We start from the raw sequence: 55,889 nt of genomic DNA on the forward strand, positions 1-55,889 counted from the left end.
CAGAGCCCGCACCACGACTTCGCCTTCAACACCCTCGCCGTGCGCAACCAGGTCCGCTACTCCCGCGCCGCCGTCCCGCTGGAGCCGGGCAGGATGGCGGAGAGCGAGATCCTGGCCCGGCTGATCCTCGCGGCCGGCGGCATGCACGGCGCCGAACCGTCCGCCGTGGACGACATGGTCATCGGCCAGACCCTCGGCAAGGCGGTCAAGGAGACCCACTCGCCCGTGCACGGCCGGGACCCGCAGGAACTCGCCGGGCTGCTCACCGGGGAGAGCGGGCCCGAGCGCCGGCTCGACCTGATGCTGCGCCTAGGCCCCTACGGCGACGGCTTCGGCGTCCGCCCCGACGGGCTCACCCTGGAGCGGTTGCTCGCCCACCCGCACGGCATCGACCTCGGCCCCCTCACCTCACGCCTCCCGCAGCCGCTGAAGACCAGGAGCGGCAAGGTCGAACTGCTGCCGCGGCCGATCGCCGACGACCTGCCCCGGCTGCGCGCGGCCCTCGGTACCAGCCCCGCGGCGCTCGTCCTCGTCGGCCGCAGGCACCTGCGCTCCAACAACAGCTGGATGCACAACGTGCCCGCCCTCACCGGCGGCTCCAACCGCTGCACCCTGCACATCCACCCCGAGGACGCCGCACGGCTCGGCGTGCGCGACGGCGCCGACGTACGCGTCAAGGGGGCCGGCGGCGAGGTGGTCACCCCGGCCGAGGTCACCGAGGGCGTCCGGCCCGGTGTCGTCAGCCTCCCGCACGGCTGGGGCCACGACCGCCCCGGCACCCGCCTCAGCCACGCCGCGACGGCCCCCGGCGTCAACGTCAACCAGCTCCTGGACGGCAGCCTGCTCGACCCGCTGTCCGGCAACGCCGTCCTCAACGGCATCCCCATCGAAGTGACCGCAACCCCGTGACCTGGACTTTCGCGCTTATTGCTCGCGCGTCAACGTCTTGTTAACGAGGTTTGACGCGACCTAACGTCGTCCGCACCGCCGGCCCTGGTGGGAGTTCAAGGGCGAACGTTAGGTGATCCACTCATGCTGACCATCCTCGGCTTCGCCATGATCGCGACCTTCCTGGTTCTGATCATGCTGAAGAAGATGTCGCCGATCGCGGCGCTCGTGCTGATCCCGGCGCTGTTCTGCGTGGTCGTCGGCAAGGGCGCCCACCTCGGCGACTACGTCATCGACGGCGTCACCAGTCTCGCGCCCACCGCGGCGATGCTGATGTTCGCGATCGTCTACTTCGGCGTGATGATCGACGTCGGCCTCTTCGACCCGGTCGTCAAGGGGATCCTGAGGTTCTGCAAGGCCGACCCGCTGCGGATCGTCGTGGGTACGGCCGTACTCGCCGCGATCGTCTCGCTGGACGGCGACGGTTCCACCACCTTCATGATCACCGTCTCGGCGATGTACCCGCTGTACAAGCGCCTGAAGATGAGCCTGGTCGTGATGACCGGGGTCGCCGCGATGGCCAACGGCGTGATGAACACCCTGCCCTGGGGCGGACCCACCGCCCGCGCCGCCACCGCGCTCAAGCTGGACGCGAGCGACATCTTCGTGCCGATGATCCCCGCGCTGGCCATGGGCCTGCTGTTCGTCTTCGCCCTCGCCTACGTCCTCGGCCGCCGCGAACGCAGGCGGCTCGGCGTGCTGACGCTGGAGGAGGCGCTGGTGGAGGAGCCGGAGACGGTTCTCGTGGGCGCCGGCCAGAACCCTTCGCGCACCGGCGGTCCGGGCTCCGGCACCGGCGCGGACCTGCCCGGCGAGCCCGAGGACGACGGGTTCCAGGGCCTCGACCCGCACCGCGAGACCCTGCGGCCCGGGCTCTACTGGTTCAACGCGCTGCTCACGGTCACCCTGCTCACCGCCATGATCATGGAGTGGCTGCCGATCCCGGTGCTGTTCCTGCTCGGCGCGGCCCTGGCCCTGACCGTCAACTACCCTCAGATGCCCGCCCAGAAGGCCCGGATCGCCGCGCACGCCGAGAACGTCCTCAACGTCTCCGGGATGGTCTTCGCCGCCGCCGTCTTCACCGGCGTCCTGCAGGGCACCGGCATGGTCGACCACATGGCCGACTGGCTCGTCGGCAACATCCCCGACGGCATGGGCCCGCACATGGCCCTCGTCACCGGCGTGCTGAGCATCCCGCTCACGTACTTCATGTCGAACGACGGCTTCTACTTCGGCATCCTGCCGGTGCTCGCCGAGGCCGGCCAGGCACACGGCGTCTCCGCGGTGGAGATCGCCCGCGCCTCGATCGTCGGCCAGCCCCTGCACATGTCCAGCCCGCTGGTGCCGGCCGTCTACGTCCTGGTCGGCATGGCCAAGGTCGAGTTCGGCGACCACACGCGGTTCGTCGTGAAGTGGGCGGCGCTGACATCGCTGGTGGTGCTCGGGGCAGGAATCCTGTTCGGGATCATGTGACACGGCACAAGGAGGCTTCACCATGGCGCCCGCCAGGAACCGCGGCTGGCTGCTCCGTCTCGTCATCGCCTTCGGCTTCGCCCAGGGGGCGGTGTCGATGGCCCGCCCCGCCGTCTCCTACCGGGCCCTCGCCCTCGGCGCCGACGAGCGGGCGGTCGGCGTCATCGCCGGTGTCTACGCCCTGCTCCCGCTCTTCGCCGCCGTACCGCTCGGCCGCCGCACCGACCACGGCCGCTGCGCGCCGTTGCTGCCCGCCGGCGTCGTCCTGATATCCGGCGGCTGCGCGCTCAGCGGAGTCGCCGGCTCCCTCTGGGCGATGGCCCTGTGGAGCGGGGTGATGGGCCTCGGCCACCTCTGCTTCGTGATCGGCGCGCAGTCGCTGGTGGCCCGCCAGTCGGCGCCGCACGAACAGGACCGGAACTTCGGCCACTTCACCATCGGCGCGTCGCTGGGCCAGCTGGTCGGGCCGATCGCCGCCGGTGCGGTCATCGGCGGGCCGGACATGGCGGGCACGAGTGCGCTCGCGCTGGTGGTGGCGGGGGCGGGGGCGGCGGTCGCGTTCGCGTCGCTGTGGCGCATCGAGGACCGTACGGCGGTCACGTCCCGTCCGGCGGCGGGGGACCGGGTTCCGGTGGGCCGCATCCTGCGCGCCCGGGGCGTTCCCGCCGGCATGCTCGTCAGCCTCTCGGTGCTGTCCGCGACCGACATCCTGACCGCGTACCTGCCCGTGGTCGGGGAGCACCGGGACATCTCCCCGGCCGTGATCGGCGTGCTGCTCAGCGTGCGGGCGGGTTCGACGATCGCCTGCCGGCTCGTCCTCACACCGCTGCTGCGGCTGCTCGGGCGGCCGGTGCTGCTGACGGTGACCTGCCTCCTGGCGGCCGTGCTGTGCGCGGGGATCGCGGTGCCGGTGCCGGTGTGGGCGCTGGCCCTGACGCTCGCCGCACTCGGCTTCTGCCTGGGGGTCGGCCAGCCGCTGTCGATGACGACGGTCGTCCAGGCCGCACCCGAGGGCGCCCGTTCCACGGCGCTCGCCCTGCGGCTGACCGGCAACCGCCTCGGCCAGGTGGCCGCGCCGGCCGGGGCGGGGCTGCTGGCGGGAGTGGCCGGGGTGGCCGCACCGTTCGTGATGCTGGGCGTGTTGCTGCTGGTGTCGGCGGGGGTGGCGGTGCGCTCGCCGGGGGCGGCGGGGCGGGGCCCAGGTGCCGGTGCGGTGCCGTCGCCGCGGCGAAAGGGCCGGGCGTTGCGCCGCACGAGCGATATCTGACGGCGCGTCGGACGTGGATACCACGGGTTGTGGAGTGCATGAGTGACAGTCCAGACGAAAGGCGATTTGTATGAAAATCATCTAACTCGGAGGAGCATGCATGGTCACGCTCACACTTCCGCGCACCGCCGGTTCCCGTGCGGGCGCCACGGTTGTCCTCACCGCCCTCGCCGCGGCGGGTGCGTCGTGGGTGGCGGCGCCGAACGCGGCCGCCCAAGGGGAGAACGGCGACATCAGGCTCCACCGTGTGGGTGTGCCCTTCGGCGTCTCGAAGGACGACCCGCTGGTCTGCAAGTTCTACCTCGACGCCGTCAACTTCGACATCCTCACCTCGATCGGCTACACGATCACGCCGCAGCCCCCGCTGCCCACCGCCGCGACCGTCGCCGGCTCCATCCAGCTCGCCGGAGGCGCCGGTCACACCGACCCGCTGGGCCTGGCGGACGGCCAGTACCGGCTCACGTGGATCGTGGACGGCGCCCGGAAGGAGAAGGTCTTCCGGGTCAACTGCCATGACGGCAGGCAGGACGGGCCGCAGGGCCAGAACGGTCCGAACGACCAGAACGGCCCGAACGGCGGTCCCAACGGCGGTCCGAACGACCAGAACGGCCAGAACGGTCCGAACGGTCCGAACGGGCAGATCGAGGACAACCAGCGCGGCGACACGTCCTGGGGGCAGGGCGGCGACCACAACGGCCCGCAGGGCGGTGTGCACGCGGGCGGCGGCGGCATCGCCGACGCGACGGCCGCGTTCTCGCCCGTGGCCGCGGCCACGGCCGTCACCCTGGTCGCGGCCAGCGGTGTGGTGTACGTCCGGCTGATCCGCCGCCGGCCCAATGGCGCCGCGTAGGCGCAGACGCAGGCCCTGGTACCGGACCCGCGCCTACCGCCTCGCCAGGACGGCCCTGCTGGCGATCCTCCTGGTGACCGTGGTCCGGTGGTGGGGGCACGACGGGTCGGCCGCGCCCGACGGATCGGACGCCCTGGCGGCGTCCGGGCCGGGCGCGGCCGACTCCGGGCCCCCGCCCCGCCCGTTGTCCCGGTCCCGGCCGACGTCGATGCGCATCCCGTTCCTGGGTGTCGACGCGCCGGTCACCGGGGTCCGACTCGACCGGGGCCGGCAGCTGGAGACACCGCCGGTCGACGACCCGAAGCTGATCGGCTGGTTCCAGGGCGGCGCCACGCCCGGCGAGTCCGGCCTCGCGATCGCCGTCGGCCACCGCGACACCAGGACCGGACCCGCGGTCTTCGCGGCGCTCGCCCAGATCAAGCCCGGCAAGCGGATCGAGGCCGGGCGCGCGGACGGCCGTACCGCCGTGTACACCGTGGACCGGGTGAAGGTCTATGACAAGGTCGGTTTTCCCGACAAGGAGGTGTACGGCCCGACCCGGCGGCCCGAACTCCGCGTGATCACCTGCGGCGGCCTCTTCAGCCGGCGGACGGGCTACACCAGCAACGTGGTGGTCTTCGCCCACCTGACCGCGACGAGATGACCGGGCCGGGGGCCGTGGTTCGACCTGGACGAGTGAACTCCGGCGGGAAGCGGGGACCCGCGAGGGGCAGTCCCTCTAGGAAGGGGGCATGCGCACTCATTCCCTCCGCAACGGGTCGGCCCTCGCCGTGGCGGGGATCCTGCTCGCCGGCGCTCCGGCCGCGTACACGGCGCCGGCCGCCGGCCGTCCCGCCGCCCCGGCGCGTGGCAGACCGTACATCGAGACCCGGCTGCTCTTCGGCACCGCCCGCCCGGACGGCGGACCCGCCGTCACCGGCCGGCAGTTCACGGCCTTCGTCGACAAGGAGGTCACCCCGGACTTCCCCGACGGGCTCACCGTGCTGAGCGGGCGCGGCCAGTGGCGGGACGCGCACGGGACGATCGAGAAGGAGCGGTCGTACGTGCTGGTCCTGCTGTATCCGGAGTCCGCGGCCAAGGGCGGCGACCGGAAGATCGAGGAGATCCGGCGGGCCTACGAGAAGGCCTTCGCGCAGGAGAGCGTCGGCAGGGTCGACGAACACGCCCAGGTCGACTTCTGATGGTGCCGAAGTGTGTCCCGGGGCATGTCTGGCGCGCTAAAACTATCGCCGCTAGTTTGTGACTCGGACGACGCAGCCCCGCCGGGAGGAAGCAGCATGAAGGCACACGACGGCCTGTACATCGACGGCGCCTGGCGCGCCGCCGAGAGTCGGGACGTGATCGAGGTCGTGAACCCGGCCGACGAGCAGGTCGTCGGCCGGGTCCCGGCGGCCGGCGCCCTGGACGTCGACACCGCCGTACGCGCCGCCCGTGCCGCCCTCCCGGTCTGGGGCGCGACCCCGCCGGCCGAGCGGGCCGCCCGGCTCGGCGCGCTGCGCGACGTGCTGGAGGCCCGGAAGGAGGAGATCGCCGAGACGGTCACCGCGGAACTGGGCGCACCGCTCCAGTTCTCCCGGACGGTCCACGCGGGGGTGCCGATCGCGGTCGCCGGCTCGTACGCCGAACTGGCGGCAACCCACCCCTTCGAGGAGAAGGTCGGCAACTCCACCGTCTACCAGGAGCCGGTGGGCGTGGTCGGCGCGATCACACCCTGGAACTACCCGCTGCACCAGATCGTCGCCAAGGTCGCCCCGGCGCTCGCCGCGGGCTGCTCGGTCGTGCTGAAGCCCGCCGAGAACACCCCGCTCACCGCCCAGCTGTTCGCGGAGGCGGTGCACGAAGCCGGCTTCCCGGCAGGAGTGTTCAACCTGGTCACCGGCCTCGGCCCGGTCGCCGGGCAGGCCCTCGCCGAGCACCCGGGCGTCGACCTGGTCTCCTTCACCGGATCCACGGCCGTCGGCAGGCGGATCGGCGCGGTGGCCGGGGCCGCCGTGAAGAAGGTCGCCCTCGAACTGGGCGGCAAGTCCGCGAACGTCATCCTCCCGAGCGCCGACCTCGCCAAGGCCGTCAACGTCGGCGTGGCCAACGTGATGTCCAACTCCGGCCAGACGTGCAGCGCCTGGACCAGGATGCTGGTGCACACCGACCAGTACGAGGCGGCGGTGGAGCTGGCGGCCACGGCGGCCGCCAAGTACGGCGAGCGGATCGGGCCGGTCGTCAGCGCCAGGCAGCAGGCCCGGGTACGGGGTTACATCGAGAAGGGCGTCGCGGAGGGCGCCCGGCTGGTCGCCGGCGGCCCCGAATCACCCCGCGAACAGGGCTACTTCGTCAGCCCGACCGTCTTCGCCGACGTCACCCCCGAGATGACGATCGCGCAGGAGGAGATCTTCGGCCCGGTCCTGTCGATCCTGCGCTACACCGACGAGGACGACGCCCTGCGCATCGCCAACGGCACCGTCTACGGGCTCGCGGGCGCCGTCTGGGCCGGGGACGAGGCGGAGGCGGTGGCCTTCGCCCGGCGGATGGACACCGGGCAGGTCGACATCAACGGCGGACGCTTCAACCCCCTCGCCCCGTTCGGCGGCTACAAGCAGTCGGGCGTCGGCCGCGAACTGGGCGCGCACGGCCTCGCCGAGTACCTCCAGACCAAGTCCCTGCAGTTCTGAGGAGGCGCCGCGATGACTGTCACGGTCCGAGCCGCCGTACTGCCCGCCGTGGGCGCCCCGCTGTCGGTCACCGCGATCGAACTCCCGGACCCCGGACCCAGACAGGTCCGGGTCCGGCTCGCCGCCGCCGGTGTCTGCCACTCCGACCTCTCCCTGTCCGACGGCACCATGCGGGTGCCGGTCCCTGCGGTCCTCGGCCACGAGGGCGCGGGCACGGTGGTGGCCGTGGGCGAGGGCGTCACCCGTCTCGCGCCCGGCGACCCGGTCGTCCTCAACTGGGCGCCCTCCTGCGGCAGCTGCCCCGCCTGCGCACTCGGCGAGATCTGGCTCTGCGCCAACGCGCTGAACGGCTCCGCCGACGTCTACGCCCGTACCGCGGACGGCACCGACCTGCACCCCGGCCTGAACGTGGCGGCCTTCGCCGAGGAGACCGTGGTCGCCGAGTCCTGCGTCCTCCCGCTCCCCGCGGGCATCCCGCTCACCGACGCGGCCCTCCTCGGCTGCGCGGTCCTCACCGGTTACGGCGCCGTCCACCACTCGGCACGCGTCCGCCAGGGCGAGACGGTGGCGGTGTTCGGCGTCGGCGGGGTGGGCCTGGCCACCGTCCAGGCGGCCCGGATCGCCGGCGCCTCCCGGATCATCGCGGTGGACGTCTCGCAGGAGAAGGAAGGGCTGGCGCGGGCGGCGGGCGCCACCGACTACGTCGTCGCCTCCGACACCACGCCCCGCGCGATCCGCGCCCTCACCGGCAAACAGGGCGTCGACGTCGCCGTGGAGTGCGTCGGCCGCGCGGTCAGTATCCGCGCCGCCTGGGAGTCCACCCGCCGGGGCGGGCGTACGACGGTGGTCGGCATCGGCGCCAGGACCGAACAGGTCACCTTCAACGCCCTGGAGCTCTTCCACTGGGGCCGCACCCTCTCCGGCTGCGTCTACGGCAACTCGGACCCGGCCCGCGACCTGCCCGTGCTCGCCGGACACGTCCGGGCCGGCCGCCTGGACCTGACCGCGCTGGTGACGGAACGGATCGCCCTGGAGGACATCCCGGGCGCCTTCGAGAACATGCTGGCCGGGAAGGGCGGCCGGGCGCTGGTGGTGTTCTGAGCGGCGATGCCCCGAGCGGGTGCCCTCACGCGGGCTTCCGGGTCTCCTCGGGCCGTGCCTGGGGCACGGCGGCCACGACCCGGGAGGCCCGCGCCCGCGACCGGGACACCGCGACCCCGGCCAGGCACAGCACCCCGCCCGCGAGCGTCAGTACACCGGGCACCTCGCCGAGCGCCAGCCACGACATCAGGACGACCAGCGCGGGCACCGCGTAGGTGGTCGCGCCCATCCGGCTGGCCGTCGTACGGGCGAGCGCGTACGCCCAGGTGGTGAAGGCCAGGGCGAGCGGGAACACGCCCAGGTACAGCATGTCGAGGGTCGCGGAGAGCGGTGCGCCGGCCGCCTCGCCGACGAGCTGCCCGGAGAACGGCAGACACAGCACGGCGCCGATCAGGCACCCGAACGTCGTCACCTGGAGCGCGCTCGCGTGGCCGAGCGCCGGCTTCTGCGCCACGACGCCGCCGGCGTACGCGACGGCCGCCAGCAGGCACAGCACCACGCCGAGCACCGAGGAACCGCCCCCGCCCGACATCGACAGGCCCACGGTCACCGCGCCCGCGAACGACACGGCCATGCCCGCGAGCAGCCGGGGCGGCATCGGATCGCCGAGCAGCCGGGCGCCGAGCAGGGCGATCAGGATCGGGCCGATGTTCACGACGAGGGCGGCGGTGCCGGCGTCCACCTGCTGTTCGCCCCAGTTCAGCACGACGCTGTAGAAGCCGAACCAGAGGAGGCCGGACACCGCGATGCCGCGCCAGGCGGACCTGGGTGGGAACCCTTCGCGCCGCACCGCACAGAGGAGCCCGAGCACGAGCGATCCGGAGAGCAGGCGGCCGAGGGCGAGCGCGCCGGGGGAGTAGGAGCCGCCCGCACTGCGGATCGCCACGAAGGCCGACGCCCAGAGCACGACGGTGACGGCCGCAGCGGCGACGGGCAGGAGACGGTGGTCGGGCTTCTTCATGTGGTCGAGGGTAAGGAGGAGGCGCGGGCCGGGGCTGGCGGATTTCGGACGGGTGGGTGGGGGTGGGGTGGGGGTCGGGACGCTTACCGGCGCTGGCAGGGTGCCTCCCCAGCCTTCGGCTGGGGGAGGAACTGCGCGATCAGCCCCCACCCGCCCGCGGCCGACCGACCGCCGCAACCACCCCTACGCCGTCCCCCCAACCCGCGCGAACTGTTCACTCAACCCGTCCAGCAAAGCCCGCAACCCCGTCTCGAACGCCCGCTCGTCCACTTTCTCCTGCTGCTCCGCGAGCAGATGCGCCTGGCCCAGGTGCGGATAGTCGGCCGGATCGTACGCGCTCGCGTCGTCCACGAAGCCCCCGGCGAACGACCCCAGCGCCGACCCCATGACGAAGTACCGCATCAGTGCCCCGATCGACGTCGCCTGCGCCGGCGGCCACCCCGCCCCCACCATCGCGCCGTAGACCGCGTCGGCGACCCGCAGGCCGGCCGGGCGGCGGCCGGGACCCCGGGCGAGGACCGGGACGATGTTCGGGTGGTCCCGCAGTGCCGTCCGGTAGGACACCGCCCAGTCGTGCAGCGCGGTCCGCCAGTCCCGCCCCTCACCCTGTCCGAGGTCTTCGAACATCGACAGGTCGACCTGCGCACTGACCGAGTCCGCGACCGCCTCCAGGATCTCGTCCTTGGTACGGAAGTGGTTGTAGAGGGAGGGCCCGCTCACCCCCAGCTCGGCCGCGAGCCGGCGGGTGGAGACGGCCGCCAGACCCTCCGCGTCCACGAGTTCCCGGGCCACCCGGACGATCCGGTCGGTGCTGAGCAGGGGCTTGCGCGGTCGGGCCATGGCGCACATAGTAGGGCCGGGGAAAGAAACTAGCAGTGCTAATTTAAAGGGTGATCGCATGGTGAACCTGGGGCTCAGCGAGGAGCAGACCGCCGTACGGCAGCTCGCCCGGGACTTCGTCGACCGCGAGATCACCCCGAACGTGATCGCCTGGGACCGCGCCGAGGAAGTCGACCGGGGGATCGTGAAGAAGCTCGGTGAGGTCGGCTTCCTGGGGCTCACGATCGACGAGCGGTACGGCGGATCGGGCGGCGACCACCTCGCGTACTGCCTGGTGACGGAGGAACTGGGCCGGGGGGACTCCTCGGTCCGCGGGATCGTGTCCGTGTCCCTGGGGCTGGTCGCCAAGACCGTTGCCGCCTGGGGCACCGAGGAGCAGAAACGGCGCTGGCTGCCGGGGCTCACCTCCGGCGCGTACGTCGGCTGCTTCGGTCTCACCGAACCCGGCACCGGCTCCGACGCGGGCAACCTCACCACCCGTGCCGTTCGCGACGGCGACGACTACGTCGTCAACGGCACCAAGATGTTCATCACCAACGGCACCTGGGCCGACGTCGTCCTGCTCTTCGCCCGCTCCACCGACGCCCCCGGCCACAAGGGCGTCTCCGCCTTCCTGGTGCCGGCCGACACCCCCGGCCTCACCCGGCGTCCCCTGCACGGCAAGCTCGGCCTGCGCGGCCAGGCCACCGCCGAGCTCGTCCTGGAGGATGTCAGGGTCCCCGCCTCGGCGATGCTCGGCCCCGAGGGCAAGGGCTTCTCGGTCGCCATGTCCGCGCTCGCCAAGGGGCGGATGTCGGTGGCCGCCGGCTGTGTCGGGATAGCGCAGGCCGCCCTGGACGCGGCCGTACGGTACGCCGGGGAGCGCGAGCAGTTCGGTACGCCGATCGCCGGGCACCAGCTCGTCCAGGAACTCATCAGCGACATCGCCGTCGACGTGGACGCGGCCCGGCTGCTGACCTGGCGGGTCGCCGACCTGATCGACCGCGGGCTGCCGTTCGCCACCGAGTCCTCCAAGGCCAAGCTCTTCGCCTCCGAGGCCGCGGTGCGGGCCGCCAACAACGCTCTCCAGGTCTTCGGCGGCTACGGCTACATCGACGAGTACCCGGCGGGCAAACTCCTGCGCGACGCGCGTGTGATGACCCTCTACGAGGGCACCAGCCAGATCCAGAAACTGCTCATCGGACGGGCGCTGACGGGCGTCTCGGCGTTCTGAGTACCTCCCTGCGCCCGCCTGAGTATCCCGGCGGATGTGGCGGGGGTCCGCGTTCGCCGATGCTCTGACCATGAGTGACACACCGGTCAGACACCAGAACACGGCCGCCTTCTACGGCCAGGCCGTCGCCTCCTTCGCCCTCGCCCTCACGGCCACCGCCATCGGCATCTTCCGGCTGCACGCGGACGCCTGGGTGCGCGGCTTCCTCGGCATCGCCGTGCTCTACCTCGTCACCTCGGCCTTCACCCTCGCGAAGGTCGTCCGCGACCGCCAGGAGGCCGGCCAGATCGTCAGCCGGGTCGACCAGGCCAGGCTGGAGAAGCTGCTCGCCGAGCACGACCCGTTCGAGAAGCTCTGAGCCTTCGGGGCGCGCCGAGGCCTCCTGCCGCCCGTGAAAAGCCCTGAGCGGGCACACTAAGCGCTCGCTCAGGAGGGGCGGTATGGTGGAGCTCCGGTATCGAGAGGGGCGAGCGAGCGATGAGTACGGCGGAGGAGACGACCGGCGGCGAGGTCGAGCCGTGGGAAGAGGTCACGCCTGACGCGGCCCGGCGACTGCTGGTCGCCGCCGTGGAGGCCTTCGCCGAGCGCGGCTACCACGCCACCACCACCCGCGACATCGCGGGCCGGGCCGGCATGAGCCCCGCCGCGCTCTACATCCACTACAAGACCAAGGAGGAGCTGCTCCACCGGATCAGCCGCATCGGTCACGACAAGGCCCTGGAGATCCTCCAGACGGCGGCCCGGCGCGAGGGCACCGCCACCGAGCGGCTCGCCGACGCCGTCAGCTCCTTCGTCCGCTGGCACGCCGGGCGGCGCACCACCGCCCGGGTCGTGCAGTACGAACTCGACGCCCTCGGCCCCGACGCCCGCGCCGAGATCCTCGACCTGCGACGCCAGGTGGACGCCGAGGTGCGCGGGATCATCGAGGAGGGCGTCGCGTCCGGCGAGTTCGACGTCATCGACGTGCACGGCACCACCCTGGCGGTGCTGTCGCTGTGCATCGACGTCGCGCGCTGGTTCAACGTGAACGGCCCGCGCACCCCCGAGGAGGTCGGCGCGCTCTACGCCGACCTCGTCCTGCGGATGGTGGGGTCCAAGTAGCGGCCCCACCGCCCTCAGAGGTAGTACCGGGACACCGACTCCGCGACGCAGACCGGCTTGTCGCCGCCCTCGCGCTCCACGCTGAAGGCGACCGTCACCTGGACGCCGCCCGTGACGTCCTCCACGCCGGTGATCCTGGCGGTGGCACGCAGCCGGGAGCCGACCGGGACGGGGGCGGGGAAGCGGACCTTGTTGGTGCCGTAGTTCACACCCATCTTCACCCCCTCGACCGTGATCAGCTGGGGGCCGAAGAGCGGGAGCAGCGACAGGGTCAGGTAGCCGTGCGCGATGGTCGTGCCGAACGGGCCGGCGGCCGCCTTCTCCGGGTCGACGTGGATCCACTGGTGGTCGCCGGTCGCGTCCGCGAACAGGTCGATCCGCTTCTGGTCGACCTCCAGCCAGTCGGTGTAGCCCAGCTGCTCGCCCACGGCCGCCTTCAGCTCGTCGGGGGAGGTGAAGATCCTCGGTTCTGCCATGTCGCCGGCCCTCTCGCACTCACGGAACACGCGTGCATTGTCTAAGCAACTGCTTAGCATGGTCGGGTACGCGTCCCCTGTCAACGGACCGCGACCCGCGCCCGGTGGGTAGGCTCTGCGGGGTGCCGCAGATTCCCGAGAAGATCCACGAGCTGACCGTGGGCCAGTTGTCCGCACGCAGCGGCGCCGCCGTCTCCGCTCTGCACTTCTACGAGTCCAAGGGCCTCATCAGCAGTCGGCGGACCTCCGGCAACCAGCGCCGCTACCCCCGCGACACCCTGCGCCGGGTGGCCTTCGTCCGGGCGGCGCAGCGCGTCGGCATCCCCCTCGCGACGATCCGCGAGGCGCTCTCGGAACTCCCCGAGGAACGCACCCCGACCCGGGAGGACTGGGCCCGCCTCTCCGAGGCCTGGCGCACGGAGCTCGACGAGCGCATCCGGCAGCTCAACCGTCTGCGGGACCATCTGACCGACTGCATCGGCTGCGGCTGTCTGTCGCTGGACACCTGCGTGCTGTCCAACCCGGACGACGCCTTCGGCGAACGGCGGGCAGGCTCCAGTCTGCTGCCCGAGCGGGTGGAACGCAGACGCTAGGCCGACGCTCGGTCACCGGCCGTACTGGAGCAGTGCCTCGGTCACCAACTCGGCGTTGGACAGCGCCCGTTCACCGTCGGGGAGCAGCAGGGTGTCCTCCAGGCCGATGCGGGTCGCGAGGCCCAGCCGGCCCGCCAGCCGCAGCACCGGCCAGGTGCCGCCCTCCTCGCCGTGCAGCAGGACCGGACGGCCGTGGGCCGTGCCCAGCTCGATGAGCAGGGTCCGCGCCGACTGCTCGGCGGTGGCCGGGTCGGGGTCCGTCACCTCCGCGAGCACCCGGAGCACCTGCGGTCCCAGCGGCGAGGCCGCGAACCGCGCCGCCCCGTCCGTGCCGGACCAGATGCCGGCCTCCACCCCGATCCCCATCACCAGCAACTGCTCCGCGACGTCCTCGGCGCCCGGGTCGTGCCAGTTGACCGAGGCGAAGTCGGGCAGGACGGACCAGGTGCCCACCCGCTTCAGCCGCAGTGCCGGATCGGGTGCGCCCCAGGCGCCGGTGGTCACTCCGATGGGTACCCGCAGCCGCCGTGCGCGCAGCGCGTCCACCGTCGGCTCGACCACGCGCGGGGACAGGCTCTCGCGCCCGCACGGGGTCCGCGGGTGCACGTGGACCGCCGTCGCCCCGGCCGCGACCGCCTCGGCGGCGGAATCCGCCAGCGCCGCCGGCGACAGTGGCACGCCCGCGCCGTCGGCACCGCCACGGCGTCCGTTCAGACAGACCTGCAGCTCCATGCTCCGATGGTGCCGGTCGCCGCTGACAACGGCCAGGTCACCGGCAGTTGGGGGGTGCGGCATCCCCGGCGCACCCCGATGTGGTCAGGCCGACATGAGAAGCCGCCCGCGCCTGGCGTAGGCCAGGGCCTCGGGGGTGAGGACCGGACGCGGCACCAGGATCCCGCAGTCCGCGCAGACCGGACCGGCGGAGGGCTCGTGGTCCAGGTCGTACTTCCAGATGAGGCGCTCCCCTTCGCACACCGGGCAGATCGTGCCCGGCTCGCGCTCCAGGGCGGCGATCAGCCGTCGCAGCACCTCGGCGAGTGGTTCGTCGGGATGGACCCGTGGGTCGTCGCACCAGGCCACTCCGAATCCGCCCCAGGTCAGCCGGTGCCAGTCGTCCACGCTGCCCGGGCGGCGCAGCCCGTCGTGCTTCTCCTTCTTGCGGCGCTCGGCGAACTCGCTCTCATAGCCGAGCCATACCGTCCGCGCCTCCTCCAGCTCCTCCAGCGCGCCCACGAGACGCACTGGATCGGGGGAGCGGTCCTCGGGACCGAACCCGGCCCGCGAGCAGAGATGGTCCCAGGTGGCGCGGTGCCCGTAAGGAGCGAACCGCTCCAGGCACTTGCGCAGCGAATAACGCCGTAGCGCCAGATCGCACCGTGGGTCTCGCACCTGTCTCGCCAGACTCCGGAAACCGGCCATCGCCCTGCACCTCCGTCACACCTGCACCTGTACTTCGGTCACTTCGGCGTCGCCGCACGGGCTTCGCACGGCGTTGCCGTATAGACGTATCGACACTCGAATCGGCTCCATCCGATTTCCGATGCCGTCCATAAGGCCGCCCGCCTTGACCGACGGCGGGTGACACCGCCGACGCGGGCGACCACTCCAAAACTTGACGCATGTTCATCTTCAATCCCGGGGATACCGGCGGTAACGTCCGGCACCACCACTCGTCGTGAGGAGCCCCCATGCCACGGCGCACCAGATACCACGCGTTGTTCGACAGACTGAGAACTCCCCGCAAGCTCCCCGGGTTCCTGAAAGCCGCATCCGTATGCGTGCTCATCGCCGGGCTGCTCTCCCCGCTGGCCCAGGCGACCCCGGCCGTGGCGGCCACGGCCTCCAACGACTACTGCGGCGGCCAGTGTTCCGACATCCTGCCGCCCGGCGAGAACGGCAACGCCACCCTCGCCCAGATCCTGCTCAACCAGGCCTTCGGCACCCAGCCCAGCCACGCCGAGGACCAGCTCGGCCTCTACAGCAACCTGGCCACGGGCTACTCCACCCTCACCGACGCGAAGATCAACACGTTCTTCAACGACTCGTCGCTCGGGGTCGCGTCCAGTCAAGTCGCCTCCACGGAGAAGCCGGCCGGCCGCAGCGACGTCACCATCGTCCGCGACAAGGCGACCGGAGTGCCTCATATCACCGGTACCACCAGATACGGCACGGAGTTCGGCGCCGGGTATGCCGCCGCTGAGGACCGGCTGTGGCTCATGGACGTGTTCCGGCACGTCGGCCGCGGCCAGCTCACCACCTTCGCCGGCGGCGTGGCCTCCAACCAGGGCCTCGAGCAGGAGTTCTACCGCAACGCCCCCTACTCCGAGGCCGACCTCCAGGCGCAGATCGACAACGCCGTCGCCAACAACGGCGCCCGCGGCCAGCAGGCCCTCGCGGACGCCGACGCCTACCTCGACGGCATCAACTCCTACATCGACGCCTCCGACAGCGGCCGGTACTTCCCCGGCGAGTACGTGCTGACCGGGCACAAGGACTCGATCACCAACGCCGGTACGATCGACCACTTCAAGATCACCGACCTGGTGGCGCTGGCCTCCGTGATCGGCACGCTGTTCGGCTCCGGCGGTGGCGGCGAGGTCAACAACGCCATATCGCTGCTGGCCGCCCAGCAGAAGTACGGCGTGACGGAGGGCACCAAGGTCTGGGAGTCGTTCCGCGAGCGCAACGACCCCGAGGCCGTGCTCACCGTCCACAACGGCGAGAGCTTCCCCTACGGCACCAAGCCCGACAACCCGCAGGGCGAGGCGCTGCCCGACGCCGGCTCGGTGACCACCGAACCGCTGGTCTACAACGCCACCGGCACGGGAGCGGACCAGAGCGCCGACGCCGCCTCCGCCGCGGCGACCAAGACCGCGCTCAGCTCGGCCAGACGCGGCATGTCCAACGCCCTCGTGGTCAGCGGCAAGTACACCGCGAGCGGTCACCCCATCGCGGTCTTCGGGCCGCAGACGGGTTACTTCGCGCCCCAGTTGCTCATGCTCCAGGAGATCCAGGGGCCGGGCATCAGCGCCCGCGGCGCCTCCTTCGCCGGCCTGAGCATGTACGTCGAACTGGGTCGCGGCCAGGACTACGCGTGGTCCGCGACCACCTCCGGGCAGGACATCATCGACTCCTACGCGGTCGAGCTCTGCCAGGACGACTACCACTACCTGTACCACGGCACCTGCACGGCGATGGACGAGGTCGAGCAGGCCAACTCCTGGAAGCCGACCACGGCCGACGGCACGGCCGCCGGTTCATACACCATGAAGGTCTGGAAGACCAAGTACGGCCCGGTCGAATACCGGGCCACCGTCGGCGGGAAGAAGGTCGCCTACACCACCCTGAGATCCTCCTACATGCACGAGGCCGACTCGATCATCGGCTTCCAGATGCTCAACGACCCCGACTACGTGAAGAGCCCGCAGACCTTCCAGAGCGCGGTCCAGCACATCAACTACACCTTCAACTGGTTCTACGCCGACTCCTCGCACACCGCGTACTACAACAGCGGCAACAACCCGGTGCGGGCGAGCGGGGTCGACCCCGAGTTCCCGGTCTGGGGCCAGGCGGCCTACGAGTGGCAGAACTGGGACCCGTCCACCAACACGGCCGACTACACGCCGGCCGCCCAGCACCCCCAGTCGATCGACCAGGACTACTACATCTCCTGGAACAACAAACAGGCGCTGAACTACACGACGGCGAGCTGGGGCGACGGCTCGGTCCACCGCGGCAACCTGCTGAACGACCGGGTCAGGAAACTCGTCGCCGCCGGGGGCGTCACCCGCTCCTCGCTTGTCAAGGCCATGGCAGACGCCTCGCTCACGGACCTGCGGGCCGAGGACGTGCTGCCGGACCTGCTGAAGGTGGTCAACAGCAGTACGGTCACCGACTCCACGGCCGCCGCGGCCGTCACCAAGCTCCAGACCTGGCTGACCGCGGGCGGCAAGCGCACGGAGACCTCGGCGGGCTCGAAGACGTACGCCGACGCCGACGCCATCCGGATCCTGGACGCCTGGTGGCCGCTGCTGGTCAAGGCCGAGTTCCAGCCCGGCCTCGGTGACAACCTGTACACCGCGTTCACCAACAACCTGTACATCGACGAGACCCCCTCGGCCGCCCACGGGCCGACCGGTGCGCATGCCGGAAGCTCCTTCCAGTACGGCTGGTGGAGTTATGTCGACAAGGACATCCGGTCGGTGCTCGGGCAGACCGTGTCGGGACCGCTCGCCGAGCAGTACTGCGGCGGCGGCAGCCTCAGCGCCTGCCGGGACATCCTCATCAGCACCCTGAAAACGGCGGCCGGCACCAGCGCGTCCACTGTCTACCCCGGGGACTCGCTGTGCTCGGCGGGCGACCAGTGGTGCGCCGACTCGATCGTGCAGCGCACCCTGGGCGGCATCAAGCACTACAACATCAGCTGGCAGAACCGGCCGACCTTCCAGCAGGTCGTGGAGTTCACCTCACACAGGTGAGCCGCACACCGGCGGGTTGACGCCGCACGGCGGCGGGGTCACACGATGTGCCCCGCCGCCAGCACCACCCGCGCCAGTTCGGGGTGCACGATGTCGCTGTGCGCCCCGGACGGCGGACCGCCCCTCCTCACCACCGCCGCCGCGTCGACGTTCACGCAGCCCGGCGCGGCGAGCGGGCCGCGCAGTGCCGCCGCCAGGTCCAGCGACCGGGTCCCCGGCACCTCCTGGACGCCGTCGTGGCCCATCGCACCCCACTTGTCGCCCAGCATCCGCGCCACGTCCTCGCCCAGCGCCGACTCGCAGTCGTCCGCCATCCGCGAGGCCAGCGGGTACAGCGTGCCCAGCGACTCGTCGAAGTGGGAGTAGCAGCACACCAGCGGGCCGTCGATCCGGTTCTGCTGCCCCTGGAGCACCCCGCCGGCGCGCGGATCGTGGGGCAGCCGGGCGGCGAACGTGTAGTGCGAGAAGGCCCCTTGCAGCAGGGTCACGGACTTCACCGTCCGCACCCCGTCGGGCAGCCCGCGCAGCGCGAACGACACCAGCCGGCCGCCGAAGCTGTGCCCCACCAGATGCACCCGCACCTCCGGTGCCGCCCCGGCCAGCTGCCCGATCACCCGCCCGAGCCCACGCTCCCCGACGGTCCCTGCGCGCCGTTTCATCGCGTAGTACGTGGCCTGCCGCAACAGCTCCTTCGCGCCGTCCCAGGGGTCCGGCAGCGCGAACCCGGCCGCGGCGCCACCGCCCTGGAGGGCGGCCAGCGCCGCCGCGAACTCCTCGCACAGGGCCGTCGTGTCCCCGTTGAACAGCACGGGTTCGCTCTGCGGGACGCCCTCTGCGAGCGTGTCCGCGGCGAACAGCGGCTGGGGGCCGCCGGGGAGGACCTCGACCAGCAGCCGGACCAGGCGCCCGAACTCGTCCAGTTCGCCCGCCGGCCGCTGGTCCAGCATCCGCGCGATCTGGTCGACCACGGTGGCCCGCCCCGGGAACGTCTCCAGCAGTGCGTGCCGGGTGTCCTTGTCGAGGACGGGGGCCGGTGCCTCCTCCGCCTCCGTGGCCACCACCGACTTGGGGAAGTCGGGGATCGGCTCGTCGCAGAACCGCATCGACGGCCAGATCACCCCCGCGTACCCGATCCGCGCCCCCGGCGCGAGCTTCGGGACCGGTGCGAAGAACCGCCGGTACAGGCGGGTCGCGCCCGAGCGGTCGTTGTTCCACCCGTGCGCGAAGACGATCAGGTCGTTGAGGCCGTGGCCGCCGATCTCGCCCAGCAGCCGGTCGCGTTCGGCGTCGTCCGGGTCCCCGTCCGCGTCGAAGGTCAGTTCCCAGTAGGGAGCCACACTCATCCCAGGATCCGCCATACCAGGCTCCTCGTCCCCCGAACCGGTGCGATGTGCGCGCATCGTCCCGCCACCGGGCAAGGTTGGCCATACGCCGCGCCTCACCTGTAGAGGAGAAATTCCTTTCGGACCCGGCGGAATGCGGCGAGTTCGTCCCGCCACGCGCCGACGATCTCGTCCGGACCCGCGCCGGCGTCGACCATCGTGCGCACGCGCGCGGAACCGGTGAGCTTGTCGATCCAGTCGTCCGAACGCCAGGCGAAGCCGCTCCACACCTTCTTCGCGGTGACCAGCAGGGCGATTCCGGTGCGTACGGGGTCGTAGGCGGCCCGGTCGTGCACGTGGATCTGCACCCCGCCGACGGTCCTGCCCTGGAACTTGGAGAAGGTCGGCGCGAAGTACGCCTCCCGGAACCGCACGCCCGGCAGCGCGAGCTCGTTGGCGGCGGCCGCCCAGCGCGCGTCGACGCCCTCCGCGCCCAGCAGTTCGAAGGGGCGGGTGGTACCGCGTCCCTCCGAGAGGTTCGTGCCCTCGAAGAGACAGGTCCCCGAGTAGACGAGGGCGGTGTCCGGGGTGGGCATGTTGGGGCTCGGGGGCACCCAGGGCAGGCCGTAGGAGTCGTAGAAGCGCGAGCGCCGCCAGCCGGTCATCGGTACGACGTCCAGGGCGACCGGTGTGCCGAGGAACTCGGCGTTGAACAGCCGCGCGAGCTCGGCGACGGTCATCCCGTGCGCCTGCGCGATCGGCTGCCGCCCGACGAAACTGGCGAACTCCCGGTGCAGGACCGGGCCCTCGGCCGTGCGGCCGGTCACCGGGTTCGGGCGGTCGAGGACGACGAAGCGCCGGCCCGCCAGCTGCGCGGCCTCCATGCAGTCGTACAGCGTCCAGATGTACGTGTAGAAGCGGGCGCCGACGTCCTGGATGTCGAAGACGACGGTGTCCACTCCGGACGCGGTGAAGACGTCGGCCAGGGGCTGCCCGCTCTTGAGGTACGTGTCGTAGACGGGGAGGCCGGTCGCCGGGTCGTCGTAGCGGCCCTCGGAGCCGCCGGCCTGCGCGGTGCCGCGGAAGCCGTGCTCGGGGCCGAAGACGGCGGTGAGGTGCACGCGGGGGTCGGCGTGCATGACGTCGACGATGTGGCGGGCGTCGGGGGTGATGCCGGTGGGGTTGGTGACGATGCCGACCTTCTGGGCGGCGAGGAGGGCGTAGCCGTCGGCGGCGAGGTGATCGAAGCCGGTCCTGAGGGTGCCGTGGGCGTCGGCCGTGGTTGCCGGCGTCGCCGTGATCGAGGCGGCCGCCGTGGCGGCGGTGAGCAGAGCTCTTCTGGACAGGCGCATGGGGTGACCTCCACGTCGAGTGCTCCCGCATGAAGTCTGGCAGGCCGCAGACCGGATGTGGCTGGTCGCGCAGTCCTCCCCCAGCCTCCGGCCGGGGGTACCCCCAGCGCCCCCGGGGCGTCGCAGTGGTCGCGTGTCGGACAGTGGCCCGCGCCTCGGGGTCCTGCGCCTCGGGGGTGTGACGGTCGCCCTTTCCTGGAACATACCGACCGGTTAGTGTGGCCGTGCTGAGCCGAGTCTGGTCGCGTCGTGTCGAAGGAGACCGATGGTGGGAGCCGTGCAAGATGCCCGAGTCGTCGTCACCGGAGCGGGAGGCGGCATCGGGGCCGCTCTCGCCCGCCGGTTCGCCGCCGAAGGCGCCCGGGTCGTCGTGAACGACCTGGCCGGGGAGAAGGCGGCCGCCGTCGCCGCGGAGATCGGCGGGATCGCCCTCGCGGGGGACGCGTCCGGCATCGTCGGCGCCGCCCGGGACGCGCTGGGCGGGAGCGTCGACGTCTACTGCGCCAACGCCGGCCTCGGCTCCGGCGGGTCCGAGGCGGCCGACGCGGCCGTGTGGGAGTCCGCCTGGGACGTCAACGTCATGGCGCACGTACGGGCCGCGCAGGAGCTGGTGCCGGAGTGGCTGGAGCGGGGGAGCGGGCGGTTCGTGTCCACCGTGTCCGCGGCCGGGCTGCTCACGATGATCGGCGCCGCGCCCTACAGCGTGACCAAGCACGCCGCGCTCGCCTTCGCCGAGTGGCTGTCGCTGACGTACCGGCACCGGGGCCTGAAGGTGCATGCCATCTGCCCGCAGGGCGTCCGCACCGACATGCTCGCCGCCACCGGCAGCGCGGGCGACCTGGTGCTCCAGCCGACCGCGATCGAGCCGGACGCCGTCGCGGACGCCCTGTTCAAGGGGATGGCCGAGGACCGGTTCCTGATCCTGCCGCACCCCGAGGTCGCCGACTTCTACCAGGCGCGGGCCGCCGACCCGGACCGCTGGCTGACCAACATGAACCACATCCAGCAGAAGTGGGAGGCCACCCGGTGACCCAGTCGCAGACCGAGTCCGGCTACGCCGCCCGGCCCTGGGTGGGGCTGCTCAACGACGCCCAGCGCGGGCCGGTCGACCCGCCCGCCTCGCTGGTGCACGCCCTGCGCACCGCCGTCGCCGAGGCGCCCGACCGCACCTGCCTCGCCTACTTCGACGCCCGCCTCAGCTTCCGCGAGGTCGACGAGCTGAGCGACTCCGTCGCCGCGCATCTCGCCGAGCGGGGCCTGGAGCGCGGGGACCGGGTCGCCGTCATCCTGCAGAACTCGCCGCACTTCGTGCTCGCGGTGCTCGGCGCCTGGAAGGCGGGCGCGACCGTCGTGCCGGTAAACCCGATGTACAAGTCGGGGGAGGTCTCGCACGTCCTGCGGGACGCCGAGGTGGCCGCGCTGGTCTGCTCGCAGCGGGCCTGGGAGTCGTACCTGCGCGACACGGCCGCCGGCTCGCCGGTGCGGATCGTGCTCACCGCGAGCGAGCTGGACTTCCAGACCCGCGACGACGCGCGCGTGCTGACGTTCGAACGGCTGCCGCAGGCCGCGGACGCCGCGGACCTGGTCGCCGTCGCGCGGCAGGGCGGGAAGGCGCCCGCCGGGCGGGACCCCGAGCCCTTGGACATCGCCCTGATCAGCTACACCTCGGGGACCAGCGGCACCCCCAAGGGCGCCACCAACCTGCACGGCAACATCATGTACAACGCGGAGCGGCAGCGGACCGGGCTCGCCCTGCCCGACGCGCCGGTCTACTACGCCCTCGCGCCGCTCTTCCACATCACCGGCATGGTCTGCCAGCTCTGCGCCTGTCTCACCAGCGTGGGCACGCTCGTGCTGACCTACCGCTTCGAGCCGGGCCTGGTGCTGGAGGCGTTCGCCGAGCACCGGCCGCAGTACACGGTCGGCCCGTCCACCGCTTTCATGGCCCTGGCCGCCCACCCGGACGTCACCCCGGAGCACTTCGCCTCCTTCGTCAACATCTCCTCCGGCGGCGCGCCGCTGCCGCCGGCCCTGGTGGAGAAGTTCCGCGCGGGGTTCGGGCCGTACATCCGCAACGGCTACGGGCTGACCGAGTGCAGCGCGCCCTGCGCATCGGTGCCGCCGGAGCTGGAGGCGCCCGTCGACCCGGTCTCCGGGACCCTCGCGGTCGGGGTGCCCGGCCCGGACACGGTCGTCCGGATCATCGACGACGAGGGCAACGAGGTGCCCTTCGGCGAGCAGGGAGAGATCGCGGTGCGCGGGCCGCAGGTGGTGCCGGGGTACTGGCGGCGGCCCGAGGCCACCGCCGAGACCTTCCCGGACGGCGAACTGCGCACCGGCGACATCGGGTTCATGGACCCGCAGGGCTGGCTTTATGTCGTCGACCGCAAGAAGGACATGATCAACGCGTCCGGCTTCAAGGTCTGGCCGCGTGAGGTCGAGGACGTGCTGTACACCCACCCGGCGGTGCGCGAGGCGGCCGTGGTCGGGGTCCCTGACGGGTACCGCGGCGAGACCGTCAAGGCCTACATCAGTCTTCGCCCGGGAACTGCAACCGATCCGGACGATCTCGCCCTCTATTGCAAGGAGAGACTGGCCGCCTACAAATATCCGCGCCAGGTGGAGATCCTGCCCGACCTGCCGAAGACGGCAAGTGGGAAGATCCTCCGACGGGAACTGCGTTCCCGACCGCAACAGGGTTAGCAGAACGACGAGGAAGGCAGGTGGCGGCAGTGCCCAGGACGACGGACGGAGACGGGGCTCCCGTTCCGCAGCGGCTTCTCGCCGCCGCCACCCGGCTCTTCGCGGAGCAGGGGTACGACCGCACCTCCGTGCAGGAGATCGTGGAGGCGGCCGGCGTCACCAAGGGGGCGCTGTACCACTACTTCGGCTCCAAGGACGACCTCCTGCACGAGGTGTACGCGCGCGTGCTGCGCGTCCAGCAGGAGCGGCTCGACGCCTTCGCGAACGCGGACGAGCCGATCGAGAAGCGGCTGCGGGGCGCGGCGGCCGACGTGGTGGTCACGACCATCGAGAACCTCGACGACGCGTCGATCTTCTTCCGGTCCATGCACCACCTGAGCCCGGAGAAGAACAAGCAGGTGCGCGCCGAACGCCGCCGCTACCACGAACGCTTCCGGGCACTCGTCGAGGAGGGCCAGCGCGAGGGCGTCTTCTCCACCGCGACCCCGGCCGACCTCGTCGTCGACTACCACTTCGGCTCGGTCCACCACCTGTCGACCTGGTACCGCCCCGACGGCCCCATGACCCCCCAGGAGGTCGCCGACCACCTGGCCGACCTGCTGCTGCGGGCACTGCGGCCCTGATCGTCCGGTGCCGCCGGGCGAGGAGCAGCATGCCGCATGAGAAAGGCCCCGGCGTGGACGCCGGGGCCTTCGCGGTGCTCTTTCCTTCTACAGGTACTTCTTCAGCTCCCGCCGCGCCAGCGACCGCTGGTGCACCTCGTCCGGGCCGTCGGCGATCATCAGCGTGCGGGCCCCGGCGTACAGGTCGGCCAGCGGGAAGTCCTGGCTGACGCCGCCCGCGCCGTGCAGCTGGATCGCGCGGTCGATGATGTCGACGACCGCACGCGGTGTGGCGATCTTGATGGCCTGGATCTCGGTGTAGGCGCCCCGGTTGCCGACGGTGTCCATCAGCCAGGCGGTCTTGAGGACCAGCAGCCGCAGCTGCTCGACCGTCACGCGGGCGTCCGCGATCCAGTTGTGGACCACGCCCTGCTGGGCCAGCGCCTTGCCGAAGGCCTGGCGGGAGACGGCCCGGCGGCACATCAGCTCGATCGCCCGCTCGGCCATGCCGATCAGCCGCATGCAGTGGTGGATCCGGCCGGGGCCGAGCCGGGCCTGGGCGATGGCGAAGCCGCCGCCCTCCTCGCCGACCAGGTTCGACACCGGCACGCGCGCGTGGTCGAAGACCACCTCGGCGTGACCGCCGTGGTAGTGGTCCTCGTAGCCGAAGACCTTCATCGCGCGCTTCACGGTGACGCCCGGGGTGTCGCGCGGCACCAGCACCATGGACTGCTGGCGCCGGATGTCGGCGCCGTCCGGGTCGGTCTTGCCCATCACGATGAAGATCTTGCAGTCCGGGTTCATCGCCCCGGAGATGTACCACTTGCGGCCGGTGATGACGTAGTCGTCTGTTCCGTCGGAGGCTCGCTCGATGTACGTGGTGATGTTGGTGGCGTCGGAGGAGGCCACCTCCGGCTCGGTCATCGCGAACGCCGACCGGATCTCACCGGCGAGGAGCGGCTCCAGCCACTGCTTCTTCTGCGCGTCGTCGGCGAACTGGGCCAGCACCTCCATGTTGCCGGTGTCCGGCGCCGCGCAGTTCAGCGCGGTGGGCGCGAGGTGCGGGGAGCGGCCGGTGATCTCGGCGAGCGGCGCGTACTGGAGGTTGGTGAGTCCGGCGCCGTACTCGGCGTCGGGGAGGAAGAGGTTCCACAGGCCCTGCCTGCGCGCCTCGGCCTTCAGCTCCTCGACCACGGCCGGGGTGTCCCACGGCGAGGCGAGTTCGGCCCGCTGCTCCTCGGCGACCGCCTCGGCGGGGTAGACGTACTCGTCCATGAAGGCGAGAAGCTTGGCGCGCAGTTCCTCGGTGCGCGCGTCGAACGCGAAGTCCATGGCCGGTCAGCCTTCCTGAAGAGTGTTCAGCCCGTGGTCGATGAAGACGGGCACGAGGTCGCCGATGCGGTCGAAGCCCTGTCCGAGCGTCTGGCCCAGCGTGTACCGGTAGTGGATGCCCTCCAGGATCACGGCCAGCTTGAACCAGGCGAACGCCGTGTACCAGGAGATGTGCGAGACGTCCCGCCCCGAGCGGGCCGCGTACCGCTCGACCAGCTCCCGCGGTTCCGGGTGGCCCGGCGCCTCGGCGGTCGTCGACACCGGTGAGTCCGGCGCGCCCAGCGGCAGGCTGTACATCACCAGCAGGCCCAGGTCGGTCAGCGGGTCGCCGAGCGTGGACATCTCCCAGTCGAGGATCGCCTTGATCCGGTCGTCGTCGCCGATCAGGACGTTGTCGAGACGGTAGTCGCCGTGGATCACCGTGGGCGCGGGGGAGTCGGGCAGCCGGCGGCCCAGGGTCGCGTGCAGCTCGTCGATGCCGGCCAGGTCGCGGTTGCGGGAGGCGTCCAGCTGCTTGCCCCAGCGGCGGAGCTGGCGGTCCAGGAAGCCCTCGGGGCGGCCGAAGTCGGCGAGGCCGACCTCCGCGGGGTCCACGGCGTGCAGCTCGACGAGCGTGTCCACCAGGGACAGCACGGCGTCACGGGTGCGCTCGGGGCCGAGCGGCACGAGCTGCTCGGAGGTGCGGTACGGGGTGCCCGCCACGAACTCCATCACGTAGAACGGCGCCCCGACGACATCCGCGTCCTCGCACAGCAGCACCGGACGCGGCACCGGCACCTCGGTCGGGTACAGCGCGCTGATCACCCGGTGCTCGCGCCTCATGTCGTGCGCGGTGGCCAGGACATGGCCCAGCGGCGGCCGCCGTACGACCCACGTCGAGGTGGCGTCGGAGACCGCGTAGGTGAGGTTCGAACGTCCGCCCTCGATCAGCCTTCCGGTCAGCGGACCGGTCACCAGGCCGGGGCGCTCGCGGTCGAGCAGGCCGCGCAGCCGGTCGAGATCGAGTCCGGGCGGGTGGTCGGGGCTCATGCATCGCTCCTACGAACGAACGAACAGGACCCGACTCATGATGCCGACCAGTCGGTATGTCGTCCAGCGGGTGAGCCAAACGTGACCGGGACCACCCTACGGCCCGAACGGCGGGCGGCGGCTCCCCGCGCGCGCAGAGCGGGGAGCCGCCACGGACGGGGGCCGGCTCAGTGATCGTCCCAGTGGCCGTCGTGCTCGGCGTGCCGGTGGCCGTCGTGCAGATAGTCGATGTGGTCGCCGTGCAGGACCCCGGTGTGCCCGCAGCCCTCCCCGTGCCGGTGCTCGTGCGCCTCGTGGGTGACGTGGCCGTCGGGCTCGCACTCGTCCCAGTGGCCGCCGTGCTCGCGGTGCAGGTGTCCGTTGTGGGCGTAGTCGATGTGGTCGCCGTGCGGCACCTGGTCGTGCCCGCAGTCCGGTCCGTGGCTGTGGCCGTGTGCGGTGTGTTCCTGATGAAGGGTGGTGGTCATGGTGCTCGCCTTCAGGGGTGCAGGGGGCAAGGAGTGTGGCGTGATGCCGACGGCCAGGCTGCCACGCAAACGGCGCATATGAGGGCATCCCGGTTGCGTGGCGTCCGAGTACCCCGGAGGGTCGTTGCATGAAAGGGATCAGCTACAGCCGGTACGGCGGCCCCGAGGTGCTGGAGTACGGCGAGGTCAAGGACCCGAAGGTCGGCCCCGACTCGGTGCTGGTGAAGGTCCGCGCGGCGGCCGTCAACCCGGTCGACTGGAAGTGCCGTGAGGGCCATCTGCACGGCGTCCTGGACGCCGTCTTCCCGGTGATCCCCGGCTGGGACGTCTCGGGTGTGGTCGTCCAGCCGGGCGCCGCCGTCACCGAGTTCGCGGTCGGCGACGAGGTGATCGGCTACGTCCGCGAGGACTTCCTCTCCCGGGGGACCTTCGCCGAGTACGTCGCCGCCCCGGTGCGCACGCTCGCCCGCAAGCCGCGCAATCTCACCTTCGAACAGGCCGCCGGGCTGCCGCTGGCCGGCCTCACCGCCTACCAGGTGCTGGTGCACGCCCTGGAGGTCAAGCGCGGCGAGACGATCCTGGTGCACGCCGCCGCCGGCGGGGTGGGCTCCCTCGCGGTGCAGATCGGGGGGCATCTCGGTGCCCGGGTCATCGGCACGGCGAGCGAGCCCCACCACGACTTCGTCCGCGGGCTCGGCGGCGAGCCGGTCACCTACGGCGCGGGTCTCGCCGAGCGCGTGCGCGGACTGGCCCCCGAGGGGGTGGCCGCCGTCTTCGACACCGTGGGCGGCGAGACCCTGACCGTCTCGGCGAACCTGCTCGCCCCCGAGGGCCGGATGGCCTCGATCGCCGACCCGGACGTCGTCGACTTCGGCGGCCGGTACTGCTTCGTACGCCCCGACGCCGGGGACCTGACCCGCCTCGCCGCGCTCGCGGAACAGGGCGCGCTCACCGTCCATGTCACCGACACCTTTCCGCTGAAGGCGGCGGCCGACGCGCAGCGCCGCAGCCAGGAGGGGCACACCCGGGGCAAGCTGGTGGTCACCGTGGACTGGCCGGAGGAGGGCTGAGCCGGGGGCCGGCGGGGGCTACACGACCAGTGCGGCGGCGCACAGGGCGACGGCGACCGTGCACAGCACCGCTCCGGCCGCCTGCCGGGGCGTCAGCGCGGCGGGGCGGCCGGTGACCGCCAGATCGCGGATGCGGCGGTGGGCGACCAGCAGGAAGCCCAGCCACAGCACGCAGCAGGCGGCGCAGGCGATCACACCGACGGCCGAGGTGCCGCCGTGCAGGGTGGTCTTCGCGGCGAGGACGGCGGCGACGGTCGCCGACAGGGTGGTACGGCGCCAGGCCAGCCGGGTCCGCTCCGGCTGGAGCCCGGGGTCGCGGGGCGGCTCCGTCATCCCTCCCACCCGGCGAGCACGACGACGACCATCGCGACGGCGACCACGGCGACGACCACGCTCAGCAGGGCCGGGAACCGGGAGACCGGGAGGTCCTCACCGCGTCGCATCGCGCGCTCGCAGCGCATCCAGTGGTTGACGGCACGCAGCGAGCAGAGGACGCCTGCGGCGAGGAGGGCCAGGGCGAGGCCGATGCGCCAGCCGCGGCCGAGGTCGGGCAGGAACTGGTCCACGGCGAATCCGCCGCCGATGAGGGCGAGGGCGGTGCGCAGCCAGGCCAGGAAGGTCCGCTCGTTGGCGAGGGAGAAACGGTAGTCGGGGGTCGTGCCCTCCTGTCGCACCTCTTCGGGGGCGAACCACAAACGGACGTTCCGCGCGAATTCGATCACGTGTAGGAAGACTACCGGGGGGTGGGGAGGGCCGATATTTCGGCTGCGGGCCGGTGGGGGCCGGCCGCGCAGTTCCTCCCCCAGCCTTCGGCCGGGGGTACCCCCAGCGCCCCTATGGGGGCGCACTGTCCAGCCGTCTCTCATACGGCCGCGGGCAGTGGTGCCTCCCCCAGTGCCTCAAGGGCCTGGGAGGTGCCCCCAGGGCGGCACGGGTGGGCGCGGGCGGCACCCGGCAAGCGCCGGTGAGCGTCCCTACCCTCGACCTCAGCCCCGCCAGTCCCGCAGCCGCTCCCACGCCGCCACCCCGTCCGGGACCCACTCCCACTCCCCGAGGCGTGACACCACCTCCTCGTCCGTGAGGAAGTCGTGCCACGCCACCTCCTCCACCTGCGGCCGCACCGGCAGCTCGCAGCGCACCTCGTACACCGCCGACCACCAGCTCTGCCCGGCGCCGTCGTCGTACAGGAACTTGAAGAGGAACGCCGGCCGGGGGAGACCGCTCACGCCCAGTTCCTCCTCGGCCTCCCGCAACGCCGCGTCGTCGTAGGACTCGCCCGCACCGACCACACCGCCCACGAACATGTCGTACAGGGAGGGGAAGACCAGCTTGGTCGTGGTGCGGCGGTGGACGAAGACGCGGCCGGCGGCGTCGCGGGCCTGGATGAAGACGCAGCGGTGGCGCAGACCCCGGGCGTACGCCTCGCCGCGCGGGGACGTGCCGATGACCTGGTCGTTCTCGTCGACGATGTCGAGGATTTCGTCAGCGCTCATGCCGCCATCCAAGCAGGCGGACGGCCGTCGGCGTCAGCGCGGCTGGAGGTCCAGCGAGGGCTCCTTCGGCGCCGTACCGCGCGGCATCGCCGGGTGCAGGCCGAGCAGCACGATGCCCGCCACGATCGCCGCGAGCCCCGCCGCCTCCCAGGCCAGCGCCCCGGTGTCGGTGCGCAGCCGGTCCCCGAGGAACCCCACCCCGCACAGGATCCCGGCGAGCGGCTGGGCCGCGGTGAGCGCGGGCAGCGAGTTGCGCAGCTCCGCCGTCTCGAACGCGCTCTGGACGAGGATCAGCCCGGTGACCCCGAGGACCAGCACGCCGTACGGCTGCCAGCCGGTCAGCACCTCCATGATGCCGCCCTCGGAGAAGCGGGTGCTGGTGACCCGGGTCAGCGCGTCCTGGACGCCGTAGAGCAGTCCGGCGGCGAGGGCGAGCAGGGTGGGGCCCGCGCTCAGGCGGGACCGCTTGGCGTAGGTCGTGAGCAGCAGGGCTGTGCCGACCATCACGCCGATGATGAGCCAGTGGCGCAGCGGGTTGGTGACGGCGTCGCCGCCGCGTGGCTGGCCCGCCAGGATGAACGAGGTCACCCCGCCCGCGAGCAGGATCAGACCCGCCCAGCCCTGGTGGCTGAGGGGATGCTTGGTCTGGTGCCGGGAGAGCGCGAGGGCGAACAGGAGGTTCGTCGCGAGCAGTGGTTCGACGAGGGAGATCTCGCCCTTGCCGAGGGCGATCGCGCCGAGGATCATGCCGGCCACCATCAGGCCGATGCCGGCGAGCCAGCGCGGCACCCGCATCAGGTCGAGCAGCAGCCGGAACGAGAGGAAGTCGCTGAGCGGTGCCTTCTGGGCGACGTTCTGCTGGAGCACGAACCCGAAGCCCAGGCAACAGGCCGCGCTCACGGCGAGAATCAGAACCAGAACGGACACGCTGCGTACCTCGATCTGCGGCCGGGCTACGGAGTGCGTAGTGGCCGACTGTAGCGCTCCCGGATGGGGATTGCTCCGGGAGTACCCGGAACCGGGCGGTTGACTCGGTCACGCCGCCCGGGTCGATCACGGTGGGCGGAACAGAGCGGCGGCAGGACCCTACGGCCATGGTCCGACGCCCGGGCGGTCCGCGCCATGGCGTACACCACAGCCGGAGCCCGGAGCCCCACGGTCACCGTACGCCCATCGGACCCCGGCGCGCGCCAAGTTCCCTTCTCCACTGGGTAGTTGAACCGAGTACCAGCCCTGTTCGGCTTGACGCAAAGTCTTGGCTGGGGGTTTGCTGTGCGTGATCGGCCGATGGCAGCCCGACAACCAGGAAGTTCCGCGGTGCCCCCAACCCCGCCCCTCTTAGGCCAAGGCCCGGCCGTGGCAGGCCCCGGCCCGGCCGTCGCCGAGGCTCCCCCTGCGACAGCGCACCCCGGGTGCGAACACTGTCCCGACGACGCCCTCGACGACGCCGAACTCATCTCCGCGCGGGCCGCGTTGGCCCAGGGCCGCTGGCAGTCCGCCCGCTCCCTGCTGCTCCACACGGGTGACGAATGGGACCGCCGCGGGCACCGCGCCACGGTCCTGGCCCGCGAGCCCTACGCCGTCGCCTGGGCCCGCGAGTGGCTGCTCGCCGAGCCCGGCTCGTCCGGCGCCGCCACCCTGTACGCCCTGACCCTGGTCCGGCGCGCCCTGCGCGGCAGGGAGGAGCCGGAGCGGGCCCGCGAGGCCTGCGCCGGCGCCGCCGCGCTCGCCCCCGCCGACCCCACCCCCTGGCTCGGCCTCCTGCTGCTCGCCCGCCACCTCGGCACCGACGAGGAGACGCGCCGCGTCTTCGCCGAGGTGCGCCGCCGTCACCCCGAGCACCACCACGCCCACCACCTGATGGCGGCCCGGATCGCCGAGACCGGGACCGGGGGGACGCACGAGCTGCGCGCCTTCGCGGAACGCGCCGCGGCCGAGGCCCCGGCCGACTCCCCGCTCGCCGTCCTGCCGGTCGTCGCGTACACCGAACGCCACCGGGTCCTGGCCGCCGACGGCCGGGCCCCCGCCGACCCGGCCGCCGCCGGGCACTGGACCGAGCCGTCCGCGCAGCGCGCCCTGGGCGCCGCCTTCGACTGGTGGCTGGAGTGGGGGATCGAGGAGCACCCCCGCCGCTACGTCGACCTCAACCACCTCGCCCACGCCACCTTCGGCGCCGGCCGGTACGCCGAGGCCGCGGCCCTGTTCCAGCGGATCGGCCGCCATGCCACCGCGGCGCCCTGGTCGTACCCGGACCGCGACCCGTGCGAGGCGTTCCGGACGGCCCGTGGGCGGACGCTGGGATGTTCATGAGAAGAGGTTGTGGATTCCTTACGGCCGCCGGATTTCGTGGCCGCGCACACCCGGATGGTGTTCGAATGAGTGCGTGAACTCTGAACATTCCGAGGAGCCACGGCGCACCGAGGAGGGCAGCCCGGTCGGCCGCCGGGTGTTCCTCGGCACGATGGGTCTCGGCGCGCTCGGCCTGGTGACCGCGCCGGTGCTGCAGCGCATGACCGAGACGGTCCTCGGCGCCTTCTCCGGCAAGGACCCCACGGGCCTGACCGGACTCCTCCCGAACGGCGGCGGCTTCCGCTACTACTCGGTGACCGGGTCCGTGCCGGACAAGACCGCCGCGAACTACCAGCTGAAGATCGACGGCCTGGTCGACAAGCCGCAGACCTACACCCTGGCCGACCTGCGGGCCCTGCCGCAGACCAGGCTGGTCAAGGACGTCCAGTGCGTGACCGGCTGGCGGGTCCCCGACACGCCCTTCGAGGGCGTCCGCCTCTCCCACCTCCTGGACCTGGCGGGCGTCCGGGACAGCGCGAAGGCGATCCACTTCACCTGCTTCGACGGCGCGTACACCGAGAGCCTCACCCTCGACCAGGCGCGGCGCCCTGACGTCGTGGTCGCACTGCGTATGCAGAACAAGGCCATCACCCACGACCACGGCGGCCCGGTCCGCCTCTACGTCGCCCCCATGTACTTCTACAAGTCGGCCAAGTGGCTCTCCGGCATCACGGTCACCGACAAGGTGGAACCGGGGTACTGGGAGAAGCTCGGCTACGACGTCGACGCCTGGGTCGGCCGCTCGAACGGACGTGACGATGAGCCTACGAGCTGAGGCCCCGGCCGTCACGGACCGGCTGCACCGCTTCACCGCGGCCGAGCGCTGGATCCACCGCACGACGGCGCTGCTGATGGGCCTGTGCGTCGCGACGGCCGCCTGCCTCTACATCCCGCAGCTGGCGATCCTCGTCGGCCGCCGTGAACTGGTCGTGCGCATCCACGAGTGCGCGGGCCTCGCCCTTCCGGTGCCGGTCGTCCTGGGCCTCGCCTCCCGTGCCTTCCGCAGGGACCTCGGCTTCCTGAACCGCTTCGGCCCGCACGACAAGCTCTGGCTGCACGCCGCCCTGAGCCGTGACAAGCGCCCGTCCTCCCGGCCGGCGGGCAAGTTCAACGCCGGCCAGAAGATCTACGCCAACTGGATCGCCGGCGCCACCCTCGTCATGCTCGCGACGGGCCTCCTGATGTGGTTCACCCACCTCACCCCCCTGATGTGGCGCACCTCTGCCACCTTCGTCCACGACTGGCTGGCCCTCACCATCGGCATCGTCCTCGCCGGCCACGTCGGCATGGCCCTGGGCGACCCGGAGGCGAGACGAGGCCTGCGCACGGGAAGGGTGAGCCGCGAATGGGCCAAGCGCGAACATCCCCTGTGGCGGCCATAGCCACGAGCCCCCGCCGAACACACTCCGACGGCGTCCCGGGCACCGCCGGACACCACCGCCGTGGCTGATCGCCGTTGCCGCGGGGAGAACGGTGGAGCCTCGGCCTGTGTGGCGCTGCCTCTGGGCTCCCTGGACCGGGGTGGACTTCTTGCGGAGCTCGCGACGGCCGGCTCTCCTCGTCCCGCCGCGACGGCGATCACCCGGGACGGCGGAGTCCGGCGGTGCCGCACCGGCCGCACCGCCGGACTCCGCCCGGGCCTAGATCACCAACGACAGCAGCAGGACCAGGCCGCCCCCGACCACCGAGATGATCGTCTCCATCACGGACCAGGTCTTGAGGGTCTGGCCGACGGTCAGGCCGAAGTACTCCTTCACCAGCCAGAACCCGGCGTCGTTGACATGACTGAAGAACAGCGAGCCCGCGCCGATGGCCAGGACCAGGAGGGCCGTGTGGGCCGTCGACATGTCGGCGGCCAGGGGAGCCACCAGGCCCGCCGCGGAGACCGTGGCGACCGTCGCGGAGCCGGTCGCGAGCCGGATCGCGACCGCGATCAGCCAGGCCAGCAGCAGGGCCGGGATCGACCAGTCCTTGGATATCTCCAGGATCATCTGGCCGACACCGCAGTCGATCAGCGTCTGCTTGAAGCCGCCGCCCGCGCCGACGATGAGGAGGATGCCCGCGATGGGCACGAGCCCCTTCTCGACGGTCTGCGAGATCCGGTCCCGGGAGAACCCGGCCGGCCGGCCCAGCGTGAACATGCCGACGATCACGGCCGCGAGCAGCGCGATCAGCGGGGAGCCGACGACGTCGAAGACGCGCTGGACGGTGTCCGCCGGGTCGTCGACGACTATGTCGACCAGCGCCTTGGACAGCATCAGGACGACCGGCAGCAGGATGGTGGCGAGGGTCGCGCCGAAGCCGGGGCGGTTCTCGAGCTCCTCGGACGGACGCTGGGGGAGCATCCGCTCGGGGGCCGGTACGTCCACCCAGCGGGCCGCGACCTTCGAGAACAGCGGGCCGGCGATGATCACCGTCGGGATCGCGACCAGGACGCCGAGGGCCAGGGTGACACCCAGGTTGGCGTGGACCGCGTCGATCGCGACCAGCGGGCCGGGGTGCGGCGGCACCAGGCCGTGCATCACGGACAGACCCGCGAGGGCCGGGATGCCGATGCGCATCAGGGAGTAGTGGCCGCGCTTGGCGACCATCAGCACTACCGGGATGAGCAGCACGATGCCGACCTCGAAGAAGAGCGGCAGCCCGATCACGGAGGCGATCAGCACCATCGCCCAGGGCATCGCCCGCCCGCCGGCCCTGTCGAGGATCGTGTCGACGATCTGGTCGGCGCCTCCGGAGTCGGCCAGCAGCTTGCCCAGGATCGCCCCGAGCGCGATCAGGACACCCACGCCGGCGACGGTGGCGCCGAGCCCGGTGGTGAAGCTGGTGATGACCTTGTCGAGCGGCGCCCCGGCGAACGCGCCGAGCGCGAGCGAGCCGATGGTCAGCGCCAGGAAGGCGTGGAGCTTGAACTTGGTGATGAGCAGGACGATGACGCCGATGCCCAGCAGGACGGCGATGCCGAGCCGGGCGTGTCCGGCCGAGGTGATGGGCGCGACGGTGTCCGCTGCCAGCATCTCGACGCTGAGTCTGGTCACGGGTTTCCTTGCAGTTGTGGGGAGGGGAACTGGGTGATTACTGCGGGGTGCGGTCGGGCAACGCGTCGAGAGCGCGGACGGCCCGTGCGGTGATCTCCTCGGGGGTGCCCGAGACCTCCACGGCGACACCGGCCTCGTCCGCCTCCAGCGGCTGGAGCGTGGCGAACTGGGAGTCAAGCAGCGCGGTCGGCATGAAGTGGCCCTGCCGGTGCGACATCCGGTCCTCGATGAGCCGCCGGTCGCCGGACAGGTGCAGGAACACGATGCCGGGGGCCGCGGCCCGGAGCCGGTCGCGGTACGACCGCTTCAGCGCGGAGCTGCTGACCACCCCGCCGAGCCCCGCCCGCCCGTGCGCCCAGGCGCCGATGGCGTCCAGCCACGGCCACCGGTCGGCGTCGTCGAGCGGGTGACCGGCCGACATCTTGGCGATGTTGGCCGGCGGGTGGAAGTCGTCGCCCTCGGCGTACGGGACGCCGAGCCGGGCGGCGAGCAGGGGACCGATCGTGGTCTTGCCCGTGCCGGCGACGCCCATCACCACGACGACGTGAGGGGTCCGCATCTCTGCCTCGCTGTCTTCCTCGGATGCCTCGGGTCCTCGCCGAGACTCGACGAGAGGACACCGGCGTACGACATCCGGTGTCGGCCTCACTGAAACCCATTAGGTACGACGAATTCAAGAGTCTGTGACGAATAAGTCTGACTATTTGGCCCCGTGATCCACTCGGTACGCTGAGTGCATGAGCACACCGGGCCGGGGCCTGCACGGCCGAGTACTGGACGCCCTCGGCCCCGCCATCACCGCGGGCGAGTACCCGCCGGGCAGCGTCCTGCGCACCGACGAGCTCGCCCAGCACTTCGAGGTGTCACGCTCCGTGATGCGCGAGGCGGTCCGGGTCCTCGAATCCATGCACCTGGTCGCGTCCCGCCGCCGGGTGGGCGTCACCGTCCGCCCGAAGGCCGAGTGGAACGTCTACGACCCGCAGGTCATCCGCTGGCGCCTGGCCGGCGCCGACCGCCCGCACCAGCTGCGCTCGCTCACCGTGCTGCGCTCGGCGATCGAGCCGGTGGCGGCGGGCCTGGCGGCGCGGCACGCCACGGCCGGGCAGTGCGCCGAGCTCACCGAGTGCGCCCTCGGCATGGTGGCCCACTCACGCGGCCACAGACTGGAGGACTACCTCTTCCACGACGTGGCCTTCCACCGGGTGATCCTGGTGGCGTCGGGCAACGAGATGTTCGCCCGGCTCGGCGACGTCGTGGCAGAGGTCCTCGCGGGCCGTACCCAGCACGAGGTCATGTTCGAGGACCCCGACCCGGCCGCCGTCACCCTCCACGTCCAGCTCGCGGAGGCGGTGCGCGAGGGCGACGCACCCCGCGCGGAACAGCTGACCCGCGAGATCACCGCGGGCGCCCTCCAGGAGCTGGACATCCTGGCGCCGTAGCCCTACTCCTCCTCCGGGAACTCCCCGTCCAGATACACCCACGCCCCGTCGACCCGCTCGAACCGGCTGCGTTCCAGCAGCGAGCCGTCCCGGAACGAGGCGCGGAAGGTCACCGTGCCCGTGGAGTGGAAGGCCGAGCCGTCGGTCGTCGCCAGGATCTCCAGACCCGTCCACCGCATCCCGGGGCCCAGGCCGAGCCCGGCCGGACGGGTCCGGGGATGCCAGGTGCGCAGTAGGTACGGCTCGTCCCGCCGGACGAAGGCGGTGTAGCGCGAGCGCATCAGCGCCTCCGCGGTGGGCGCCGCCGCACCGCGGTGGTACCGGCCGCAGCAGTTCTCGTACGTCTCCGGGAGCCCGCACGGGCAGCCGGCGGCGGACTGCCGCCGGGGTCGCTTCGGTGCCACGGACCCGCCCCCTACGCCGACTCGGCGTTGGTGGGCGGCTGCGCCGGACGTGCCGGGACGGCAAGGGTGGGGAGCGCGGGCAGTGCCGTGCGGTGCACCCAGGCGTCGAGGAGGCCGTCCAGCGGCTCGTCCGCGAACCGGTTGACGTGGGCCGTGAACATCGCGGTCGTCACCGCCCCGCCCCGGTGCAGCCCCGCCCACGCCCGCAGCATGTGGAAGAACCGCTCGTCGCCGAGCGCGCAGCGGACCGCGTGGATCGTGACCCCGCCGCGTTCGTAGAGCCGGTCGTCGAACATCGCCTTCTTGCCCGGCGCCGCGATCCGGATGTCCTGCGGCAGCCCGGACAGCAACCGGTGGGCGCCGGCCGCCAGTTGCTGCGCGCTGCGTCCGCCGGACCGCTCCGACCACAGCCACTCCGCGTACTTGGCGAGCCCCTCGTTCAGCCAGATGTGCCGCCAGTCGGCGATGGACACGCTGTTGCCGAACCACTGGTGGGCGAGTTCGTGCGCCACCAGGCGTTCCGAACCCCGCGCGCCGTCCACGTGGTTGGCGCCGAACAGCGACAACCCCTGGGCCTCGACGGGGACGTCGAACTCTTCGTCGGCGACGACGACGGCGTACTCGTCGAACGGGTACGGCCCGAACAGCCGCTGGAACAGGTCCATCATGGCGGGCTGCCGCGCGAAGTCCCTGGAGAACTCGGGGAGCAGCTGCGCCGGTATGTGGCCGTGCATCGGGATCCCGCCGAAGCCCGGATCGCCGAGCAACACCGTCTGGAACTTGCCGATCGCGAGGCTCACCAGGTAGCTCGACGTCGGTGCCGCCTGCTCGTACACCCAGGTCGTCGTGGACGCCTTCGTGGTCCGGGTGAGCAGCCGGCCGCCGGCCACCACCGAGTACGCCGACGGGCAGGTGACCGAGAGCAGGTACGACGCCTTGTCGGCCGGCCGGTCGTTGCACGGGAACCAGGACGGCGCGCCGACCGGCTGGCTGGCCACCAGCGCACCGTCCGTCAGCTCCTCCCAGCCGATCCCGCCCCAGGGGCTGTTCACCGGCTTGGGATTGCCCGACCAGTGGATCTCCACGGTGAAGGCGGCCCCGGCGCGCAGCGGCTTCGCGGGCTTGATCCGCAGCCGGCCGCCGCGGTGCGTCCAGTGCGGCTGGCGGCCGTCCACCCGGATCCGGCCGATCTTGAAGTCGGCCAGGTTCAGCTGGAATTCGGGCAGTGCGGCACGGCCCGCGATCGCGTTGATCCGGGCCATGCCGGCCAGGCGGTTGGGTCCTGGCCGGTAGTCCAGCGTGAGCTCATAGCGATGCACCCGGTACCGGGGATCGCCGTTGTCCGGGAAGTACGGGTCCGGACCCGCCGACTGCTGCACTGCCACTTCCGCGATCGCTCCCTGCGCTGTGCTCGAACCGTCCCTCGGTGCACCGATGCCCGCGGCCACCACCGGACGGCCCGCGCTCAGGGACGCCATGCCTCGATCGGGTTGCCGAGCCAGCGGGTGTCGTCGGGGACCGACTCCGCCGCCATGACGAGCGACGCGGGACCCAGGGTGGTGCGGGCCCCGATCGTGCTGCCGGGCAGCACGATCCCGCCAGGGCCCAGGGTGGCGCCCTCACGGAGAACCACAGTATCCGTCCGCAAGATCCGGTCGTGGAAGAGGTGAGTCTGCAGGACACAGCCGCGGTTCACGGTGGCCGCGTCCTCCAGTGTGACCAAGTCCGTCTCCGGGAGCCAGTAGCTCTCCACCCAGACGCCCCTGCCGATGCGGGCGCCGAGCCCCCGCAGCCAGGCCGTCATCACCGGGGTACCCGGCACCGAGCCGGCCAGCCACGGCACCGCCAGCACCTCGACGAACGTGTCCGCCAGCTCGTTGCGCCACACGAACGAACTCCACAGCGGGTGCTCCCCGCTGCGGTGCCGCCCGACCAGCGCCCACTTGGCCAGCACGGAGACCAGGCCCGCGACGGCACCGGCGCCGAGCAGCACCAGCCCAGACAGCAGTGGCGCCCAGGCCCCCAGCGCGCACAGCGCGCACAGCGCGGCCACCGTAAGCCCTGCCAGCGCCACCGAGCACAGCACCGGCACGATCCGGCACGTCTCCACCAGCGCCCGCGCCCACAGCAGCCGGGCCGGCGGCTCGTAGGTCCGGCTCTGGTCGCCGTCGGCCGCGCTGCGCGGCAGTTTTACCGGCGGCAGCCCCAGGTACGACGTGCCCTTCTTGGCCTTCTTCGGCGTCGCCGACAGCACACCCACCAGACCGCCGTCCGGCACGCTGCGGCCCGGCGCGGTCATCCCGGAGTTCCCGAGGAACGCCCGCCGTCCGATCTCCGCACGCCCGATCCGCACATACCCGCCACCGAGCTCGTACGGCGCGGTCAGCGTGTCGTCGGCCAGGAACGCGCCCTCGCCGACCGTCGTCAGGCTCGGCAGCGCGAGCACGGTCGACACCTCGGCCCCGCGCCCGATCCGCATCCCGAGCAGCCGCAGCCACACCGGCGTGACCAGGCCCGCGTACAGCGGGAACAGCGTCTCGCGGGAGCGGTCCATCAACTGGGACACCGTCCACGCCTGCCAGCCGGTCCTGCCGTGCGTCGGGTAGGTGCCGGTGCTCAGCCCGAGGCTCAGCAGCCGTACGGAGACCAGGATCAGCAGCGCGTACGCCAGCCCGAAGGCCAGCGTGGCCGGGACCAGCGCGACCGCCGCGCCCCGCAGGGCCTCGGCGAGGCCGTCGCCAGGGGCCACGAAAAGCCCGGCGACCAGCAGGGCGGCGACACCGGAGAGCACCGGAAGCGCGCTGAGCCCGAGACCCGTCAGGCCGTACATCACCCGCCAGTACGTGCCGCGCTGCGGCCGGTGCTTGGGCCAGTTCCGCTTGGCCTTGCCCAGCTTGACCGCCGGGGCGCCGGCCCAGCGCTGGCCGGTCGGGACCTGCCCGGTGACCGCGGAACCGGGGGCCACCTCGGCGCGCTTGCCGACCCGGGCGCCCGGGAAGAGCATGCTGCGCGTCCCGACGACCGCGTGGGCGCCGATCCGGACCGGGCCGATCACCAGCCGGTCGCCGTCCAGCCAGGAGCCGGACAGGTCCACCTCGGACTCCACGGCCGCGCCCCGCCCGATGCGGAGCAGGCCAGTGACCGGCGGCAGCGAGTGCAGGTCCACCTCGGGCCCGATCTTGGCGCCCAGCGCCCGCGCGTACCGCTCCAGCCAGGACCCGGTCAGCGTCGTCGCCCCGGCCGACTCGGCCAGCCGCTCCGCCGCCCACAGCCGCAGGTGCACGGAGCCGCCGCGCGGGTGGGTGCCCGGCTTCACGCCCCGCAGCAGCAGCCGCGCGCCACCGGCCGCGAGCGCGATCCGGCCGGGCGGGGTGAAGAGCACCAGGGCCCCGGCGGCGACCAGCCACCAGGGGGCGGTGGGCAGCCAGCCGTAGCCGCCCAGCACGTTGCCGAGCGCGGCGAGGACCACCGTCCAGCGCAGCCCGAGGAGGGTGAACAGGGGGAGCAGGAGCAGCAGCTGCACCAGCTGGGCGCCGCGCGGCACCGGCGCGACGGTGCGCTCGGCGCCGTCGTCCTGCACGGACTCCTCCAGCCGGCGGGCGAGCTTGCGCAGCACCGGCTGCTGGTAGATGTCGAGGACGGCCGCGCTCGGGTAGCGGGTGCGCAGCCGGGTGGTGAGCTGGGCGGCGGACAGACTGCCGCCGCCGATCGCGAAGAAGTCGTCGGCGGCACTGCTCACCGGGATGCCGAGGACCTCGGTCCACTGCTCGGCGAGCCAGGCCTCGGTGCCGTACAGCTGCTCGGCCGGGCCGCCGGTCTCCAGGCCCTCCAGGGGCCAGGGCAGGGCGTTGCGGTCGACCTTGCCGGAGGTGCGGGTGGGCAGCTCGGCGACCGGCGCGAGCAAAGGCACCAGGGCCGCCGGCAGCTCGGCGCGCAGCTTCTCGACGGCCGCCGCGTGGTCCCAGCCGTCCTGGGTGACGACATAGCCGACCAGGAGCTGGTTGCCGCTGCGCGCGGTCCGTACGGCCGCCGCCGCGCCCGCGACGCCGGGCAGCGCCTGGAGGGCCGCGTCGACCTCGCCGAGCTCGATCCGGCGCCCGCCGAGCTTGATCTGCTCGTCGGCCCGCCCGAGGAAGACCAGCCCCTCACGGTCGGCGCGCACCAGGTCACCGCTGCGGTACGCCCGCGCCCAGCCCAGCGACTCCAGCGGCGCGTACTTCTCGGCGTCCTTCTCCGCGTCGAGGTAGCGGGCGAGGCCGACCCCGCCGATCACCAGCTGGCCGCTCTCGCCCATGGCCACGGGCGCGCCCGCCTCGTCCACGACGGCCAGCTCCCAGCCGTTCAGCGGCAGCCCGATGCGGATCGGTTCCTCGCCGGTCATCAGGGCGGCACAGGCGACGACGGTGGCCTCGGTGGGGCCGTAGGTGTTCCAGACCTCGCGGCCCTCGGTCACCAGGCGCTGCGCCAGCTCGGGCGGGCAGGCCTCGCCGCCGAAGATGAGGAGGCGGACGTCGTTGAGGGTCTCGGGCTCCCAGAGGGCGGCCAGCGTGGGCACGGTCGAGACGACGGTGATCTCCTGCTCGACCAGCCAGGGGCCGAGGTCGGCGCCGCTGCGCACCTGGGAGCGCGGCACGGGGACCAGGCAGGCGCCGTAGCGCCAGGCCAGCCACATCTCCTCGCAGGAGGCGTCGAAGGCCACCGAGAGGCCCGCCATGACCCGGTCGACGGGCCCGATCGGCTCCTCGGTCAGGAACAGCGCGGCCTCGGCGTCCACGAAGGCTGCGGCGCTGCGGTGGGTGACGGCGACGCCCTTGGGCTTGCCGGTGGAACCGGAGGTGAAGATGATCCAGGCGTCGTGCTCGGCGCCGGGGCGGCCGGAGGGCTGCCCGGACCTGCGGCGCACGTCGATGTGCAGCCCCGCGCCGAGGACGGCCGCCACCTCCGCCTCGCCGAACACCAGGGCGGCCCGCTCGTCCGGGTCCTCGGCGTCCACCGGGACGTAGGCGGCGCCGGCCGCGAGCACGCCGAGTACGGCGACGTACAGGTCGTTGGTTCCGGACGGCACCCGCACGCCCACGCGGTCCCCGAGCCCGATCCCGGCCTCGGCGAGCCGCTGCCGCAGCCGCGCCACCTCCGTGGCGAGCGCGCGGTAGGTGAGCTGAGCGGTGCCGTCGTCCAGGGCGAGCTCGTCGGGATGTGCCCGTACCGTTGCCTCGAACACGTCCACGAGCGTGCGCGGCGATGCCGCCGCCCCGGCCGAGAACCGTGCCGTGTTCCCGAACTCCTCGCGGATCTCTTCGTCGAGCAGGCCGAGAGCACTGCTCTCGTCAATCGCTGCCATCCGGTCCTCGCGTCTCGTTCCCGGAACCTCCGGGGTGCCGGCGGGCCCGCAGGTCTGCCTGGGGTTGTCCGGCTCCGGCTGGGTAACAAGCCGGAAATATTAGTACGACGCTAGGTTCCCGTTCATCCCGCGGCCACCTGGAGACGGCCGTTTGGAGCAGTCCCTTGAACGTTAAGCAACTCCTGACCTGGGATTCTCCGCGCACGACGAGAGATGGGACACACAGCGTGAGGCAGGCCAACTCCATGTGTCCGACGGTCGGTACGACAACGGCCGGCCCTGCGGCGAGGAGGGGGGAGCGATCGCCGCGGAACCGGCCGTCGCCGTGGGGGCGGAGGAAACGTCACAGGGGGCCGGAGGTCACGCGGCGCTCACCTCGGCCCAGATGGACTTGCCCCAGGGCAGGTTGCCCACACCCCAGCGGCCCGAGCAGAGCGCGTCGAGGATCAGCAGACCGCGCCCGCGGTCCCGTTCGACCGAGATGGGGCGCAGCCGGGGATGGCGGCCCAGCGGGTCGTGCACCTCGACCCGGGTCCGGGAGCCGTCGGAGTCGATGACGAGACGGACCGGGTCGTCCGGGTCGGTCTCGTAGCGCAGGGAGTTGGTGACCAGCTCGCAGGTGACCAGGGCGACCGCGTCGATGTGGTCGCGGGAGGCGTCAGGGGTGTGGTGCGCGATGAAGTCGCTCACGAACAGCCGGGCGGCTTTGGCCGACTGAGGCTCGCTGGCCAGTAACAGGACTGGCGGCGGGGCGACTTGCACGGGGCGGGGTTCGGTCGTGGTGCTCCGCTGGCGTTCGATCATGTGCATCCCCTCACGGGCATGTCCCAACGCAGGCACGGTAGTTCGCCATGCGAGTGCGGTCACTGTCGTATTTCCCGGATTCATGGTGCCTTCACGGCACAGTCGATCGCAATACGTCCCACCCGATGTGAAATATTGCGCATCGAGTCGAGAGACTTGCGGCACAACTCGTCAGCCGGTGGCGGGGGTCGGGGCGGCACGGGCAGACTGTCGGGCAGTTCACCGGAGAGAAGGGGGAATCCGTGAGCACGCCCACGGTGCGCCGGCGACGGCTCGGTGCGAAATTGCGCGAACTGCGCGGCGAACTCACCCTCGACGAGGTCGCCGAGCACTCCGACGGCGCGTTCGTCTCCTCCAAGCTGTCCCGGATGGAGACCGGCAAGACCGCTCCCAAGGCAGCGGACATCCAGGCGCTGCTCCACCTGTACGGCGAACTCGGCCGCGACGTCAGCGACGAACTGCGCGCGGCCCTGATCACGCTCACCAAGGAGGGCGGCCGGCGCGGCTGGTGGCACTCGTACCGGGGTGTCCTCACCCCGGTGTACGAGGACCTGATCAGCCTGGAGGCGGAGGCCGAGACGGTCTCCACCTGGCAGCTGGGCATGGTCCCCGGACTGCTCCAGACCGCCGAGTACGCCCGCGAGATCATCCGGGCGACCGCCATGTCCGAGGCGGTCGAGGCACGGGTCGACGCGCTCGTCGAGGTACGGCTGGCACGCCAGGCCGTCCTCACCCGGGACAGCGACCCGCTGGCGCTCTGGGCGATCATCTCCGAACAGGCCCTGCGCTCCACCACCGAGGATCCCGCCCTGATGTACGAGCAGTTGGGGCGCCTGCTTACGATGGGGCGGCGCCCGAACATCAACATCCAGGTGTTGAGATCGGACGCTCCCCTGCACGCCGGGCTCACCGGCACCTTCAGCATCCTGGGCTTCGGTCCGCACACGGACCTGGACGTCGTCCACCAGGAAGGGCTGACCTCCGCCCTGTACATCGAGGAACGTGATCGGGTCTCCACGCACCGGGCCGCGTGGCAACGCCTCACGTCTGCCGCCGAGTCCGTCGAGGCGTCGGTGGAACTGATCACCCAGATAAGGAAGAACGAATAGCGAATGAAGCACGCTGACGACGCGTCGACTCTGCCGGTGACCTGGTGGAAGTCCTCGGCGTCCGCATCACAGTCCGACTGCGTGGAATGCGGGATCGTCGACGAGGCGACGGTCGCCGTCCGCGACAGCAAGCGGCCCGACGGGCCCGCGCTCCTGCTGGACCGCACCACGCTCCGTGCGTTCACCTCCGCCGTCGCCCTGCGTGACGGCCGAATAGGCGGCCCGAACCGCCTCGGCTGAGACAGCGGCGCCCACCGCGAGGTGGTCGCCCGCGCTCCGCCCCAGAACCGCTCAAAACCAAGAAACCCCTGCTCAGCAGGGGTTTCTTCGTGGTGTCCGAGGGGGGACTTGAACCCCCACGCCCGATAAAGGGCACTAGCACCTCAAGCTAGCGCGTCTGCCATTCCGCCACCCGGACAAGGTGTCTGTCGTGCGAAGTGCTCCGTGCGGGTTTCCCTCGCGGCGACGGAGGAAACACTACCAGGCTTTCGGGGGTGGCCGATCACACCCCGTTCCGGGACCCGCGGGCGTGAACGGCGTGTGACGGGCCGGGACCGGCCTTGGGCCCGGAGCGGGAAGGGAGAGAGGATGGCGGGGACCGGGCGGCAGTGACAGCGGAAGGAAGCAGCGTGAGCGAGACGGACACGGCCAGGGGCGTCACCGGCGAGGACGAGGTCGTGGACCTCTGCCGCGAGCTGATCCGGTTCGACACCAGCAACTACGGCGACCACTCCGGTCCCGGCGAGCGCAAGGCCGCCGAGTGGGTCGCCGAGAAGCTCGCCGAGGTCGGCCTGGAGCCGAAGATCTTCGAGTCCCACCCGGGCCGCGCCTCGACGGTGGCCCGCATCGAGGGCGCGGACCCGTCCCGGCCCGCGCTCCTCATCCACGGCCACCTCGACGTCGTACCGGCCAACGCCGACGACTGGACCCACCACCCCTTCTCCGGCGAGATCGCGGACGGGTGCGTGTGGGGGCGGGGCGCCGTCGACATGAAGGACATGGACGCGATGACCCTGGCGGTCGTACGGGACCGGCTGCGCAGCGGCCGCAGGCCGCCCCGGGACATCGTGCTGGCCTTCCTCGCCGACGAGGAGGCCGGCGGCACCTGGGGCGCCCGGCACCTGGTCGACAACCACGCGGACCTCTTCGAGGGCGTCACCGAGGCGATCAGCGAGGTCGGCGGGTTCTCCTTCACGGTGAACGAGCAGCGCCGGCTCTACCTCATCCAGACGGCCGAGAAGGGCATGCACTGGATGAAGCTGAAGGTGGCCGGCACCGCAGGGCACGGCTCGATGATCCACCGCGACAACGCGATCACCGAACTCTCCGAGGCCGTGGCCCGGCTCGGCCGGCACAGGTTCCCGGTGCGGGTCACCAAGACCACCCGGGCCTTCCTCGACGAGCTGGGCGACGCGCTCGGCACCGAGCTCGACCCGGAGGACATGGAGTCGACGCTGGCCCGGCTCGGCGGCATCGCCAAGCTGATCGGCGCGACCCTGAGCAACACCGCCAACCCGACCCAGCTGAACGCCGGCTACAAGGTCAATGTCATCCCCGGCGAGGCCACCGCGCACGTGGACGGCCGCTTCCTGCCCGGTCACGAGGAGGAGTTCCTCGCCGACCTCGACCGGATCCTCGGCCCGAACGTGGTCCGCTCGGACGTGCACTCCGACAAAGCCCTGGAGACCAGCTTCGACGGGGCCCTGGTGGAGGCCATGCAGTCCTCGCTGCTCGCCGAGGACCCGACTGCCAAGGCCATCCCCTACATGCTCTCCGGCGGAACCGACGCCAAGTCCTTCGACGACCTCGGCATCCGCGGCTTCGGCTTCGCGCCGCTCAAGCTGCCGCCGGAGCTGGACTTCGCCGGCATGTTCCACGGCGTGGACGAGCGGGTGCCGGTGGACGGGCTGCAGTTCGGCGTGCGCGTCCTCGACCGCTTCATCGACGCGTCGTGAAGCCGTACGGGACGTGAAGCCCTGGCTTCAGGTAATCGTGCGGCTGTACGAGGCCGACTGGAAAGAGTGAATGCGACGATAAGCTCGTAGCTCCATTACTCCCTCCTCGTTACATCTCATGCGATCCGCTACTTGGAATCGCATTGCCAACAAGGAGGAATAATGCTCAAGAAGGTCGTCGCTGCTGCGGCTGTCACTGGTGGTCTGGTTCTCGCGGGTGCGGGCATGGCCGTCGCCGACTCGGGTGCCCAGGGCGCTGCCGTGGGTTCCCCGGGTGTCGTCTCCGGCAACGTGATCCAGGTTCCCGTGCACGTCCCGGTGAACGTCTGCGGTAACACGATCTCCGTGATCGGGCTGCTGAACCCCGCCTTCGGCAACACCTGCATCAACAAGTGACGCGGACTCCCTGAGGGGCGTCGTCTTTCCGTCGGCCCCGGAGCGCGCGCCATGTGCTCCGGGGCCGACCGGTTTTTCCGCAGGGTTTTTCTGCGGGTGAATGCTAGGTCAGGATCCAAGGCAGGGGGGAATTCATAAAATGCGACAGGGTACCCGCAAGGGCCTTATGACAGTGGCCGCGGCGACCGGCGTGATCGCCGCGGCAGGCGGTTATGCCCACGCCGACTCGGGAGCCGTCGGCTCCGCCGGCGACTCACCCGGCGTGCTCTCCGGCAACACCGTGCAAGCGCCAGTACACGTGCCGGTGAACGTCTGCGGCAACACCGTGAACGTCGTCGGCGCCCTCAACCCGTCGATGGGCAACAAGTGCGCCAACCGCGGCGCAGGGGGCGGCGCTTCGACGGGCTACGGCGACACCGGAGGCTACGGCGGCCACGGCGGCTCGCACGCCGGAGGACACACCGCGGGCTCGCCCGGTGTCGGTTCGGGCAACATCGTGCAGGCGCCGATCGACGTCCCGGTCAATGTCTGCGGCAACAGCGTCAACGTCATCGGTGTCGGCAACGCCGCGCTGGGCAACGAGTGCGCCAACGGCGGGGGTTCCGGCCACCCCGGGCACCCCGGCCACCCCGGAACTCCCGGACATCCAGGCGGCGGTCACCCCACGCAGCCGCCCGGACACGGTGGCCACGGGGGCCACCACTGCGGGCATGGCGGCCACGGCACGCTCCCTGGGCACGGAGGGCGCGGGAGCAACCCGCCCGGGAATCCGGGGAACCCCGGAACTCCGGGTCAGCCGGGACACCCGGGAACTCCGGGTCAGCCGGGGCACCCGGGAACTCCGGGTCAGCCGGGGCACCCGGGCACTCCGGGCCAGCACCCGGGAACGCCCCCCGCCCACTCCGGGGGCAACACCGTCCCGACGGGCGCCCACGGCTCCAGCGTCGTCAATCCGCTGGGCAGCGCCTCGGTGAGTGCCCCCGTCGCCGCCCCGCAGCTCGCGCACACCGGCAGTGACATGCCGCTGGGCCTCGCACTCCCGGCGGGCGCGGGCGCGCTGCTCGCGGGCGCGGTGCTCTACCGCAGGGCGCGCGCCGCTGCGTAGCGCACGGACGGTGACGCACCGGTGGCGGTGCGTGGAACGGAACGGGCCCCGTCGACGCGGGGCCCCTTCCGTCAGTCGGCCAGTCTCACCATGTGGCACGCACCTGGCGGATGATCCGCCGGCGCAACCGCACCCTGCGGCTGCCGTCGCGCATGAGGCTCAGTCGGTCCAACTCCCAGTGTCCGTACTCGGCATGGTCCGTCAGCAGACGTGTGGCCTCCTTGCGGGACACCCCGCGAGGTACGTACACGTCGACAAATTCGTATTCCGGCATCGCATCTATTGTGCGGGCTGGTGCCCGGTACGGATAGCGTCTGCACTATGTCTGATGCTGCGCAGCCCACCGCTGCCGAGGTACGCGCCGCCGCCGAGGCGGTCAAGACCGCGCTCGACCGCCATCTGGCCGCGGTCGAACGCAGGTCGGGGGAGGACGACCCGGCTGTCTACGAGGCGTTCAACCAGCTGGCCGCTGCCGCCGAGGTCTACGACGAGCTCCTGTACGACCGCTACGACGAGGTCACACCCTTCGAGATCCCCGGTACGGACGACTCGCTGCCGCCGTACGCGGGCCCCGAGGAACCGAACGCGATCAGCGTGCTGATCCGCCGCGACTACGCCGTGGCGGAACCACAGCGGCTGCTGGCCCAGGCCCAGCGGGTCGAGGCGGTGGAGTACGACGACGGCCCCGGCGCGGACGAGGACGCGGCCGGCACGATCCACGGGGCGCTGGGCGTCCTGTTCGGCGAGTTCGAACCGGACGAGATCGCCTCCCGGCACAAGGAGTTCGGCCTGGAGGAGGGTGACTCCACGCTCTGGGTGACCGCGGCCGACGAGCCGGCCGAGCCCGGCGAGTGGCTGGAGGCGCCCTTCGAGGGGGTCGACCCGCAGCGGGTGGTGTGCCGCTTCGACGTCAGCGCGGTCTTCGACGAGGAGGACGCGGAGGACGGCGAGGACACCGCGGAGACAGACGAACTGGACGACCTCGACCTGGACGAGGACGAGGATCTGGAACCGTTGGACGCCGAGCGCTGATCCGCCCCTCGGCGGCTCGGCCCGCGCCGAGCCGCCGGAGGCACACCGGTCAGTCCGCCGCGGGGACCTGTGTCTTCAGCAACAGCGGCAGGCGGGTCGTCCGCGGCTTCGGCAGGCTCTCGGCCACCGCCTTCGGCAGGGCCTGTTCCACACCGTGGACCACCGACAGGTGGCGCTCCGCCCGGCTGAACGCCGTGTACACCCAGGGGCGGCTGAGGGACTGGACCGCGTCCCCGGGCAGCACCACGACCGCCGCCGGCCAGCGGCCGCCCACCGCCTGGTGGGCGGTCAGGGCCCAGCCGTGGCGGACGGACTGCTCCACCCGCTCCTTCGGCACGACCACGGGCACGCCCGCGCACGACAGGTGCAGCCCGTCGGCGTCGGCCGTCACCACCTGGCCCGGCACGGTACGGCCCGGCGCGGGGGAGTAGGCGATCCGGTCACCGGGGTCGAAGCCGCCGAAGCGGCCGGGGCCCGGATTGAGCCGTTCCTTGAGGGCGGTGTTGAGGGCGCGGGTGCCGGCCGCTCCGCCGTGCCCCGGAGTGATCACCACGGTCTGCTCGGCGGGAACGCCGATCGCGCGCGGGACGGAGTCGGCGACCAGCTGCACCGTACGGTGCACGGCCTCGCCCGCGTCCCGCACCGGCACGATCACGACCTCCTTGCCGGGCGCCTCGACCTGGGCGAGCTCGCCGACGCCGATCCCGGAGACCAACTCGCCGAGCGGGCCGGGGTCGGGCGTGCGGGAGGCGATCTGCGGGCACACGCGGGCCGCCAGCAGGTCGGCGAAGACCCGCCCGGGGCCCGCGGACCACAACGCCGCCGGATCCCCGCTCAGCACCAGCCGGGCGCCGTCGGGCAGCGCCTCCACGAGCATCGCCGCACCCTCCACGTCCAGCTGGGGCGCGTCCAGCACGATCAGCAGGTCCAGGGCCAGCGCGCCGTCCGCGTCCCGGCCGGGCCCCGCGGCCCCGGCGAGCAGGTCGGCGACGGTGCCCACGGCTTCCGCGCCGCCCGCGAGGCGCCGGCCGCCGTCAGGGGAGTGGGTCGCCGCGAAGGCACGCAGTCCGGCCGAGCGGGCGGCGCTGAGCAGGCCCGCGGGTTCGGCGCGGGCCGCCTCCCCGCCCGTGTGCAGCACCAGGCCGTGCCCGGCGAGCGCCCGCGCCAGCTCCGCGGCACCGCCGGAGGCCGCCGCCGCGGCCGCCTCCCAGGGCTCCGGGGCCTCCTTGGCCAGGGAGTTGACCAGCCGGGCCAGCCCGTCGGCGAGGCTCTCCTCGGCCAGCGCGTACCGCTCCAGGGCGACCAGGACCCGGACCGGCCGCTCCTCCTCGTCGTCCTCGGGCTCCGGGGCGCCCGGATCCAGGGCGTCCTGGAAGACCAGCGCCTCGCCCTCCGCGAGCGCGTCCTGCACGGCCGCCTCCGGGTCGGGCACCGCGCGCCGGGCCAGCGCGGCGGTGAGCGCCGGCATCTCCAGGGCGGTGTGCCCGGCCACGGCGGCCTGCTCGAGAAGCCAGCCGGTCACCGCCCGCCCGCGCCGCTCGTCGTCCGGACCGCATTCGGCGCCGAGCAGCGCCCGCGCGAACCCGTCGGCCTGGTCCGGCCGTACCCCGGTGACCCGGAGCAGCTGCCAGGGGTCCTCCCGCAGCAGCGCCGCCGCGCCCTCCCCGAGAGCGGCGGCGACCTGGGGCGCGAGGGACTCGGGCGCGCCCCCGTCGGACAGGACCCGGCGTACCTCCGCGACCGTCTGAGCGGCGGGCCCGGGGGCGGCCGGTGCGGGCTGGGGCCGGCGGACGGGCTCCGGGGCGGGGGCCGCCGGGCGCGGGGCCGCCTCCGGGACGGGGAACACGGTGGCCGCCGGTTTCCCGCCGCTCTCCACGGCCCGCACGGCCGCGAGCAGATCGGCGGCCTTGCCGCTGAGCTTGGCCCCGCTCTCGATCGGCGCCGGCTTCTCGGCCTTCCGCCGCTCGATCCGCTCCCGCTCGGCCCGCTGAGCGGCCAGCTCGGCCGCGGCCTCGGACTGCTGGGGGGTGTCCGCCGAGCCCTCGGTGGAGCCGGAGGAGGCCGCGCCCGCGACCCCGCTGTCTCCACCGACGCCGTCCGGGCCGGCCGCCGCGGCTCCGGCGCGCCCCGAATCCGCGGCCGTGACGGCCGCAGCGCCGTCCCCGACCGGGCCGTCCGCGGTGGCTTCGCCGTCGGCTCCGTCGCCGTCGGTCCTGTTGCCGTCACCGGCTCGGCTGTCCATGCCGGTGGTGCCTGCGACCGGCGAGTCGCTCGCTCCGGCCGGCCCGCCGGTGAGGTCTTGGGCCCCTGTCGGCCCCCCGGCCGTCCGGTCCTCGTCGGCCTCGGGCTCGGCGCCCAGCCCCGGCTCCGTGCTCACAGCGTGCTCCAGTCGTGATCGGGATAGCGGTGCACGGGCGCCGACACATCGTCGAGCGCCCGGCAGATCTCGTCAGGAAGCGTAAGGGCCTCCACTGACAACGCCCCGGCGAGCTGCTGCGCGTTGCGCGCGCCGACGATCGGCGCGGCCACGCCCGGCCGGTCCCGCACCCATGCGAGCGCCACCTGGAGCGGGGTGACCGCGAGTCCGTCCGCCGCCGTCTGCACCGCGTCCACGATGCGGGTCGCGGTGTCGTCGAGGTACGGCTCGACGAACGGCGCCAGATGCTCGGAGGCGCCGCGCGAGTCCGGGGGAGTGGAGTGCCGGTACTTCGCGGTCAGCACGCCCCGGCCCAGCGGGGAGGACGGCAGCAGGCCGATGCCCAGGTCGAGGGCGGCGGGCAGCACCTCGCGCTCGACGCCTCGCTGGAGCAGCGAGTACTCCAGCTGTGTGCTGGCCAGCCGGGTGCGGGTGCCCGGCGTCGCGAGCTGCCAGGTCGCGGCCTTCGCCAGCTGCCAGCCGCAGAAGTTGGAGACCCCGGCGTAGCGGGCGCGGCCGCTGCTCACCGCCAGGTCGAGCGCTTGCAGCGTCTCCTCCAGCGGGGTGTCCGGGTCGTAGGCGTGCACGTGCCAGACGTCGACGTGGTCGGTGCCGAGGCGGGCCAGGGAGGCGTCCAGCGCGGCGAGCAGGTGGCCGCGTGAGCCGTCGAAACGCCGGTCGGGGTCGGGGACGCTGCCCGCCTTCGTCGAGATGACCAGGTCCCTGCGTGGCACCAGCCCTTCCATGAGCTGCCCGAGCAGGTACTCGGCCTCGCCGTCGCCGTACACGTCCGCGGTGTCGACGAGGGTCCCGCCCGCCTCCCAGAACGCCTTCAGCATGTCCGCGGCGTCGTGCTCGTCGACGTCCCGGCCCCAGGTGAGGGTGCCGAGTCCGATTCTGGACACACGCAGGCCGGTACGGCCGAGATGCCTCTGCTCCATGCCCGCGAGATTACTGGCCAGAGCTGGTGCGTTGGGTTGCCTGTGGATAACCGGTTTCCCCAGCGCGGGGGGCTTCGAAGGTACGGGGCTCACCCGGCCAAGGGGCGCGGGGCCGTATCGATGTGCGGCTCCGCCGCATGGGCGCGACCAGCCCCCACGGCCCGCAGTTGGACCACGGCCGATCCGCCGCACAGAAATCCCCGCGCTAAGGTCTCTCGCGACAGCGACGTTACTGATCGGTAAGGGGAATGGCCATGCAGCTCGGGATCAACCTCGGCTACTGGGGCGCCGGGATGGACGGGGACAATCTGGCCGTGGCGCAGGAGGCCGAGCGGCTCGGGTACGCCGTGTGCTGGGCCGCCGAGGCCTACGGCTCCGACGCCGCCACCGTGCTCAGCTGGGTCGCCGCCCAGACCGAGCGCATCGACGTCGGCTCGGCCATCTTCCAGATCCCGGCCCGGCAGCCCGCCATGACCGCGATGACCGCCGCCACCCTCGACTCCCTGTCCGGCGGCCGTTTCCGGCTCGGCCTCGGCGTCTCCGGGCCGCAGGTCTCCGAGGGCTGGTACGGCGTCAAGTTCGACAAGCCGCTCTCCCGCACCCGCGAGTACGTGGAGATCGTACGGAAGGCGATGACCAGGGAACGGCTGTCGTACGAGGGCGAGCACTGGACGCTGCCGCTGCCGGGCGGCCCCGGCAAGCCGATCAAGCTGACCGTGCACCCGGAGCGCGAGCACATCCCGGTCTACATCGCCGCCATCGGCCCGAAGAACCTGGAGCAGACCGGCGAGATCGCCGACGGCGCGCTGCTGATCTTCCCCTCCGCCGAGCACCTGGAGGAGACGGCCGTGAAGTACCTGCGCGCGGGCCGGGAGAAGGCCGGCCGGACCCTCGACGGGTTCGACATCTGCCCGACACTGCCGCTCGCCGTCGGCGACGACAAGGACGTGGCCTCGCTCGCGGACACCTTCCGGCCCTACACCGCGCTGTACGTCGGCGGCATGGGCAGCCGCAAGCAGAACTTCTACAACCAGCTCGCCCAGCGCATGGGCTACGAGCGGGAGGCCGCCGAGATCCAGGACAAGTACCTGTCCGGGGACAGGGACGGGGCCGCGGCCGCCGTACCGCACGACCTGATCGACCAGACCACGCTGCTCGGTTCCGTGGACCGGATCGCCGACCGGATGAAGGCCTACGCGGCCGCCGGGGTCACCACGCTCTCGCTCGCGCCCGCCGGGTTCGCGCTGGAGGAGCGGCTCGCCTCGCTGCGGGCCGGCGCCGAGGCCCTGGAGCGCGCCGGGCTCGCGTGAGCCTCCGGCACGGGAGAGAGGTCCGCGGCCGTGGTGGGGGCTCGGGGGGTCTTCCCCGCCACGGCCGTCACCCGGAACAACGCGTCCGTGCCCGCGCGGTTACGCCCCCGGCGTGACCGCGCCGCCCCTCCTTTCGGCTGAGTCCGCCCGCGCACCTGTTGCAGCGACCCCGACGCGGCATTTGACTCGTTCTTTGCGGGTCTGGTGAGTCCTCCAGAGAGGTGCCCACGATGCTTTCGGCCAGGAGTCTGTTCCAGGAGATCCTCGACAACGACGAGTCCTTCCGGCTCTTCTGCTCCATCGCGGCCGGCGGGGAGTCCCAGGGCGGCTGGGAGAACGCACGGATCGCCGCACTGGTACCGCGGAGCGAACGCGACCTCGCCCCCAAGATCACCCGCCACGGCGCCGACGAGGACAAGCACGGGCGCATCTTCCACGCCCTGCTGCGCAAGCGCGGGCTGGCGCCCGTTCCGGTGCCGGCCGACACCGACTACACGATGATCCTGGAACGGCACGGCATCGGGCTCGCCCACGAACGGCTCCGGGCCGACCGGCCGCTCACGGTGCCGGACATCGTCAGCTACCTCGCCCACAGCCGGGTCACCGAGCAGCGCGCCTCCGAGCAGATGGAACTGCTGCGCCGGTACTTCGCCGACCATCCGGACGTGGGCCGCGCGGTGTCCATGATCTCCGGGGACGAGGACAACCACCTCGCCTACTGCCACGAGGAACTGCTGCGTCTCGCCGCCGCCGGGCACGGCCGCACCATCCAGCGCACGCTCCGCGTGTGCGCCCTCGCCGAGATCCGCGTCCACCGGGACGTCAGCCTCGCCGTCATGGCCCACATGGGCCGCATCCTCGGCTGGCCGAGGGCCAGGTCCGCGCTCCTGGCGTTCGGCATCCGCGCCGTCTACGCCTACGAACGCGCCGTCGGCTGGCGCCGCATGGTCTCGCTGCGGATGCCGGAGCGCAGGGACGCCCTGGGCGGCCCCGCGACCCCGGCCCCCGAGTTCGCCTGAGCCCGCCGGCCGCAGGCGGCCCTCACATCCACCCGCGGCGCTTGAACAGCCGGTACAGCGACAGCTCCAGCAGGACCATGAACAAGATCACCGCCGGGTAGGCCCAGAACCAGTGCAACTCGGGCATGTGGTCGAAGTTCATGCCGTAGATCCCCGCGATCAGCGTCGGTACCGCGGCCATGGCCGCCCACGCGGAGATCTTCCGCATGTCGTCGTTCTGCCGCACGCTCATCTGCGCGAGATGGGCGCTGAGGACGTCCGACACCAGCCGGTCCAGGCCCTCCACACTCTCGTTCACCCGCGTCAGGTGGTCGTTGACGTCACGGAAGAACGGCCGGGCCTCCGCGTGCACGAAGGGCACGGTCACGCCGCTGCCGTACGGGCCCACGCCGGCCAGCTTCGTCATGGGCAGCGCCAGCGGCACGGTCGCCCGGCGGAACTCCAGGATCTGCCGCTTGAAGGTGTAGATCCGCGACGCGGTGTGCCGGGAGCCGCCGCCGCTCGGCGAGAACACCTCGGTCTCCAGCTCCTCCAGGTCGTTCTGGAGCTCGGTGGCGACCGCCAGGTAGTTGTCGACGACCGCGTCGGAGATCGAGTGCAGCACCCCCGTCGGCCCGTGCTTGAGCATCTCGTGCTGCTCCTCCAGATGCCGCCGGATGTCGCCGAGCGGCGACGGCGTCCCATGGCGCACGGTGACCACGAAGGAGTCCCCGATGAAGATCATCAGCTCACCGGAGGTCACCGTGTCGCTCTTCGGCTCGTACGTCACCGGCTTCAGGACGACGAACAGCGAGTCGTCGTACACCTCCAGCTTGGGCCGCTGGTGAGCGGTCAGGGCGTCCTCGACGGCCAGCGGATGCAGCCCGAACTCGTCGGTGACCAGGTCGAACTCGCGCTCCGTCGGCTCGTACAGGCCGATCCACAGGAAACTGTCGCCACGCGCGCGTGCCTCCGCGAGGGCGTCGGAGAAGTCCTGCGGAGTCTCCGTCCGCTCCCCGTCCCGGTAGATGGCGCAATCGACGATCACGGAGCGTATTCTCCCGTCGCCCGGCCACCTGTGCACTTCGGGGTACGCCTACCCTGGGCCGCATGCCCACGCTGATCCTCGTAAGGCACGGACGGTCCACCGCCAACACCTCTGGCGTGCTCGCCGGCTGGACGCCGGGCGTCGCCCTCGACGAGCGGGGGGCCACCCAGGCCGCCGCGCTGCCCGGCCGGCTCGCCGGGCTGCCGATCTCCGAGCTCGTCACCAGCCCGCTGCAACGCTGCCAGGAGACGGTCCGCCCGCTCCTCGACGCCCGCCCCGAGCTCACCGCCCACACCGACGAGCGGATCGGGGAGGCCCACTACGGCGACTGGTCCGGCCGCAAGCTCGCCGAACTCAAGGACGAGCCGCTGATGGAGGTCGTCCAGGCCCACCCGTCGGCGGCCGCGTTCCCCGGCGGCGAGTCCATGCGGGCCATGCAGACCCGCGCCGCCGAGGCGGTCCGGGAGTGGAACGCGCGCGTGGAGCGCGACCACGGCCCGGACGCCGTCTATGTCATGTGTTCGCACGGTGACATCATCAAGTCCCTCGTCGCGGACGCGCTCGGCCTGCATCTCGACCTCTTCCAGCGGATCTCCGTCGAACCGTGTTCCATCACCGCGATCCGCTACACCCGCCTCAGGCCGTTTCTCGTTCGTCTCGGGGACACCGGGGATCTCGCCTCCCTTGCTCCTCGCGAGGAACCCCCCGGGGAAGACGCCCCGGTCGGTGGCGGCGCCGGCGCGCCGTGATCGTCAGCCGCAGTAGGGTGAAGCGATCCACGTAAGCGGCCCCCGGCCGCGTCGTCGCCCGCCCGAAACCCACGCACTCTCGATTCCCATGGAGACAGGACGTGTCCCGTCAGGTGTT

The 55,889-nt window shown here is 72.1% G+C and carries 55 protein-coding genes and 1 tRNA gene (1 of these 56 running past the window's edge); 31 read left to right on the top strand and 25 right to left on the bottom strand.

Annotated elements, in window-relative coordinates; genetic code table 11:
* The 8 genes from JF597_RS24045 to JF597_RS24080 form a co-directional block, all read left to right on the top strand.
* A partial coding sequence (locus tag JF597_RS24045; protein WP_293998330.1) for a molybdopterin dinucleotide binding domain-containing protein occupies window positions 1–909 on the top strand: 909 nt, incomplete at its 5' end.
* Window positions 910–1,032: 123 nt separating this feature from the next.
* Window positions 1,033–2,421, top strand: a complete 1,389-nt coding sequence (locus JF597_RS24050) for a citrate:proton symporter (protein ID WP_293998333.1) — start codon at window positions 1,033–1,035, stop codon at window positions 2,419–2,421.
* A 22-nt stretch (window positions 2,422–2,443) separates the two neighbouring features.
* Entirely contained in the window at window positions 2,444–3,688 is a 1,245-nt protein-coding gene (locus JF597_RS24055; protein WP_293998336.1) for an MFS transporter, read from the top strand.
* 100 nt (window positions 3,689–3,788) lie between these two features.
* Window positions 3,789–4,538: a hypothetical protein gene (locus tag JF597_RS24060; RefSeq protein ID WP_293998339.1), complete on the top strand. Its 750-nt coding sequence runs from the start codon at window positions 3,789–3,791 to the stop codon at window positions 4,536–4,538.
* Window positions 4,525–5,181, top strand: coding sequence for a class F sortase (locus JF597_RS24065; RefSeq protein ID WP_293998342.1), 657 nt, complete (start codon window positions 4,525–4,527; stop codon window positions 5,179–5,181). The genes JF597_RS24060 and JF597_RS24065 overlap by 14 nt, the downstream gene beginning before the upstream one ends.
* 88 nt (window positions 5,182–5,269) lie before the next feature.
* Entirely contained in the window at window positions 5,270–5,719 is a 450-nt protein-coding gene (locus JF597_RS24070; RefSeq protein WP_293998345.1) for a DUF3574 domain-containing protein, read from the top strand.
* A 96-nt stretch (window positions 5,720–5,815) separates the two neighbouring features.
* The gene (locus tag JF597_RS24075) at window positions 5,816–7,204 is read left to right on the top strand and encodes an aldehyde dehydrogenase family protein (RefSeq protein ID WP_293998347.1); all 1,389 of its coding nucleotides are present in this window, start codon (window positions 5,816–5,818) and stop codon (window positions 7,202–7,204) included.
* A 12-nt stretch (window positions 7,205–7,216) separates the two neighbouring features.
* Complete coding sequence (locus JF597_RS24080; protein ID WP_293998350.1) at window positions 7,217–8,305, top strand: Zn-dependent alcohol dehydrogenase; 1,089 nt, start codon at window positions 7,217–7,219, stop codon at window positions 8,303–8,305.
* Window positions 8,306–8,330: 25 nt separating this feature from the next.
* Here JF597_RS24080 and JF597_RS24085 read toward each other — a convergent pair whose 3' ends face one another.
* Both JF597_RS24085 and JF597_RS24090 read right to left on the bottom strand, forming a co-directional pair.
* Window positions 8,331–9,266 carry a DMT family transporter gene (locus tag JF597_RS24085; protein WP_293998352.1) on the bottom strand — a complete coding sequence of 312 codons (936 nt, stop codon included), beginning with the start codon at window positions 9,264–9,266 and terminating at the stop codon, window positions 8,331–8,333.
* A 183-nt stretch (window positions 9,267–9,449) separates the two neighbouring features.
* Window positions 9,450–10,106 (bottom strand): TetR/AcrR family transcriptional regulator, encoded by a 657-nt coding sequence (locus tag JF597_RS24090; RefSeq protein WP_293998354.1) that lies wholly within the window; start codon window positions 10,104–10,106, stop codon window positions 9,450–9,452.
* A 61-nt stretch (window positions 10,107–10,167) separates the two neighbouring features.
* Here JF597_RS24090 and JF597_RS24095 point away from each other — a divergent pair, with 61 nt between their 5' ends.
* The 3 genes from JF597_RS24095 (at window position 10,168) to JF597_RS24105 (ending at window position 12,420) form a co-directional block, all read left to right on the top strand.
* A complete protein-coding gene (locus JF597_RS24095; protein ID WP_293998519.1) occupies window positions 10,168–11,319 on the top strand; it encodes an acyl-CoA dehydrogenase family protein in 1,152 nt (383 codons plus the stop codon).
* 70 nt (window positions 11,320–11,389) lie between these two features.
* Window positions 11,390–11,677, top strand: a complete 288-nt coding sequence (locus tag JF597_RS24100) for a YiaA/YiaB family inner membrane protein (RefSeq protein ID WP_093504975.1) — start codon at window positions 11,390–11,392, stop codon at window positions 11,675–11,677.
* 119 nt (window positions 11,678–11,796) lie between these two features.
* Window positions 11,797–12,420: a TetR/AcrR family transcriptional regulator gene (locus JF597_RS24105; RefSeq protein ID WP_293998358.1), complete on the top strand. Its 624-nt coding sequence runs from the start codon at window positions 11,797–11,799 to the stop codon at window positions 12,418–12,420.
* A gap of 14 nt (window positions 12,421–12,434) precedes the next feature.
* Here JF597_RS24105 and JF597_RS24110 read toward each other — a convergent pair whose 3' ends face one another.
* Window positions 12,435–12,896, bottom strand: coding sequence for a MaoC family dehydratase (locus JF597_RS24110; RefSeq protein ID WP_293998361.1), 462 nt, complete (start codon window positions 12,894–12,896; stop codon window positions 12,435–12,437).
* A gap of 122 nt (window positions 12,897–13,018) precedes the next feature.
* On the opposite strand from JF597_RS24110, the gene soxR reads away from it, so the two are divergent.
* Window positions 13,019–13,489, top strand: a complete 471-nt coding sequence (soxR, locus tag JF597_RS24115; RefSeq protein ID WP_293998364.1) for a redox-sensitive transcriptional activator SoxR — start codon at window positions 13,019–13,021, stop codon at window positions 13,487–13,489.
* A 12-nt stretch (window positions 13,490–13,501) separates the two neighbouring features.
* Here the strand turns inward: soxR and JF597_RS24120 are convergent, their stop codons facing one another.
* The gene (locus tag JF597_RS24120; protein ID WP_293998367.1) at window positions 13,502–14,221 is read right to left on the bottom strand and encodes a 3-keto-5-aminohexanoate cleavage protein; all 720 of its coding nucleotides are present in this window, start codon (window positions 14,219–14,221) and stop codon (window positions 13,502–13,504) included.
* A gap of 84 nt (window positions 14,222–14,305) precedes the next feature.
* The gene (locus JF597_RS24125) at window positions 14,306–14,908 is read right to left on the bottom strand and encodes a hypothetical protein (protein ID WP_293998370.1); all 603 of its coding nucleotides are present in this window, start codon (window positions 14,906–14,908) and stop codon (window positions 14,306–14,308) included.
* Between the two features lie 269 nt (window positions 14,909–15,177).
* Here JF597_RS24125 and JF597_RS24130 point away from each other — a divergent pair, with 269 nt between their 5' ends.
* Complete coding sequence (locus JF597_RS24130; RefSeq protein ID WP_293998373.1) at window positions 15,178–17,967, top strand: penicillin acylase family protein; 2,790 nt, start codon at window positions 15,178–15,180, stop codon at window positions 17,965–17,967.
* 38 nt (window positions 17,968–18,005) lie between these two features.
* Here JF597_RS24130 and JF597_RS24135 read toward each other — a convergent pair whose 3' ends face one another.
* Window positions 18,006–19,325: a serine-threonine protein kinase gene (locus tag JF597_RS24135; RefSeq protein ID WP_293998376.1), complete on the bottom strand. Its 1,320-nt coding sequence runs from the start codon at window positions 19,323–19,325 to the stop codon at window positions 18,006–18,008.
* An 80-nt stretch (window positions 19,326–19,405) separates the two neighbouring features.
* Entirely contained in the window at window positions 19,406–20,641 is a 1,236-nt protein-coding gene (locus JF597_RS24140) for a DUF1343 domain-containing protein (RefSeq protein ID WP_293998378.1), read from the bottom strand.
* 265 nt (window positions 20,642–20,906) lie between these two features.
* On the opposite strand from JF597_RS24140, the gene JF597_RS24145 reads away from it, so the two are divergent.
* The 3 genes from JF597_RS24145 to JF597_RS24155 are packed head-to-tail and all read left to right on the top strand — an operon-like array spanning window position 20,907 to window position 23,967.
* Window positions 20,907–21,671: an SDR family NAD(P)-dependent oxidoreductase gene (locus JF597_RS24145; RefSeq protein WP_293998381.1), complete on the top strand. Its 765-nt coding sequence runs from the start codon at window positions 20,907–20,909 to the stop codon at window positions 21,669–21,671.
* Window positions 21,668–23,344: an AMP-binding protein gene (locus tag JF597_RS24150; protein ID WP_293998383.1), complete on the top strand. Its 1,677-nt coding sequence runs from the start codon at window positions 21,668–21,670 to the stop codon at window positions 23,342–23,344. Before JF597_RS24145 ends, JF597_RS24150 begins: the two co-directional genes overlap by 4 nt.
* A gap of 29 nt (window positions 23,345–23,373) precedes the next feature.
* Window positions 23,374–23,967, top strand: a complete 594-nt coding sequence (locus JF597_RS24155) for a TetR/AcrR family transcriptional regulator (protein WP_293998386.1) — start codon at window positions 23,374–23,376, stop codon at window positions 23,965–23,967.
* Between the two features lie 87 nt (window positions 23,968–24,054).
* Here JF597_RS24155 and JF597_RS24160 read toward each other — a convergent pair whose 3' ends face one another.
* From JF597_RS24160 to JF597_RS24170, 3 genes are all read right to left on the bottom strand, one after another.
* Window positions 24,055–25,278 (bottom strand): acyl-CoA dehydrogenase family protein, encoded by a 1,224-nt coding sequence (locus JF597_RS24160; RefSeq protein ID WP_293998388.1) that lies wholly within the window; start codon window positions 25,276–25,278, stop codon window positions 24,055–24,057.
* Between the two features lie 6 nt (window positions 25,279–25,284).
* Window positions 25,285–26,307 carry a phosphotransferase family protein gene (locus tag JF597_RS24165; RefSeq protein WP_293998391.1) on the bottom strand — a complete coding sequence of 341 codons (1,023 nt, stop codon included), beginning with the start codon at window positions 26,305–26,307 and terminating at the stop codon, window positions 25,285–25,287.
* Window positions 26,308–26,474: 167 nt separating this feature from the next.
* Window positions 26,475–26,774 (bottom strand): hypothetical protein, encoded by a 300-nt coding sequence (locus JF597_RS24170; RefSeq protein WP_293998394.1) that lies wholly within the window; start codon window positions 26,772–26,774, stop codon window positions 26,475–26,477.
* Between the two features lie 128 nt (window positions 26,775–26,902).
* On the opposite strand from JF597_RS24170, the gene JF597_RS24175 reads away from it, so the two are divergent.
* Complete coding sequence (locus tag JF597_RS24175; protein WP_293998417.1) at window positions 26,903–27,844, top strand: NADP-dependent oxidoreductase; 942 nt, start codon at window positions 26,903–26,905, stop codon at window positions 27,842–27,844.
* An 18-nt stretch (window positions 27,845–27,862) separates the two neighbouring features.
* On the opposite strand, the gene JF597_RS24180 is transcribed toward JF597_RS24175, so the two are convergent.
* The 4 genes from JF597_RS24180 to JF597_RS24195 all read right to left on the bottom strand — a co-directional run bounded on the left by JF597_RS24180 (window position 27,863) and on the right by JF597_RS24195 (window position 30,264).
* The gene (locus JF597_RS24180; protein ID WP_293998420.1) at window positions 27,863–28,177 is read right to left on the bottom strand and encodes a DUF202 domain-containing protein; all 315 of its coding nucleotides are present in this window, start codon (window positions 28,175–28,177) and stop codon (window positions 27,863–27,865) included.
* Window positions 28,174–28,566, bottom strand: coding sequence for a DUF202 domain-containing protein (locus JF597_RS24185; RefSeq protein ID WP_293998422.1), 393 nt, complete (start codon window positions 28,564–28,566; stop codon window positions 28,174–28,176). The genes JF597_RS24180 and JF597_RS24185 overlap by 4 nt, the downstream gene beginning before the upstream one ends.
* Before the next feature lie 264 nt (window positions 28,567–28,830).
* Window positions 28,831–29,337, bottom strand: a complete 507-nt coding sequence (locus JF597_RS24190) for an NUDIX domain-containing protein (RefSeq protein WP_293998424.1) — start codon at window positions 29,335–29,337, stop codon at window positions 28,831–28,833.
* 33 nt (window positions 29,338–29,370) lie between these two features.
* Entirely contained in the window at window positions 29,371–30,264 is an 894-nt protein-coding gene (locus tag JF597_RS24195) for a DMT family transporter (RefSeq protein ID WP_293998427.1), read from the bottom strand.
* 429 nt (window positions 30,265–30,693) lie between these two features.
* Here JF597_RS24195 and JF597_RS24200 point away from each other — a divergent pair, with 429 nt between their 5' ends.
* From JF597_RS24200 to JF597_RS24210, 3 genes are all read left to right on the top strand, one after another.
* Window positions 30,694–31,647: a hypothetical protein gene (locus JF597_RS24200; RefSeq protein WP_293998430.1), complete on the top strand. Its 954-nt coding sequence runs from the start codon at window positions 30,694–30,696 to the stop codon at window positions 31,645–31,647.
* 73 nt (window positions 31,648–31,720) lie between these two features.
* Complete coding sequence (locus JF597_RS24205; protein ID WP_293998432.1) at window positions 31,721–32,461, top strand: molybdopterin-dependent oxidoreductase; 741 nt, start codon at window positions 31,721–31,723, stop codon at window positions 32,459–32,461.
* Window positions 32,445–33,068 carry a cytochrome b/b6 domain-containing protein gene (locus JF597_RS24210; protein ID WP_293998435.1) on the top strand — a complete coding sequence of 208 codons (624 nt, stop codon included), beginning with the start codon at window positions 32,445–32,447 and terminating at the stop codon, window positions 33,066–33,068. The genes JF597_RS24205 and JF597_RS24210 overlap by 17 nt, the downstream gene beginning before the upstream one ends.
* A 258-nt stretch (window positions 33,069–33,326) precedes the next feature.
* Here JF597_RS24210 and JF597_RS24215 read toward each other — a convergent pair whose 3' ends face one another.
* Window positions 33,327–34,724: a gluconate:H+ symporter gene (locus tag JF597_RS24215; protein ID WP_293998438.1), complete on the bottom strand. Its 1,398-nt coding sequence runs from the start codon at window positions 34,722–34,724 to the stop codon at window positions 33,327–33,329.
* 37 nt (window positions 34,725–34,761) lie between these two features.
* Window positions 34,762–35,283: a gluconokinase gene (locus JF597_RS24220; protein WP_293998441.1), complete on the bottom strand. Its 522-nt coding sequence runs from the start codon at window positions 35,281–35,283 to the stop codon at window positions 34,762–34,764.
* 178 nt (window positions 35,284–35,461) lie between these two features.
* Here JF597_RS24220 and JF597_RS24225 point away from each other — a divergent pair, with 178 nt between their 5' ends.
* A complete protein-coding gene (locus JF597_RS24225; RefSeq protein ID WP_293998443.1) occupies window positions 35,462–36,163 on the top strand; it encodes a FadR/GntR family transcriptional regulator in 702 nt (233 codons plus the stop codon).
* Window positions 36,164–36,165: 2 nt separating this feature from the next.
* Here the strand turns inward: JF597_RS24225 and JF597_RS24230 are convergent, their stop codons facing one another.
* From JF597_RS24230 to JF597_RS24245, 4 genes are all read right to left on the bottom strand, one after another.
* Window positions 36,166–36,567: a YchJ family metal-binding protein gene (locus JF597_RS24230; protein ID WP_293998446.1), complete on the bottom strand. Its 402-nt coding sequence runs from the start codon at window positions 36,565–36,567 to the stop codon at window positions 36,166–36,168.
* 11 nt (window positions 36,568–36,578) lie between these two features.
* On the bottom strand, window positions 36,579–37,952 hold the full coding sequence (locus JF597_RS24235) for a M1 family metallopeptidase (protein ID WP_293998449.1): 1,374 nt from the start codon (window positions 37,950–37,952) through the stop codon (window positions 36,579–36,581).
* Window positions 37,953–38,032: 80 nt separating this feature from the next.
* Complete coding sequence (locus JF597_RS24240) at window positions 38,033–41,908, bottom strand: Pls/PosA family non-ribosomal peptide synthetase (RefSeq protein ID WP_293998452.1); 3,876 nt, start codon at window positions 41,906–41,908, stop codon at window positions 38,033–38,035.
* A 360-nt stretch (window positions 41,909–42,268) separates the two neighbouring features.
* Entirely contained in the window at window positions 42,269–42,712 is a 444-nt protein-coding gene (locus JF597_RS24245; RefSeq protein ID WP_293998455.1) for an ATP-binding protein, read from the bottom strand.
* Between the two features lie 242 nt (window positions 42,713–42,954).
* Between JF597_RS24245 and JF597_RS24250 the strand changes: the two genes are divergently transcribed.
* Together JF597_RS24250 and JF597_RS24255 are read left to right on the top strand one after the other, a co-directional pair.
* Window positions 42,955–43,821: a helix-turn-helix transcriptional regulator gene (locus JF597_RS24250; protein WP_293998458.1), complete on the top strand. Its 867-nt coding sequence runs from the start codon at window positions 42,955–42,957 to the stop codon at window positions 43,819–43,821.
* Window positions 43,822–43,824: 3 nt separating this feature from the next.
* Window positions 43,825–44,061: a DUF397 domain-containing protein gene (locus JF597_RS24255; protein ID WP_293998460.1), complete on the top strand. Its 237-nt coding sequence runs from the start codon at window positions 43,825–43,827 to the stop codon at window positions 44,059–44,061.
* Between the two features lie 90 nt (window positions 44,062–44,151).
* On the opposite strand, the gene JF597_RS24260 is transcribed toward JF597_RS24255, so the two are convergent.
* Window positions 44,152–44,239, bottom strand: a tRNA-Leu gene (locus tag JF597_RS24260).
* Window positions 44,240–44,450: 211 nt separating this feature from the next.
* Between JF597_RS24260 and JF597_RS24265 the strand changes: the two genes are divergently transcribed.
* The 3 genes from JF597_RS24265 (at window position 44,451) to JF597_RS24275 (ending at window position 47,277) form a co-directional block, all read left to right on the top strand.
* Window positions 44,451–45,776, top strand: coding sequence for a M20/M25/M40 family metallo-hydrolase (locus JF597_RS24265; RefSeq protein WP_293998462.1), 1,326 nt, complete (start codon window positions 44,451–44,453; stop codon window positions 45,774–45,776).
* A gap of 162 nt (window positions 45,777–45,938) precedes the next feature.
* Window positions 45,939–46,172, top strand: coding sequence for a chaplin ChpH (gene chpH, locus JF597_RS24270; RefSeq protein ID WP_293998465.1), 234 nt, complete (start codon window positions 45,939–45,941; stop codon window positions 46,170–46,172).
* Window positions 46,173–46,311: 139 nt separating this feature from the next.
* Complete coding sequence (locus JF597_RS24275) at window positions 46,312–47,277, top strand: chaplin (RefSeq protein ID WP_293998468.1); 966 nt, start codon at window positions 46,312–46,314, stop codon at window positions 47,275–47,277.
* A gap of 85 nt (window positions 47,278–47,362) precedes the next feature.
* On the opposite strand, the gene JF597_RS24280 is transcribed toward JF597_RS24275, so the two are convergent.
* Window positions 47,363–47,551, bottom strand: coding sequence for a DUF5703 family protein (locus JF597_RS24280; RefSeq protein ID WP_046732800.1), 189 nt, complete (start codon window positions 47,549–47,551; stop codon window positions 47,363–47,365).
* Between the two features lie 47 nt (window positions 47,552–47,598).
* Between JF597_RS24280 and JF597_RS24285 the strand changes: the two genes are divergently transcribed.
* Window positions 47,599–48,309, top strand: coding sequence for a hypothetical protein (locus JF597_RS24285; RefSeq protein WP_293998483.1), 711 nt, complete (start codon window positions 47,599–47,601; stop codon window positions 48,307–48,309).
* 49 nt (window positions 48,310–48,358) lie between these two features.
* On the opposite strand, the gene JF597_RS24290 is transcribed toward JF597_RS24285, so the two are convergent.
* The gene (locus JF597_RS24290) at window positions 48,359–50,551 is read right to left on the bottom strand and encodes a helix-hairpin-helix domain-containing protein (RefSeq protein WP_293998522.1); all 2,193 of its coding nucleotides are present in this window, start codon (window positions 50,549–50,551) and stop codon (window positions 48,359–48,361) included.
* A gap of 131 nt (window positions 50,552–50,682) precedes the next feature.
* Complete coding sequence (locus JF597_RS24295; RefSeq protein ID WP_293998486.1) at window positions 50,683–51,666, bottom strand: aldo/keto reductase; 984 nt, start codon at window positions 51,664–51,666, stop codon at window positions 50,683–50,685.
* Window positions 51,667–51,920: 254 nt separating this feature from the next.
* Here JF597_RS24295 and JF597_RS24300 point away from each other — a divergent pair, with 254 nt between their 5' ends.
* On the top strand, window positions 51,921–52,976 hold the full coding sequence (locus JF597_RS24300; protein ID WP_293998489.1) for an LLM class F420-dependent oxidoreductase: 1,056 nt from the start codon (window positions 51,921–51,923) through the stop codon (window positions 52,974–52,976).
* Window positions 52,977–53,206: 230 nt separating this feature from the next.
* Window positions 53,207–53,995 (top strand): ferritin-like domain-containing protein, encoded by a 789-nt coding sequence (locus JF597_RS24305; RefSeq protein WP_293998492.1) that lies wholly within the window; start codon window positions 53,207–53,209, stop codon window positions 53,993–53,995.
* 22 nt (window positions 53,996–54,017) lie between these two features.
* Here the strand turns inward: JF597_RS24305 and corA are convergent, their stop codons facing one another.
* Complete coding sequence (gene corA / locus JF597_RS24310) at window positions 54,018–55,022, bottom strand: magnesium/cobalt transporter CorA (protein ID WP_293998495.1); 1,005 nt, start codon at window positions 55,020–55,022, stop codon at window positions 54,018–54,020.
* A gap of 62 nt (window positions 55,023–55,084) precedes the next feature.
* Here corA and JF597_RS24315 point away from each other — a divergent pair, with 62 nt between their 5' ends.
* Window positions 55,085–55,771, top strand: coding sequence for a histidine phosphatase family protein (locus JF597_RS24315; protein ID WP_293998498.1), 687 nt, complete (start codon window positions 55,085–55,087; stop codon window positions 55,769–55,771).
* A 101-nt stretch (window positions 55,772–55,872) separates the two neighbouring features.
* A protein-coding gene (locus tag JF597_RS24320) for a DUF3090 domain-containing protein (protein WP_293998501.1) crosses the window boundary here: on the top strand, window positions 55,873–55,889 show its start. It continues 574 nt past the right edge of the window; the window shows 17 of its 591 coding nt (coding positions 1–17); the start codon lies at window positions 55,873–55,875; its stop codon lies off the right edge, out of view.

Source organism: Streptomyces sp. (assembly GCF_019510245.1).
Lineage (GTDB): Bacteria > Actinomycetota > Actinomycetes > Streptomycetales > Streptomycetaceae > Streptomyces.

Excerpts from the sequence above, each read along its gene's own strand:
- JF597_RS24050 (WP_293998333.1), top strand. The coding sequence starts at position 1,033 with ATGCTGACCATCCTCGGCTTCGCCATGATCGCGACCTTCCTGGTTCTG.
- JF597_RS24055 (WP_293998336.1), top strand. The coding sequence starts at position 2,444 with ATGGCGCCCGCCAGGAACCGCGGCTGGCTGCTCCGTCTCGTCATCGCC.
- JF597_RS24060 (WP_293998339.1), top strand. The coding sequence starts at position 3,789 with ATGGTCACGCTCACACTTCCGCGCACCGCCGGTTCCCGTGCGGGCGCC.
- JF597_RS24065 (WP_293998342.1), top strand. The coding sequence starts at position 4,525 with ATGGCGCCGCGTAGGCGCAGACGCAGGCCCTGGTACCGGACCCGCGCC.
- JF597_RS24070 (WP_293998345.1), top strand. The coding sequence starts at position 5,270 with ATGCGCACTCATTCCCTCCGCAACGGGTCGGCCCTCGCCGTGGCGGGG.
- JF597_RS24075 (WP_293998347.1), top strand. The coding sequence starts at position 5,816 with ATGAAGGCACACGACGGCCTGTACATCGACGGCGCCTGGCGCGCCGCC.
- JF597_RS24080 (WP_293998350.1), top strand. The coding sequence starts at position 7,217 with ATGACTGTCACGGTCCGAGCCGCCGTACTGCCCGCCGTGGGCGCCCCG.
- JF597_RS24085 (WP_293998352.1), bottom strand. The coding sequence starts at position 9,266 with ATGAAGAAGCCCGACCACCGTCTCCTGCCCGTCGCCGCTGCGGCCGTC.
- JF597_RS24090 (WP_293998354.1), bottom strand. The coding sequence starts at position 10,106 with ATGGCCCGACCGCGCAAGCCCCTGCTCAGCACCGACCGGATCGTCCGG.
- JF597_RS24100 (WP_093504975.1), top strand. The coding sequence starts at position 11,390 with ATGAGTGACACACCGGTCAGACACCAGAACACGGCCGCCTTCTACGGC.
- JF597_RS24105 (WP_293998358.1), top strand. The coding sequence starts at position 11,797 with ATGAGTACGGCGGAGGAGACGACCGGCGGCGAGGTCGAGCCGTGGGAA.
- JF597_RS24110 (WP_293998361.1), bottom strand. The coding sequence starts at position 12,896 with ATGGCAGAACCGAGGATCTTCACCTCCCCCGACGAGCTGAAGGCGGCC.
- JF597_RS24120 (WP_293998367.1), bottom strand. The coding sequence starts at position 14,221 with ATGGAGCTGCAGGTCTGTCTGAACGGACGCCGTGGCGGTGCCGACGGC.
- JF597_RS24125 (WP_293998370.1), bottom strand. The coding sequence starts at position 14,908 with ATGGCCGGTTTCCGGAGTCTGGCGAGACAGGTGCGAGACCCACGGTGC.
- JF597_RS24130 (WP_293998373.1), top strand. The coding sequence starts at position 15,178 with ATGCCACGGCGCACCAGATACCACGCGTTGTTCGACAGACTGAGAACT.
- JF597_RS24135 (WP_293998376.1), bottom strand. The coding sequence starts at position 19,325 with ATGGCGGATCCTGGGATGAGTGTGGCTCCCTACTGGGAACTGACCTTC.
- JF597_RS24140 (WP_293998378.1), bottom strand. The coding sequence starts at position 20,641 with ATGCGCCTGTCCAGAAGAGCTCTGCTCACCGCCGCCACGGCGGCCGCC.
- JF597_RS24145 (WP_293998381.1), top strand. The coding sequence starts at position 20,907 with ATGGTGGGAGCCGTGCAAGATGCCCGAGTCGTCGTCACCGGAGCGGGA.
- JF597_RS24160 (WP_293998388.1), bottom strand. The coding sequence starts at position 25,278 with ATGGACTTCGCGTTCGACGCGCGCACCGAGGAACTGCGCGCCAAGCTT.
- JF597_RS24165 (WP_293998391.1), bottom strand. The coding sequence starts at position 26,307 with ATGAGCCCCGACCACCCGCCCGGACTCGATCTCGACCGGCTGCGCGGC.
- JF597_RS24170 (WP_293998394.1), bottom strand. The coding sequence starts at position 26,774 with ATGACCACCACCCTTCATCAGGAACACACCGCACACGGCCACAGCCAC.
- JF597_RS24175 (WP_293998417.1), top strand. The coding sequence starts at position 26,903 with ATGAAAGGGATCAGCTACAGCCGGTACGGCGGCCCCGAGGTGCTGGAG.
- JF597_RS24180 (WP_293998420.1), bottom strand. The coding sequence starts at position 28,177 with ATGACGGAGCCGCCCCGCGACCCCGGGCTCCAGCCGGAGCGGACCCGG.
- JF597_RS24190 (WP_293998424.1), bottom strand. The coding sequence starts at position 29,337 with ATGAGCGCTGACGAAATCCTCGACATCGTCGACGAGAACGACCAGGTC.
- JF597_RS24210 (WP_293998435.1), top strand. The coding sequence starts at position 32,445 with ATGAGCCTACGAGCTGAGGCCCCGGCCGTCACGGACCGGCTGCACCGC.
- JF597_RS24220 (WP_293998441.1), bottom strand. The coding sequence starts at position 35,283 with ATGCGGACCCCTCACGTCGTCGTGGTGATGGGCGTCGCCGGCACGGGC.
- JF597_RS24225 (WP_293998443.1), top strand. The coding sequence starts at position 35,462 with ATGAGCACACCGGGCCGGGGCCTGCACGGCCGAGTACTGGACGCCCTC.
- JF597_RS24240 (WP_293998452.1), bottom strand. The coding sequence starts at position 41,908 with ATGGCAGCGATTGACGAGAGCAGTGCTCTCGGCCTGCTCGACGAAGAG.
- JF597_RS24245 (WP_293998455.1), bottom strand. The coding sequence starts at position 42,712 with ATGATCGAACGCCAGCGGAGCACCACGACCGAACCCCGCCCCGTGCAA.
- JF597_RS24255 (WP_293998460.1), top strand. The coding sequence starts at position 43,825 with ATGAAGCACGCTGACGACGCGTCGACTCTGCCGGTGACCTGGTGGAAG.
- chpH (WP_293998465.1), top strand. The coding sequence starts at position 45,939 with ATGCTCAAGAAGGTCGTCGCTGCTGCGGCTGTCACTGGTGGTCTGGTT.
- JF597_RS24275 (WP_293998468.1), top strand. The coding sequence starts at position 46,312 with ATGCGACAGGGTACCCGCAAGGGCCTTATGACAGTGGCCGCGGCGACC.
- JF597_RS24280 (WP_046732800.1), bottom strand. The coding sequence starts at position 47,551 with ATGCCGGAATACGAATTTGTCGACGTGTACGTACCTCGCGGGGTGTCC.
- JF597_RS24285 (WP_293998483.1), top strand. The coding sequence starts at position 47,599 with ATGTCTGATGCTGCGCAGCCCACCGCTGCCGAGGTACGCGCCGCCGCC.
- JF597_RS24290 (WP_293998522.1), bottom strand. The coding sequence starts at position 50,551 with ATGGACAGCCGAGCCGGTGACGGCAACAGGACCGACGGCGACGGAGCC.
- JF597_RS24295 (WP_293998486.1), bottom strand. The coding sequence starts at position 51,666 with ATGGAGCAGAGGCATCTCGGCCGTACCGGCCTGCGTGTGTCCAGAATC.
- JF597_RS24300 (WP_293998489.1), top strand. The coding sequence starts at position 51,921 with ATGCAGCTCGGGATCAACCTCGGCTACTGGGGCGCCGGGATGGACGGG.
- JF597_RS24305 (WP_293998492.1), top strand. The coding sequence starts at position 53,207 with ATGCTTTCGGCCAGGAGTCTGTTCCAGGAGATCCTCGACAACGACGAG.
- JF597_RS24315 (WP_293998498.1), top strand. The coding sequence starts at position 55,085 with ATGCCCACGCTGATCCTCGTAAGGCACGGACGGTCCACCGCCAACACC.